Source organism: Streptomyces sp. NPDC050738, from assembly GCF_040654175.1.
Classification (GTDB): domain Bacteria; phylum Actinomycetota; class Actinomycetes; order Streptomycetales; family Streptomycetaceae; genus Streptomyces.
Window position 1 is genome coordinate 1 of the sequence record NZ_JBFAHN010000028.1, and the last position, 43,942, is coordinate 43,942.

At 68.6% G+C, this 43,942-nt stretch carries 38 protein-coding genes and 3 pseudogenes; 26 read left to right on the plus strand and 15 right to left on the minus strand.

Annotated elements, in window-relative coordinates:
• Nucleotides 1-1,127: 1,127 nt before the first annotated feature.
• Nucleotides 1,128-2,078: a DNA-3-methyladenine glycosylase 2 family protein gene (locus tag AB0H78_RS37695; RefSeq protein ID WP_363239346.1), complete on the minus strand. Its 951-nt coding sequence runs from the start codon at nt 2,076-2,078 to the stop codon at nt 1,128-1,130.
• Nucleotides 2,075-2,449, minus strand: a complete 375-nt coding sequence (locus tag AB0H78_RS37700; RefSeq protein ID WP_363239347.1) for a VOC family protein — start codon at nt 2,447-2,449, stop codon at nt 2,075-2,077. Before AB0H78_RS37700 ends, AB0H78_RS37695 begins: the two co-directional genes overlap by 4 nt.
• Nucleotides 2,450-2,523: 74 nt before the next feature.
• Here AB0H78_RS37700 and AB0H78_RS37705 point away from each other — a divergent pair, with 74 nt between their 5' ends.
• The 3 genes from AB0H78_RS37705 (at nt 2,524) to AB0H78_RS37715 (ending at nt 6,371) form a co-directional block, all read left to right on the plus strand.
• Nucleotides 2,524-2,988, plus strand: a complete 465-nt coding sequence (locus AB0H78_RS37705; protein ID WP_363239348.1) for a MarR family transcriptional regulator — start codon at nt 2,524-2,526, stop codon at nt 2,986-2,988.
• A gap of 413 nt (nt 2,989-3,401) precedes the next feature.
• Complete coding sequence (locus AB0H78_RS37710) at nt 3,402-5,672, plus strand: PQQ-binding-like beta-propeller repeat protein (RefSeq protein ID WP_363239349.1); 2,271 nt, start codon at nt 3,402-3,404, stop codon at nt 5,670-5,672.
• A gap of 321 nt (nt 5,673-5,993) precedes the next feature.
• Nucleotides 5,994-6,371: a nuclear transport factor 2 family protein gene (locus AB0H78_RS37715; RefSeq protein ID WP_319769573.1), complete on the plus strand. Its 378-nt coding sequence runs from the start codon at nt 5,994-5,996 to the stop codon at nt 6,369-6,371.
• Nucleotides 6,372-6,548: 177 nt separating this feature from the next.
• Here AB0H78_RS37715 and AB0H78_RS37720 read toward each other — a convergent pair.
• The 5 genes and pseudogenes from AB0H78_RS37720 to AB0H78_RS37740 all read right to left on the minus strand — a co-directional run.
• Nucleotides 6,549-7,412, minus strand: a pseudogene (locus AB0H78_RS37720) (IS630 family transposase); the annotation flags it as partial.
• A 191-nt stretch (nt 7,413-7,603) separates the two neighbouring features.
• A complete protein-coding gene (locus tag AB0H78_RS37725) occupies nt 7,604-7,918 on the minus strand; it encodes a DUF5133 domain-containing protein (protein ID WP_363239350.1) in 315 nt (104 codons plus the stop codon).
• A 52-nt stretch (nt 7,919-7,970) separates the two neighbouring features.
• The gene (locus AB0H78_RS37730; RefSeq protein WP_363239351.1) at nt 7,971-8,750 is read right to left on the minus strand and encodes a SigB/SigF/SigG family RNA polymerase sigma factor; all 780 of its coding nucleotides are present in this window, start codon (nt 8,748-8,750) and stop codon (nt 7,971-7,973) included.
• Between the two features lie 149 nt (nt 8,751-8,899).
• Nucleotides 8,900-9,241, minus strand: a complete 342-nt coding sequence (locus tag AB0H78_RS37735) for a hypothetical protein (RefSeq protein WP_363239352.1) — start codon at nt 9,239-9,241, stop codon at nt 8,900-8,902.
• A 300-nt stretch (nt 9,242-9,541) separates the two neighbouring features.
• Nucleotides 9,542-10,453 (minus strand): LysR substrate-binding domain-containing protein, encoded by a 912-nt coding sequence (locus AB0H78_RS37740; protein ID WP_363239353.1) that lies wholly within the window; start codon nt 10,451-10,453, stop codon nt 9,542-9,544.
• Nucleotides 10,454-10,612: 159 nt separating this feature from the next.
• Here AB0H78_RS37740 and AB0H78_RS37745 point away from each other — a divergent pair, with 159 nt between their 5' ends.
• From AB0H78_RS37745 to AB0H78_RS37785, 9 genes and pseudogenes are all read left to right on the plus strand, one after another.
• Nucleotides 10,613-11,347, plus strand: a complete 735-nt coding sequence (locus tag AB0H78_RS37745; protein WP_363239354.1) for an SDR family oxidoreductase — start codon at nt 10,613-10,615, stop codon at nt 11,345-11,347.
• Between the two features lie 71 nt (nt 11,348-11,418).
• Nucleotides 11,419-12,042, plus strand: coding sequence for an NAD(P)-binding domain-containing protein (locus AB0H78_RS37750; RefSeq protein WP_363239355.1), 624 nt, complete (start codon nt 11,419-11,421; stop codon nt 12,040-12,042).
• Nucleotides 12,043-12,181: 139 nt separating this feature from the next.
• Nucleotides 12,182-13,084: a TIGR03619 family F420-dependent LLM class oxidoreductase gene (locus AB0H78_RS37755; RefSeq protein WP_363239356.1), complete on the plus strand. Its 903-nt coding sequence runs from the start codon at nt 12,182-12,184 to the stop codon at nt 13,082-13,084.
• Between the two features lie 77 nt (nt 13,085-13,161).
• Nucleotides 13,162-13,785, plus strand: coding sequence for an NAD(P)-binding domain-containing protein (locus AB0H78_RS37760; protein ID WP_363239357.1), 624 nt, complete (start codon nt 13,162-13,164; stop codon nt 13,783-13,785).
• Between the two features lie 65 nt (nt 13,786-13,850).
• Nucleotides 13,851-14,792, plus strand: a complete 942-nt coding sequence (locus AB0H78_RS37765) for an SDR family oxidoreductase (RefSeq protein ID WP_363239358.1) — start codon at nt 13,851-13,853, stop codon at nt 14,790-14,792.
• A gap of 51 nt (nt 14,793-14,843) precedes the next feature.
• Nucleotides 14,844-15,521: pseudogene (locus AB0H78_RS37770) on the plus strand (NAD(P)-binding domain-containing protein); the annotation flags it as partial.
• 95 nt (nt 15,522-15,616) lie between these two features.
• Nucleotides 15,617-16,750 (plus strand): epoxide hydrolase family protein, encoded by a 1,134-nt coding sequence (locus AB0H78_RS37775; protein WP_363239359.1) that lies wholly within the window; start codon nt 15,617-15,619, stop codon nt 16,748-16,750.
• A 492-nt stretch (nt 16,751-17,242) separates the two neighbouring features.
• Nucleotides 17,243-17,479, plus strand: a complete 237-nt coding sequence (locus AB0H78_RS37780) for a hypothetical protein (RefSeq protein ID WP_363239360.1) — start codon at nt 17,243-17,245, stop codon at nt 17,477-17,479.
• A 91-nt stretch (nt 17,480-17,570) separates the two neighbouring features.
• The gene (locus tag AB0H78_RS37785; protein WP_363239361.1) at nt 17,571-18,341 is read left to right on the plus strand and encodes a LysR family transcriptional regulator; all 771 of its coding nucleotides are present in this window, start codon (nt 17,571-17,573) and stop codon (nt 18,339-18,341) included.
• Nucleotides 18,342-18,558: 217 nt separating this feature from the next.
• On the opposite strand, the gene AB0H78_RS37790 is transcribed toward AB0H78_RS37785, so the two are convergent.
• Nucleotides 18,559-19,077, minus strand: coding sequence for an MFS transporter (locus tag AB0H78_RS37790; RefSeq protein WP_363239362.1), 519 nt, complete (start codon nt 19,075-19,077; stop codon nt 18,559-18,561).
• 113 nt (nt 19,078-19,190) lie between these two features.
• Between AB0H78_RS37790 and AB0H78_RS37795 the strand changes: the two genes are divergently transcribed.
• The 5 genes and pseudogenes from AB0H78_RS37795 (at nt 19,191) to AB0H78_RS37815 (ending at nt 24,013) form a co-directional block, all read left to right on the plus strand.
• Nucleotides 19,191-20,036 carry an aminoglycoside phosphotransferase gene (locus tag AB0H78_RS37795; protein ID WP_363239363.1) on the plus strand — a complete coding sequence of 282 codons (846 nt, stop codon included), beginning with the start codon at nt 19,191-19,193 and terminating at the stop codon, nt 20,034-20,036.
• A gap of 305 nt (nt 20,037-20,341) precedes the next feature.
• The gene (locus tag AB0H78_RS37800) at nt 20,342-20,785 is read left to right on the plus strand and encodes an OsmC family protein (RefSeq protein WP_363239364.1); all 444 of its coding nucleotides are present in this window, start codon (nt 20,342-20,344) and stop codon (nt 20,783-20,785) included.
• A gap of 557 nt (nt 20,786-21,342) precedes the next feature.
• Nucleotides 21,343-21,598, plus strand: a pseudogene (locus tag AB0H78_RS37805) (carbohydrate ABC transporter permease); the annotation flags it as partial.
• A gap of 107 nt (nt 21,599-21,705) precedes the next feature.
• Complete coding sequence (locus tag AB0H78_RS37810) at nt 21,706-23,151, plus strand: glycoside hydrolase family 43 protein (protein WP_363239365.1); 1,446 nt, start codon at nt 21,706-21,708, stop codon at nt 23,149-23,151.
• Nucleotides 23,152-23,323: 172 nt separating this feature from the next.
• Nucleotides 23,324-24,013 carry a TetR/AcrR family transcriptional regulator gene (locus AB0H78_RS37815; RefSeq protein WP_363239366.1) on the plus strand — a complete coding sequence of 230 codons (690 nt, stop codon included), beginning with the start codon at nt 23,324-23,326 and terminating at the stop codon, nt 24,011-24,013.
• A gap of 9 nt (nt 24,014-24,022) precedes the next feature.
• On the opposite strand, the gene AB0H78_RS37820 is transcribed toward AB0H78_RS37815, so the two are convergent.
• The 3 genes from AB0H78_RS37820 to AB0H78_RS37830 form a co-directional block, all read right to left on the minus strand.
• Complete coding sequence (locus AB0H78_RS37820; protein WP_363239367.1) at nt 24,023-25,627, minus strand: FAD-dependent oxidoreductase; 1,605 nt, start codon at nt 25,625-25,627, stop codon at nt 24,023-24,025.
• Nucleotides 25,628-25,677: 50 nt separating this feature from the next.
• The gene (locus tag AB0H78_RS37825; RefSeq protein ID WP_363239368.1) at nt 25,678-26,646 is read right to left on the minus strand and encodes a diiron oxygenase; all 969 of its coding nucleotides are present in this window, start codon (nt 26,644-26,646) and stop codon (nt 25,678-25,680) included.
• A gap of 82 nt (nt 26,647-26,728) precedes the next feature.
• Nucleotides 26,729-28,249, minus strand: coding sequence for an NAD(P)/FAD-dependent oxidoreductase (locus AB0H78_RS37830; protein WP_363239369.1), 1,521 nt, complete (start codon nt 28,247-28,249; stop codon nt 26,729-26,731).
• Nucleotides 28,250-28,533: 284 nt separating this feature from the next.
• Between AB0H78_RS37830 and AB0H78_RS37835 the strand changes: the two genes are divergently transcribed.
• The 6 genes from AB0H78_RS37835 to AB0H78_RS37860 all read left to right on the plus strand — a co-directional run bounded on the left by AB0H78_RS37835 (nt 28,534) and on the right by AB0H78_RS37860 (nt 37,847).
• The gene (locus AB0H78_RS37835) at nt 28,534-28,779 is read left to right on the plus strand and encodes a hypothetical protein (RefSeq protein ID WP_363239370.1); all 246 of its coding nucleotides are present in this window, start codon (nt 28,534-28,536) and stop codon (nt 28,777-28,779) included.
• A gap of 124 nt (nt 28,780-28,903) precedes the next feature.
• A complete protein-coding gene (locus tag AB0H78_RS37840) occupies nt 28,904-29,554 on the plus strand; it encodes an HAD family hydrolase (protein WP_363239371.1) in 651 nt (216 codons plus the stop codon).
• A 93-nt stretch (nt 29,555-29,647) separates the two neighbouring features.
• Nucleotides 29,648-33,166 (plus strand): AAA family ATPase, encoded by a 3,519-nt coding sequence (locus AB0H78_RS37845; protein WP_363239372.1) that lies wholly within the window; start codon nt 29,648-29,650, stop codon nt 33,164-33,166.
• A 99-nt stretch (nt 33,167-33,265) separates the two neighbouring features.
• Nucleotides 33,266-33,532, plus strand: a complete 267-nt coding sequence (locus AB0H78_RS37850) for a hypothetical protein (RefSeq protein ID WP_363239373.1) — start codon at nt 33,266-33,268, stop codon at nt 33,530-33,532.
• A complete protein-coding gene (locus AB0H78_RS37855) occupies nt 33,529-36,978 on the plus strand; it encodes a S8 family serine peptidase (protein ID WP_363239374.1) in 3,450 nt (1,149 codons plus the stop codon). The genes AB0H78_RS37850 and AB0H78_RS37855 overlap by 4 nt, the downstream gene beginning before the upstream one ends.
• Before the next feature lie 344 nt (nt 36,979-37,322).
• A complete protein-coding gene (locus AB0H78_RS37860) occupies nt 37,323-37,847 on the plus strand; it encodes a hypothetical protein (protein WP_363239375.1) in 525 nt (174 codons plus the stop codon).
• A gap of 364 nt (nt 37,848-38,211) precedes the next feature.
• On the opposite strand, the gene AB0H78_RS37865 is transcribed toward AB0H78_RS37860, so the two are convergent.
• A complete protein-coding gene (locus AB0H78_RS37865; protein ID WP_363239376.1) occupies nt 38,212-38,577 on the minus strand; it encodes a hypothetical protein in 366 nt (121 codons plus the stop codon).
• A 558-nt stretch (nt 38,578-39,135) separates the two neighbouring features.
• Between AB0H78_RS37865 and AB0H78_RS37870 the strand changes: the two genes are divergently transcribed.
• The 3 genes from AB0H78_RS37870 to AB0H78_RS37880 all read left to right on the plus strand — a co-directional run bounded on the left by AB0H78_RS37870 (nt 39,136) and on the right by AB0H78_RS37880 (nt 41,546).
• Nucleotides 39,136-39,720 (plus strand): dihydrofolate reductase family protein, encoded by a 585-nt coding sequence (locus AB0H78_RS37870; RefSeq protein ID WP_363239377.1) that lies wholly within the window; start codon nt 39,136-39,138, stop codon nt 39,718-39,720.
• Nucleotides 39,717-40,130 carry a VOC family protein gene (locus tag AB0H78_RS37875; RefSeq protein WP_363239378.1) on the plus strand — a complete coding sequence of 138 codons (414 nt, stop codon included), beginning with the start codon at nt 39,717-39,719 and terminating at the stop codon, nt 40,128-40,130. Before AB0H78_RS37870 ends, AB0H78_RS37875 begins: the two co-directional genes overlap by 4 nt.
• A gap of 201 nt (nt 40,131-40,331) precedes the next feature.
• Nucleotides 40,332-41,546 carry an SMI1/KNR4 family protein gene (locus tag AB0H78_RS37880; protein ID WP_363239379.1) on the plus strand — a complete coding sequence of 405 codons (1,215 nt, stop codon included), beginning with the start codon at nt 40,332-40,334 and terminating at the stop codon, nt 41,544-41,546.
• Between the two features lie 590 nt (nt 41,547-42,136).
• On the opposite strand, the gene AB0H78_RS37885 is transcribed toward AB0H78_RS37880, so the two are convergent.
• From AB0H78_RS37885 to AB0H78_RS37895, 3 genes are all read right to left on the minus strand, one after another.
• Nucleotides 42,137-42,616 carry a HEAT repeat domain-containing protein gene (locus tag AB0H78_RS37885; RefSeq protein ID WP_363239380.1) on the minus strand — a complete coding sequence of 160 codons (480 nt, stop codon included), beginning with the start codon at nt 42,614-42,616 and terminating at the stop codon, nt 42,137-42,139.
• A gap of 11 nt (nt 42,617-42,627) precedes the next feature.
• On the minus strand, nt 42,628-43,146 hold the full coding sequence (locus AB0H78_RS37890) for a hypothetical protein (RefSeq protein WP_363239381.1): 519 nt from the start codon (nt 43,144-43,146) through the stop codon (nt 42,628-42,630).
• Nucleotides 43,147-43,325: 179 nt separating this feature from the next.
• Nucleotides 43,326-43,742: a DUF2199 domain-containing protein gene (locus AB0H78_RS37895; RefSeq protein WP_363239382.1), complete on the minus strand. Its 417-nt coding sequence runs from the start codon at nt 43,740-43,742 to the stop codon at nt 43,326-43,328.
• Nucleotides 43,743-43,942: the final 200 nt, after the last annotated feature.

Below are 43,942 nucleotides of genomic sequence, written 5' to 3' on the forward strand. Positions count from 1 at the left end.
TCAGACCACCACCCTGCGCGTACCTCATAACTACGGCGTACCGCGAGGATCAAGGCTTGTCAGCAGCTACGACTTCACGAGTTCAAGCTCAGTAATACCGACGAGCTGGAGTGGGCATTGATGAAGGCCGAGCGCCGAACACCCGACGCTCTCACGGGCCTCGGATATCCCGCCCGGTCGTCGTGGTGTTATCCCGGACTTGCTGCATCCTGGCAGCGTTGAGAGCAGCCACACGAATGGTGATCGTTCGCAGGGCGGGGGGCGCTTGAGAGCTCGCACGCGGTAGGCGCGTGCCATGGCGTCAGCCCTGTGTGGCCGGGGCGTGGTGTGGCGCGTGGGACTGATGTCAGGGCCTGCCTCCTGAGCCCGTCGCAGCCAGTCCGGCACATGCAGGGGGCACTTGAGGGTGTGCGGAGTAGCGTCGAGGTGCACCGTCGGGTGTCACGATGTCCCCCGACACGCGGTGGGAAAGAGTGTCCCGGTAGGGGACGGCCGCCGCCCGTTCGGGGGCGACGGCCGTCGGTTGCGCAAGGAGCGAGGCTCCCCCTCGTCACCTCCTTGCGCGGGTGTCCCCTCGGTGACGGGGTAGCGGGAGTACTCCGCCGAACTGATGCCGGGAGGACGGCGGCTGGAGCCGTCGAGTCGGTGCTACGGCTCCAGCAGGTCTCTGCACTGCTGGACTCGGGTCCTGGAGTCCGGGTGAGTGACAGGCGGGGCCTCGGGTCGCAGCATGGCTCGCGACATCCCGTCAGCTCACTCATCCAGCCTAGAACGCTGACCCCGGTGATCGGAACAGGCCCCGGTCAGGGACCTGTTGATGGATCGGGCCAGTTCCACGGCCTCGCCCGAGCGGGGCACGGCAGAGATGAGGAACACCGGCTGCTCGGCGCGACAGCGAGCCGCGCGGGTGATCGCCTACAGGTGTGCGGCAGGCGCCGTAGCCCTGGACGTCACACCATATGTGACGCACCACCAGGCAGCCCTTCCAGCGCGGAACGTCACAGAACAGCAGGGGAACCCAGCGGCGTTTGCATGAGAACGAGCTATGCGAGCCGGTCCGGGTCTGTCCGGCCTCGGAGTACCTCTTCTTGATCTTGCTCAGATAGAGGACCGACAGTGAGAGTGCCTCACGCTCCTGTGGCGGCCTGGTCCTGGGCTCGGGCACGCAGGAGGAGGCAGACCCAGCTTCGATAGGGGCGCCAGGCTTCGGCGATCTGCGCGAGGCGCGCGGGCTCGCCGGCGGTCGCGGGTGCGAGGCCGTACTCGGCGGTGATGGCCTGGTGGACGCGGGGTTCGGCGACGGGGAAGACGTCGGAATGTCCGGCTCCTCGGATGAGGATCAGCTCGGCGGAGAAGGGGCCGATGCCTGGCAGTTCCCTGAGGTCGGTGAGGGCGAATTCGGCGGACTGGGCGCGCAGTGCGGTGGCGTCGAGGCGTCCGTCGAGGGCGGCGTCGGCGAGCGCGTGGAGGCGCTCGACCTTGAGGTCCGTCAGTCCTGCGAAGTGGTCCAGTCGGCGCAGGGCGTGGGGTGTGGGGAAGGCGTGGAGGGTGTGTCCTGCTACGTCCAGGGCCTGGCCGTGTGCGCGGGCGATGCGCGCTTTGACGGCGGCGGCCTGGGTCTTGCGGATGCGGTTGCCGATGATGGTCCAGGCGGCCGCTTCGTAAGGGGAGTAGAAGCAAACGGGGCGCAGCCCCGGGTAGTCGGCCTGCAGGCCCGCCACGACCGGATCGCTCGCGCCCAGGGCGGGGAAGCCGGTGCCGTCGACGTCCAGGGACAGGATGCGGGCGATCTGCGTCCGTGCCGCCTTGCCCTCGGCGGTGGCGGCGACTGTCGGCAGGGGGTCGCCGGCATCGGTGTGCACGGTGAAGTCCGCCGTGACCGTGCCGGGCCGGCCACCTGCCCCTCTCCCCTGCCGTACCGCGCAGCCGATCACGCCGGCGCCGTCGTCGGTGGGAAAGGCCATGCGCAGCACGCCGTCGGCCGCCTGGTCGTAGGAGGCGGGGGTGAAGCCCTCCAGGAACTGGATGGACGAGGCGAGGGAGAACGGGCCCTTGGGAGTGAAGGAGGCGGCGGTCACGGTCGGGCGCCGTGGGCGGTCAGGACGTAGCCCTCGGGGCCGACGAAGGAGAACATCGGGCCGAACGGGCTGTCGGTGATCGGGGCGAGGATCTTGACGTCGGCCTCGGTCAGCTGGTCGTGCAGCGCCTGGGCGTCGGGGGTGGAGAACCACAGGGCGACGCCGAGTCCCGGGCGACCGGAGTCGAGGTCGGTGCCGGGCAGCGGTTCGCGCACGGCCAGCGGGCAGGGCTTGGTGTCGAAGACCACCGCACCCGGGGGCGAGGCGGGGGTGCGGCGCAGGCCCAGGCGCTTCTCGCAGAACTCGGCCGCCGCCTCCACGTCACGGACCTGAAGGGCGACGAAGGTGGGGCCGTCGATGCTGACAGACATGATGTCCTCCTCGAATCAATGTCAGGACTTTGACATACTCGACGGTAGAACGGTCACCCCACAGATGTCAAAATATGGACATGAAGGACACGCCAGTGGAACCTCCGCACCCGTCCCGGGACGTGCTCGACCACGTGGGCTACCGGCTCAAGCGCGCCCACGCCGCCTTGCGGGGCACCATGGACAAAGCCCTGCGCGAGTACGACCTGACCGTGCCGCAGTACGCCTGCCTGGAAGTCCTGGCCGCCCGCCCCGGACTGTCCAACGCCGAGCTCGGCCGTGCCACGTTCGTCAGCCGCCAGTCCATGAACGTCGTCCTGCGCGGCCTTCAGGACGCGCAGCTCATCACCCGCCCGGCGACCGTCGACCACGGTCGCGCCCGCCCCGCCCACCTCACCGAGGAAGGCCGTCGCCGCCTGGCAGTCGCCCAGGAATCCGTCTACGCCATCGAAGCCCGCATGATCAGCGCCATCCGCCCCGACCGGCTCGACGCACTCCTCAAAGACCTCGACCACATGACGCAAGCGCTGGACGGCTGACTCTGGCGGCACCAGCCGGTTTCACTGACGGCCACAACAGCGTTGACAGTGCCCGTGGCCCGCAACAGTGAACCACCCGCCCCCGTCATCGTGCGTTCGGGTCCCCCGTGGCGTAGGCGCGGGGGTGAGGGGGAAGCTGACGCGGCCGAGGACGTTGAGGCTCTTGAACTTCAGCGGCAAATAACAGGCAACATCCCCATCGTTGATCTCGTGGCCCCACGCGGCTGCGCGACGGCAGTATCCACGTACTTCGTGGTCCGCAGCGCCGCAGCGCCACCGCGCCCGAATAAGCCATCCACGCCCACGCGTGCAGGAACGTCCGGAACCTCCTCACGATCTTCTGTGCTCGACTGCAGCGTGTGCTGAGGACATCGGGTTAGCATGCGGCCGCAGAATCAATAGGGGGCTGTGTCGTGGGTGAGGCTTTGCTGGCCGGGCGCTATCAACTGCAGCGGCTGGTCGGGCGTGGTGGGATGGGCGAGGTGTGGGAGGCGTTCGATGAACGCCTCGGACGTACCGTCGCCGTCAAGGTCGTTTCACTCCTGGCGGGCGGAGGCAGCGCGGCTGGTGAACTGCGCGCCCGATTCCTGCGCGAGGCACGGATCACCGCGGCGCTCGAGCACCCCCGCATCGTGGCGGTCCACGATCTCGGTGAGGCGGTCACGGCAGAGGGCAGCACGCCGTTCTTGGTGATGGAGTTCCTGCGGGGCAGCGGACTGGAGACGGTCGTTGGCCGCGGCCCGGTCTCCGCACAGGACACCGCGGAGTGGGGTGCGCAGATCTGCGACGCGCTGGCCGCAGCACACGCCGGCGGCATCCTGCACCGCGACATCAAACCGGCGAACGTCTTCGTCACAGCCAACGCCGGGGTGAAAGTACTGGACTTCGGGATTGCCCGCGCCGCAGACCCCGCCGGCATCGGTGACCTGCTGACCCGCACGGGCACAATCGTGGGGACGGCCGCCTATATGGCGCCCGAGCAGGCCCGTGGTCGCCCTGAGGAGCGCAGCGATCTTTACGAGGTGGGGTGCCTGCTGTTCGAACTGCTCACCGGCACATTGCCGTTCAGCGCTCCGGATGCGCTGGGATACCTCACTGCGCACCTCAACGATTCGCCTCCGCCGCCGAGCAGCGTACGACCCGGTATCCCGGCTGCGTGGGACGAGCTCATCCTGCGGCTCCTGGAGAAGGATCCTGACCGGCGATTCACATCGGCCGCGGAACTCGGCGCCGCGCTCCGTGCGTTGAACGGCGCGGGGCAGGTGCCGGCGCAATGGACGCCCACGGTCGTGGATCCGGGCGGACCGCCGACACAACCCTCCCCGGATGCCACGACGGCTCACGTTCCGAATCCTCCCGGCCCGCCCGGCCCGCGCGCGCTCACACGACGCAGCGCATTGCAGTGGGGCGTGGGGGTAGTCGCACTGGGAGCCGCCGGCACCGCAGCCGCCCTCTATCTCACCGAGGAACCCGGTAAGGGCCCGGTCGCCTGGTCGCTGAACGTCGGAGACGCGCAGAAACTCGACAGGACCAACCCGACGTCCATCGTCAGCGGAGACCGCTGGTACGTGACCAGCGGCAACGGTCCGCTCATGGTGCATGCCTTCGACGCCGCCCGGGGCACCCGGTTGTGGAAGGCGACGCTGAACGGGCAGAACTGGACCGGGGGCGGCGGCCCACAATTCGCCATTGTCGAAGACGCAGCCATCGTCAAGAGCAAACCCGCCGACGAATCAACCCTCGGGATCAATGCGTTCGACACCATCACCGGCAAGCGGTTGTGGAGCTACCAACTCGACTCGCTGAGCTGGGACGTACACCGCCCCAGCGGCCTGGTCATCGTGTCCGGAGACACCAGCGTGGCCGGCCTCGACCCGCGCACGGGAAAGGACCGTTGGAGGTTCCTTACCGGCAATCCGGCCGGGGCACCGGAACGGGCGCTGTGTGTGGGCGATCTGGTGGTCATCGGCGATACGGCGCTTTCCGCCCGGACCGGTAAGACCGTGTGGCGACAGCCGGGACTCATCGCGCGAAATGGCCTGGCGCATTCGCTGGGAAAGTTCCTTCTTCTCTACGAGGCCGGAAAGCAGGCTGCCACCGATCTCGTATGCCGCTCGGTGCGCACCGGTGACGTGGTGTGGCGCATGCCGTTCAAGGATCACGAGGATCCCGCCGGCTCGGCCGAGGGCACCTGGCAGGCAACCGTGTCGGGCACGACCGTGTTCCTGCCGCTGGCGGCTGGAGACCGCCGAAGGCCCACGGCCGTGGACGCGACCACCGGCACGGTGAAGTGGACCTACAACGGGCCCTACCAGCGGGCCTCCGAGTACGACACCGACGGCTCGTACAAGCAAATCGCCGGTGTACAGGGCGTGGTCGGCACCGGAGGCGGAATCGCCCTGCCCACCGGAAAGGGCACGGTGTGCCTGGACGCCGACAACGGCCGAGAGCGCTGGCACTGCGCCGACGAGGGTGCCGCGCTCAGCGGCAACTACCTGCTGTTCACCACGCCCCACGACCATGCCTTCACCAAGTGGGCACACCTTCGGGTCCTCGACGCCAAGTCCGGCCGCGAAGTCTGGTCCGGCGACTTCACCACGACCTTCGCCACAGACCCACAATCCAGCAATGGCCGGATCTACATCGCCGACAAGGAGAGCACCCTATGGGCCTTGCGCATCTGAGCTCGGTCCTTGATTTCCGGCTCTATCGCGCACGACCCGGGAGATCCCCCGGTGGTGGGCTTCGCCGCCTCGCCCTCACCACCGTGTGCCGGCCCCCGTCGAAGATGGCCTCCACGGCGATGCACCTACTGGTCCACCTCATGGCAGGAGAGAGGGTGCACGACAACGCACAGAGCTCGCCACACTCATGGTCCCACGGGCGAGTACAGCCCCACCATTCCGCAGCCAGTGCTGTGACCGGGATGGTTCACCGTGGTCGGGAGACGGCTCACAGGCTCACGGGACGAGCGCGGTCCGCAAGGCGACTGGTATTACTGGTGCATGCAGGAAGAGACCGCGCGGTCCGCGATCGACACATTCATCTCCGCGTTCAACGCCTCGGACGACAGCTATGTGACTGCGCTGCTCTCCCAGGCCCTCACCTCGGACGTGGTCTTCTGGGGACCATTGGGCCGCAGTGAGGGGATCGAGGCCGTCGAGCGGTTCGTGCTGGACATCCGGCGCCACCCCGCGGGGACCGGCACGATGGTGCGCTGTTCGGCGGTGGACATGCCGGACGAGTGGGCCCGGTACGAGTGGGTCTTCACGACGCCGGATGGCGGCCCCCGCCTGGCGGGAACGGACGTCGTCCATCTGCGGCGGAGCCTCATCGACCAGGTCATCGTCTTCGCGGGGGAGATCGAGCCGTCCGCTTCCTGAATCATTCTCCTCTGGCCCCGTCCTTCTCCTGAACCGGCCCCGTTCGGGGCTCCGGGTCTGCCCAGCCGAGATCATCTTCACAACGCTTCGGTCGTCCGCGCTTGGCCACGAGCGGTCCGATGATGCGCTGTGGCTGTGTACGTTCGCGGTTGGTCAGGCTGCGGTGTTGAGGGGCCGTCAGCCCCTGCGGATGCCCTTCTCGCTGCGAACGCGGGCGGGTTCCTTGCGTTCGGCGGCCAGGACGTCGCGGTGGCGGGCGTTGGCGTTGCGCCAGCGCAGGTAGGCGTGCAGGGTCCGTGTCTGCGCGGTGTGGTTGGGGTGGTGGAAGTTGGCGATGGTGAACTGCCGCAGTGGTCCGAAGTGGGCTTCGATCGGGTTGGCCCAGGAGGCGTAGGTCGGGGTGAAGCACAGTTCGACCTTGTGTTTGCTGGCCCAGCGGCGGGTGTCGGCGCCTTTGTGGGCGGACAGGTTGTCCAGGATCACGTAGATGGGTGCGCCGTCGGGTCGGGCGGCACGGATCGACTTCAGTGCGGCCAGCGTGTTGGTGGCGCCCTTCCTGCGGCGGTTGACGCCCCACAGGGTGTCGCCGCCGACCGAGTAGCAGCCGTGGAAGTACCGCACTCCGTGGGTGCGGTGGTAGGTGGCCGGCACCCGGTCGGGCCTGGTCTGCGCGGCCCGGCAGTTGCCTCCGGTGGGTCGGATCCCGAGGGGGCCGAACTCGTCGAAGGCGAAGACCCGGTCCGGGAAGCGGTCAAGGACCTCCTCGATCCGGTCCAGTTTCGCCTCGCGCTCGGGGTCCGGGGATTCCTGCCAGGTGTTGGTGCGCTGAAAGGTGACACCGTGGCGGGCGAGCAGGCCGCGTAACGTCTCGCGGCCGATGCGAATCACCCGGCCGTGGCTTTCCCGTAGGTAGGCGACGAGTTTACGCAGTGACCAGCGGGTGAAGGGCCGGCCGAGCTTGGTGGGGCGGGTGGTGGCGGTCTGGATGACGAAGTCCTCGTCGTCATGGCTGAGTTGGCGGGGACGGCCTCCCGCCCACCGAGACTTCAGCCCTTCCTTGGCCGCCTCACGGTCCGCCGTGAGCGGGGCGGCAACAAGACGATGATGGGTCGCCCGTGGTGCCTGCCGCTGGGCGAGCGGGTGCTAGCTGGGGCCGCTGCTGGCGCTGCTCTGTCGCGCGATCACTGGCCGTACTTCGTGCCGCTCGCGCTCGCCGCAGGATTCCACACCGCCTATGCCGCTTCTGTGACGGCGGCCGAGGGATCGGCCGCCGTTGCCAGCCCCCCAGGTTGGGGCGGAGAGGGCCGCAGCTCAGTTTGCGCACTGCCCTCCTCCGTCACTCCTCCGCTCTGCCGGTGCAACAGGAGGGCGTCAGCGGCAGCGATTGCTCTGTCCGGTTCTGACGTGCCTGTCAGCACGCACAGGGTGTACGCCGTGTTCTCCCGTCTGCGGGCGCTCTCGGGGGTGGAGCACCGTTCGTCGGTGATCACCGCGTCGGCGTACTGCGCCAGAGCGGCACGCAGGTCTTCGGTGGAGGGGATCAGCACAGTCGACTCCTCGAGTCCGTGGGCAGTTCGGCGGGGCGGAGCCTGTCTGCTGCTATGCGGCGGCGCCGAGCGCGTGCTCGCGGACCTGCGCGCAGCTGCGGCTGATCAGACGCGAGACGTGCATCTGGGAAATGCCGAGCCGGTCGGCGATGCGGGCCTGGGTCATGTCCTCGAAGAAGCGCAGGTAGAGAACGGTGCGTTCGCGGTCGGGCAGCGCTTGCAGGCCCTCCTTGGCCGCCTCGCGGTCCGCGATGCGGTCATCACTTGCCTCCGTGGTGGCGAGGGTGTCGGCGAGGCTGAATCCGTCGTTCGACTTTGAGATTTCGGCGTCCAGGGACAGGGCGCTGTAGCTCTCCAGGGCTTCCATGCCGTCGCGTACCTGGTCCAGGGTCAGACCCGCCCGGGCGGCGATCTCCTCCGTGCTGGGCTCGGCGCCGTGACCGGGCTGGTCGATGACGTCGCGGCGTGCGACGCGGACCTTGTTGCGCAGTTCCTGCACGCGCCGCGGAACACGTACGTCCCAGCCGTGGTCACGGAAGTGGCGCCGTACCTCGCCGGTGATCGTGGGGACCGCGTACAGCTCAAAGGCCCCACGCGCCCAATCGAAGCGCTCAACTGCCTTGACCAAGCCCAGCGCCGCGACCTGCTGGAGGTCCTCCAGGCTCTCGCCCCGGCCACGGACCTTCCCGGCGACACGGTGCGCCATGGGCAACCAGGCCGCCACCAGTGCCTCTCGCAACACATTGCGCTCAGATGCAGAGCCAGCGGCGGCAAGCCGGCGGAACGCCTCAGCGGTCTCGGGAGCATCGTCATGCGGGTGATGGACGGACATCAGGGGCCTCCTCTTGCTACCTGGCAGAAATAACTGCGGGAAGCAGCGACGACCCCACATCCGGGTATACCACTCCGCGCAGATGCGCCTGTGGTCCCAAGCACTGGATATCCGCCTGCCCAACATCGTTTCCAGCAAACAGACGCAGGTCAACGCGTGTGCAGCTGCCGGGCAGCAGCCGGCAGGGTGCCGCCCAGAGGCAGCACGTGAGCGATCAGCTGCGGTTCAGCCGCAGCGTGGACGAGGTCCATGGCGCCGCCCAGGCGCCACAGCACGGCATCAATTGACTGCACCAGGCACGGGAAAGTCTCCGCCTCCGCAAGCACGGCCCACCATCGGCGCGAGTGAGCCAGGGCACCGACGAGGAGATGCGCGATGATCGCCAAGTCGCGACCGCTCGTAGCCCGGCACGGTTCGCGGTGCGATCGCGCCTTATATCGCCGCAGGACACGGGCGAAGGCGAGGTAGCCGCCCCAATAGCCGAGTTCCATCGGGGAGCGTCGATGCCCACAAGTGCGGGTCGTCGCTCAGCCGTTGGCTGCAGTACTCCAAAGAGGGCGTGAACGCGTCCGGCGACTGGCGGCATATCCAGAGACTCGCTCGCCGTTCAGATAGGCGCGGATCGTCTCGTGGTCGTCCAAGTGCCGAGCGATCGCCGAGATCGACGGCCGACAAGGGGTGATTCTCCGACTCTGACCAGACCTCCGCAGCGCTAGCGAGGTCCTTGGCGTACCCCTGGACGAACTCGCCCTGATCTGGCGCACCGACCCTGATGTCGTCTGCCGAACCGCTCAACCGCGCTGTGCAGCGGCGTCGGTCACCAGCTGCCACATCTCATAGTTCCCGCATTCTGCCGTGATCTCAGCCGTCGACTGAGCCGCGGCGAAGAAGTCGTCGGCCAGTGGCGAGGTGCGCGACGCTGCCATCGCGACGAATACCTGGTCGGGCGCCAGGTCCAGGACGGGCACGTACCTGATGTCCGGCCGTGAGTAGAACACGGTCTCCGAGCGCCCCACGAACGAGATGCCGCGGCCGGCTGCGACGTGCTCGAGCTTCTCCTCCACCCCGCGCACCCGGAGCCCGGAGTCGGGGTGCGGGCGCTTGGTGGGCTGCGTGCTCGGGTCGGCATGCCAGATCAGCGGCTCACCGGCCAGGTCCGCCTCGGTGACTTCCTCCTTGCCGGCCAGCCGGTGGCCCGCGGGCAGCGCCACCATGAGCGGCTCGGTGTAGAGCGGCATCAGGCGCAGGCCGGTCTCGTCGATGGGCAGCCGCACATAGCCGACGTCGACGCGGCCGTCGAGCAGCATAGGAACCTGGTCGTCCCATTCCATGCGCTGCACGTCCACGACCACGTCCGGATGGCGGCCACTGAACTCTTGCGCCGCGGGGATGACCGGGATCCCAGCCCGAAAACCGACCACCAGCCGCTGGCCGCCACGGGCAGCCGCGGTCACCCGGCGCCTGACCGCTTGCGCGGAGGCCAGCAACGGACCGGCGTCGTCCAGGAGTTGTCGGCCCGCGTCCGTCAGCGTGACGCCGTGGCTGTCCCTGGTGAACAGGGGTGCGCCGAGGTCTTGTTCCAGCGCGCGGATCTGCCGGCTGAGCGCCGGCTGCGCGATGTGCAGGTCCTCGGCAGCGCGGCCGAAGTGCAGTCTGTCGGCGACGGCGACGAAGTAGCGCAACTTTCGAAGATCCAGATCCATGGGGCCCCTCCCGGTCCGGCAATGCCTTGAGGTTATCACCACGGTCGAAACGGGTCTTGGACACCCGCTCAGGCCAATGGCATCGTTCATGGGGCCGAGAGAATTCGGTACAAGAATTCGGGATCGGTAATTGCTACTCATCAATTCAATGGAGTGATCGTGGGAAAGCTCGATGGCAAGGTAGCGGTAATTACCGGGGGATCCACTGGATTGGCACTGGCCGGGGCCAAGCTTTTCGTCGAGGAGGGAGCGCATGTCTTCATCCAGGCCCGGCGGCAGGAAGCACTGGACGAGGCCGTCGAACTGATCGGCCGCAACGTGACCGCCGTCCGGGGTGACGCGTCCGACCTGGACGACCTGGACCGCTTGTACGACACCGTCAAGCGGGAGAAGGGCTCGATCGACGTGCTGTGGGCCAGTGCCGGGATGGGCGAGCCCGCCATGCTCGGCGAGATCACCGAGGAACAGTTCCACCGCTCCTTCTCGCTCAACGCCCGCGGCACCCTGTTCACCGTGCAGAAGGCACTACCACTGCTCAACGACCACGGGTCGATCTTGATGACCGGATCCAACGCCTCCCTCGGCGCCTTCCCCGGCTGGAGCCTCTACGCGGGAAGCAAGGCGGTCCAGCAGGCCTTTGCCCGTGTCTGGCTCAACGAGCTCCGCGACCGCAAGATCCGGGTGAACGTCCTGACCCCCGGCCAGGTCGGCACGGCCAAGCAGGAAGAGCTGTTCGACGAGGCGACCAGGACTGCCTTCGAGTCCCTGATCCCCCGCGGAAAGATGGGCCGCCCCGAGGAGATCGCCACGATCGCCCTGTTCCTCGCCTCCGACGACTCCAGCTACGTCAACGGTCTGGAGCTGGTCGCCGACGGCGGCACCACCGCTATCTGAACCACGCACGCACACGACAGAGCGGTGCCTCGAGAACAGGCGCCCCCGAGAACAGGAAGAGAGCACAGCTCATGAGCAGCATCACCTTCATCGGTGCGGGGAACATGGCCCGCACGATCGGCGCGCTCGCGGTGGCGGGCGGCAACACCGTCGAGATCATGGCACGCGATCAGTCCAAGGCCGAGGGCCTGGCCAAGACTCTGGGCGGCGGCACGACGACGGGTGAGTGGGGCGCCGTCCCGGCCGGGGACATCGTCATCACGGCCATGTTGTACGACGGGGTCGTTCCGACCGTCGCCCAATACGGGGACGCCCTCGCGGGCAAGACCATCGTCGATATCAGCAACCCCTTCAACACCACGGGCGATGGCCTGGCCCACAGCGAGGAGACCTCGATCGCGCAGGAAGTCGCCAAGGTGGCCCCGGCCGACGCCAACGTGTTCAAGGCCTTCAACACCATCTTCCGTGGCGTTCTGGAGAACGGCCGGCCCGACGTCTTCTTCGCCGGTGACGACCCGCAGGCCAAGGCGGACGTCGCGGCATTCATCGAGAGCCTCGGACTGCGCCCGCTGGACGTCGGCGGCCTGAAAATGGCGCACTGGCTCGAAGGAGCGGGCGTGCTCACGGTAGGCCTCGCCGGCAACGGGATCGGCCACGGGAACTTCGCCCTGGGCGCCAACGAGTTTACGGGCTGACCCTCCGGGGCTGACCAAACAGTCGGCAAATAGGGCGCCGTGCGCTCTGGCCAATTGACGGAACCACCGACTCGTCGATGTCAGATGTCAGATGTCAGATGTCAATAGTGGCGAAAGTCGCCCAAGGAGGCGCAACGCAATGCAGCTCGGTTTCGTGATTCCCCTTGTCGGGCCCGCGGTCAGCGACGCCCCCGCCCTGAGCGCTTTCGTCCGCGGACTCGAGGACCTCGGCTACGACACCCTGTGGGTCGGCGATCGTCTGGTCACGCCGGTTGATCTGGGCAATGGCTATCTGGACCGGGGGCCACAAATGGCCCGCTCCTTCGATCCGATGCTGCTGTTGACCGTCGCTGCGGCGGCCACCCACCGGGTGCGACTGAACACCAGCACGCTCAGCACGTTCTACTACGAGCCGCCGCACCTGGCCCGGCAGTTGACCACCCTCGACGTGCTCAGCGGCGGCCGCCTCGGCGTTGGTGTGGGGGTGGGGTGGATGAAGCAGGAGTACGACGTCGCCCGCAGCGCGGACTGGAGCCGGCGCGGCAAAATGCTCGATGACATGCTGGCGTTCCTGCGGGCGTGGTGGACGACCAGTCCCGTGTCCTGGGACAGCGAGTTCTTCACCATGCCACCGGTCCACGCCGACCTCCGTCCGGTCCAGGCGGGCGGGCCGCCCATCTGGATCGGTGGTGCCAGTGAGGCCGCGATGCGCCGGGTCGGCCGCAGCGGTGTCGGCTGGCTCGGGGTCCAAGGGCCGGCGCCCGCCGCGTCGGTCAACAGTCAGGACGAGGGCGCAGGCCGCCTGTGGTCGATCGCGCGTCGAGCGGCGGAGGAAGCCGGCCGCGACCCCGACGCACTCAAGACGGCCATGCGGATCAACCTCGAGCCGAGTACGTCCGTCGACTCGGTCGCGGACCAACTGAAGCGGTACGCCGAATCCGGTGTCGATGAGGCGTACTTCGATGCCTTCACGATGTTCGCCGGCCTTGACCAGCTCCTCGACTTCGCCGGCCAGGTGATCGAGCGTACCGGCCGGTTGTGACCGCCGAAGAAACGAACGCCGAAGAAGCGACGGGCGGGCAAGCCGTCCGATTCGGACCAGAGGAAGAGAGTCTCACCATGAGCAGCATCAGTTTCATCGGTCTGGGGGGCATGACCCACGCCATCGCCTCACGTGCGGTAGCGGGCGGTAACTCCGTCGAGCTGATCGGCCGCGACGCCGCCAAGGCCAAGGGCCTGGCCGCCGAGCTCGGCGCCGGGGCCACGGTGGGGAGCTTCGGTGCCGTCCCTGTGGGCGACATCGTTGTCCTCGCCGTGCCCTACACCAGCGCCGTGCCGGTCGTCGCCCAGTACGGGGATGCCTTGGCCGGCAAGGTCATCATCGACATCTCCAACACGTTCGACGCCGACGCCACCGGAGTGGTCACTCCCGAGGGCACGTCCGGTGCGCAGGAGATCGCCAAGGCGGCCCCGGCGAGCGCGCACGTCGTGAAGGCGTTCAACACCGTGTTCGGCCATGTCCTGGTCCAGGAGCGTCCGTTGGACGTGCTCTTCGCCGGAGACGACGCACGGGCCAAGGCCGACGTGTCGGCGTTCATCGCGAGCCTCGGTCTGCGTCCCCTCGACGTCGGCGGCCTGGAGATGGCCCGCTGGCTGGAAGGGCTCGGGCCGCTGCTGATGGGCCTGGCCCGGAACGGCGCGGGGACCTTCGACGTCGCCCTCGGCGTCGACGTCCGCGGCTGAGCACACCCGCACCACCACCCCGTACCACCGCTTCGCGCACCACATCACTGACAAGGAGCAGTACCTTGCGTGTCTTCGTCACTGGCGGGACCGGCCATTCCGGTTCGTACATCATCCCCGAACTCATCGCCGCAGGACACGAGGTCACCGGCCTCGTCCGGTCGGACACGGCCGCGGCGGCACTGTCCGCGCTCGGCGCGAAGATACGCCTCGGCGACCTCCAGGACCTCGACGGGCTCAAGGAGGCGGCCGCGGATTCCGACGGCGTCATCCACGTCGCGCACCGGCAGGACCTGCTTCCGTCAGGCGGGATGGCCGCCGTGGCCGCCGCGGAGCTCCCGGTCATGCTCGCGTACGGCGAGGCCCTCGCGGGGACCGGTAAGCCGCTGGTCGCGGCGGGGAGCATCGGCTCGCCCGGGACCGGGACGTACCTGGGCCGGCCGGGTACCGAGGAAGACCCGGCCCTGCCCGTCGGCGACGAGCACAAGGGCACCCTGCGGGCCCGTAATGTCGTGGAGTCCGCCGTCATCGGACTCGCCGAGCAGAAGGTTCGGTCATCGGTCGTGCGGATCGCCAACATCATGCACAGCACGACCGATCGTGGCTTTCTCCCCATGCTGATCGCGCTCGCGAAGGAGAAGGGCTTCGCCGGCTATCCCGGAGCCGGCGCGAACCGGTGGAACGCCGTGCACGCCCGCGATGCCGCCTCCCTGTTCCGTCTGGCGCTGGAGAAGGGCCCGGCCGGCAGCTACTGGCACGCGGTCGAGGACGGGGGCATCCCGTTCCGCGAGATCGCCGAGGCCATCGGCAGCCGCCTGGGCCTGCCCGCCGTGAGCGTTCCCCTGGACGAGCTGATCCTGCCGGCACATTTCGGGTTCCTTACGAACGTCGTCACGCAGAGCTACCCGACGTCCAACCTCATCACCCGCCGGAACCTCGGCTGGGAGCCGGCTCAGGCCCGCCTCCTCGCCGATCTGGACAACGGCCACTACTTCCCCGCCGGCTGACCGCAGGGAAAGGGCAAGGCTCGTACAAGGACAAGGCTCTCCTGGAAGGACGCCGAGAACATGACGACTGTGGGATTCATCGGAAGCGGATCCATCGGCAGCACCATCGCGCGGCTCGCCGTCGAGGCCGGCCACCAGGTCGTGCTCAGCAACTCGCGCGGTCCCGGGACACTCGCGGAGACGGTCGCGAGACTGGGTCCGGGGGCCTCCGCGGCGACGAGCGAGGAAGCCGCGGCGGCCGGTGACATCGTCGTGGTCGCGGTGCCGGTCACTGCCTTCCCCGGCCTTCCCGCCGCACCACTGGCAGGAAAGACGGTCATCGACACGTGCAACTACGGCCCCGAGCGTGACGGGCACATCCCCGAGCTCGACAGTGGGTCGCTCACCTCGAGCGAACTGCTGCTGCGCCACGTCCCGGACGCCGGACTCGTGAAGGCGTTCAACACCATCTACTTCAAGCACCTGCTGTCACTCGCCCGCCCGGCGGGGGCGGCCGACCGGTCGTACCTGCCGATCGCCGCGGACTCGGCGCAGGCGAAGGCGGCGGTCACCGACTTCATCGACTCCATCGGGTACGGCGTGGTGGACGCGGGACCGCTGGCCGACAGCTGGCGGCAGGCGACGGGCACACCGGTGTGGGGCAGCCCTTATGGGCCGTACTCGAACGAGAAGGGCCGGCCCGCCGGCGACGATGTCATCCGCGCGGCACTGGCCACCGCCACGCGGTGACCGCAGGGCTGCGCGGGCCGGCGACGGCGTCGACCAGGTCCAGGCGCTGTCGCATGACCAGCACGTGAGCACGTGAGCACGACCAGGAGAGGCACATGACCGACCACCCGCCGTTGATCGCTGTGACCGATGCGGAACTCGAAGACCTGCGCGCGCGGCTGCGCGCCACCCGGTGGCCCACCCGGTGGCCCGTCGATGGCTGGGAAGCGGGCGCAGACACCACTGAGGTGCGCCGCCTGGCGGAGTACTGGGCGACAGGCTATGACTGGCGCACCCACGAGGCGCGGATCAACGCCCTGCCGCACCACACGGCCGTCATCGGCGGCACGCCCGTCCATTACCTCCGGTTCGACGGCGAGCGACCGGGCGCCCTGCCGATCGTGCTGACCCACGGCTGGCCCAGCACCTTCCTGGAGCTCACCGACCTCGCCCGGCGTCTCGCGGAGCCGTCGAAGCACGGCGGCGACGCGTCCGACGCGTTCACGGTCGTCGTCCCCTCGCTGCCCGGCTACGCGTTCTCACCGCAACGCCCGGACCTCCCGCCGACGCTCCAGACCCACCAGATCTGGCACCGGCTCATGCGGGACGAGCTCGGCTTCGACCGGTACGCCGCCCACGGCGGGGATCTGGGCGCGGGGATCACCTCGCGTCTGGGTGAGGCCTATCCGGAGTCGCTGGCCGGCATCCACCTGCTCGCCGTCGCCGCACCCCAGGAGTACGACGCCGCCGGCCTCACCCTGGACGAACAGGCCTACCTCGACCAGGTCGCCAACTGGAGCGCGAAGGAGGGCGGTTATCAGCACCAGCAGAACACCCGGCCGCTCACCCTGGCCCACGCGCTGTCCGACTCTCCGACCGGCCTGCTGGCCTGGATCGCGGAGAAGTACCGCGCCTGGAGCGACTCGGGCGGCGACCTGTCGTCCCGGTTCACCGACGACTTCGTCCTCACCCAGGCGTCCCTGTACTGGTTCACCGGCACGATCTCAACGTCGTTCCGGCCCTACTACGAGTACGCCCACGGCCTGACCCGGCGCGTCGAGAAGGTCGAAGTACCCACCGCCGTCGCCGTCTTCCCCGCCGACCTCACCCGGCCCCCGCGCTCCTGGGCCGAACGCACCTACAACATCACCCGGTACACGTCGATGCCGCGCGGCGGACACTTCGCCGCCCACGAAGAGCCCGGACTGCTCGCCGACGACATCACCGAGTTCTTCCGCCAACTGCGCTGAGACCGGCCCGGCAGCAGTCCAGGAGCGGTCCGGCCACCCCTCAGCGGTAGGCGTGGACCACCGCCTGCACTCGGTCCCGCAGGCCGAGCTTCGACAGGCTACTGGCGATCAGGCGCAGCACCTCGAGCTCGCGCGGCGTCAGCCCGGTGTCGCCGGATAGGTAGCTGTCGATGCCGGACGCGGCCCCGATCCCGTTCCGTCACCGCTGCCGGGCATCCCGCCGTAGCCCACGACTGCGATCCCCAGCACCACCAGGACCGCCATGTCCCGTCGCGCGCCCGGCGCCCACCGGAAGTACCGGCGAACCCTTGCTGTGCCACGCACGTGCTCCTCCACCCAGGGCATGACCTGCTCCTCTCGCCGACCAACTCGACTGCACAGAAAGACCGTTGCGAGGAGCAGACCACCCGGCACTGACACTCATTCGCTCCCGGACCCCTTCTTAGCGCCGAAAATCAGACACAGCCGCAGCCGCTGTGCACCCACCAGAAGATGGCGAGTTGGCCATTCGGATGCCGGCGCGAGCGGAACCAGCCGACTTCCGCAAAAGCCGTTCAGGCCCAGTTGCCGCACCAGCGCGCGACCAGCCGGGAGGCCGCCAAGACCGGCAAGGGTGACGCGGCCGTGAACTTCCTGTTCGCGCGGATGGTGCGGGAGGGGAACACGCTCTACGGCGAGCGGAGTGAACACGGCGAGTGGCCCCGACAGGTGCGCGCCCTGTTCAAGTGATCGTCAGGGTTCGGCAACGGCGTGGACGGCCGGGCCCTCGAACACCTTTACTGGCTGTCGACGTTGAGGCGGTGACCTGGAAGTGCTGGGCATGGAGCGGTATGAGATCGCGACGTTCCTGGCCCTTGCCGAGGAGCTCCACTTCACGCGTACCGCTGAGCGTCTCCTCGTGCCACCGGGCCGGGTCAGCCAGACGATCAAGAAGCTGGAACGTCGCGCGTCGGCGGCCTGCCGGGGACTCGGCGGGGTGGTACGCGTCGGCTTCACCACCGCGTGGTCCGGTGATCTCATCGTGCGCGCGGCGGAAAGGTTCGGCTCTCGTCATCCCCGCTGCAGCATCGAATTGAGGGATGTGACGTACAGCGCGGCCCTCGCCGCATTGCAGGGCGAGGACGTCGACCTTCTGATCGCTGAGCCTCCCGTCGAGGACCCGGCCATCGCTGTGGGCCCAGTCCTGTTCTCCGAAACCCGCGCTCTTCTCGTACCCTCCGACCACCCTCTGGCGGCCCGGGAATCGGCGTCACTTGAAGACCTCGCGGTGCTGCCCCTGATCACGGCCGCCGGTGTGTCGCCCGCCTGGCACGATGCCTTCTTTCCCCGTCGCACTCCTCAGGGCCGGCCGGTCCGGCACGGGGTGGCCGCTGCCGGATGGCAGGAGATCCTCTCCCTGGTCGGAGCAGGTCAGGGGGCTACGGTGTCCACCGTCCGGGCGGCGCACTACTACGGTCGTCCGGACATCACCTTCGTCCCGTTCGACGACGCCCCACCCGTCGAAGGCGCGCTGATGTGGCGCAAGAGCGACCACTCGGCCGGACTCCAGGCGTTCATCGAAACCCTCGTCGGACTCGACGACACTCGATAAGTCGCACTGCGGCCGGCTGGGAACGCTGAGGACTCCTGAGGTTGCTGGTGGTTGGGGTGGCGGGAACTCATTGAGGAGCCCGACGTTGGCATGGGCGCAGGGCTGTTCTCCGAGCGGCGCATGCTGGCGGTGCCCGTCGCCCATCCTCTGGCGAAACCAGAGGATGGGCCCTTGGCGGATCTTGCTCTGCTGCCCCTGGTCACGGATCTGTTCGTCGTTATGTCGCTACGGTCGGGCTGGTTCGCTTGGTCGAAGGCAGTGTCAGTGTCGTCGCGGCGGTCACCAGCAGACCGCCTGCTGCGAGCAGTACGCTCCAGCGCATCCCGGCCAAGAATGAGTCCGCGCCGGCCAGCAGCGCCCCGAAGACCGCGACCGCTATCGCACCGCCGACCTGACGTGCAGTGTTGAGGACCGCTCCGGCGGTACCCGCGCGGTCTGCGGGTACCGCGTCGAGGAGCATCGCGGTCAGCGCCGGTACCGCGAGCGCGCCGCCAAGACCGACCGGCACCATCAACGCCGCCACCACCCACACATTGGTGCGCGCATCGATCGTGAGCAGTGCCAACAGTCCTACTGTTCCCAGGAGTTGACCGGCCGCCATCGGCACCCGTGGACCGTACGGGGCCGCCAGTCGCGCCGAGACCAGGTTCACCACGGCGACCAGCGCGGTCATCGGAATGAACATCACGCCGGCGCGCAGCGCCGACTCGGACGAGTCCTGCAGGGCCTCCTTCACGCGTTGTGTGCTTCTCTGTACTTCACCTGGAAGAACTACAGGAGCGGGCGTGAGAGCCAGGCGCGGCGGAAAGAAGGTGCGCTTGGCGAGGCGGTGTCGGCAGGATGCTCGGCATGACTGAACTGCCGCGCGATGCCGTCCCGCCGCCTTCCGTCCTCGATGCCTTCGGCGTGGAGGGCAATCCCGTCTCCCTGGTTGGTGGGCAAGGCCGAAGCGTTCTTGTCAGCGGGTTCGTGTTCAAGCCTGCCGAAGGAACTGACGACGAGGTCGAGTGGGCTACTTCCCTGTTCGAGAAGCTCGCACCAAGTGACGGCTTTCGCGTCCCGAGGCCGCTCCGTGCCGTTGACGGGCGGAGCGTCGTGAACGGCTGGACTGCCAGTGAGTTCCTGACCGGTGAACCTGGCCCCAAGGGGCACTGGACTGGTGTTCTCAGCGCCGGCTGTGCGTTCCATGCCGCTCTGCGAGAGTATCCCCGGCCCGACTTCCTTAGTCGGCATACCCATCCGTGGGCTGTGGGCGACCGGGTTGCGTGGGGCGAACAGGACGTCGCCGTGACAGGGGACCTCGCCGAGCCGCTTTCGGCTCTGCTGGAGCTGCGGCGCCCAGTAGAGCAGGAGGCCGCTCAGCTCATTCACGGCGATCTCACCGGCAATGTGCTCTTTGCTATGAACGAAGTACCTGCTGTGATCGACTTTTCGCCCTACTGGCGGCCTCCGGTGTTCGCCGAGGCCATCGTGGTCGCGGATGGACTGCTGTGGTTCGATCTTCCGTCTGACCTGGTAACGGGCGGCAGCAATCATCCTGACTGGCAGCAGATGCTGATCCGTGCACTGATCTTCAGGCTAGTCGCGCATAGCGAGAGTACGCGGCCGTCGGGACACGCTCAGTCCGGTGAGCCGGAGCGGTATGTGCGGGCAACCGGCATCGTGGCGAATAAGTTGGCGAGGATTCAGGAGTAGTCCTCTCTCGGGTGGTCGCTAGCTGAACGAGCTCGGGGAATGCCCAGGTCGACGGGCGGTCGCTGAGCTCGACGTTGGGTTTCGCCACGTTTGATGCGGAGGAAGATGGGAGTGAGGGTGAGGTCAATGCGTTCGGTCTCGCCGCCCAAGCCCTGGACGATGGGACTGAAATGTGCTGCCCATGACGTTCCGTTCCTCGTCCCATTCGAGAAGCTTCCGAACCTCCGTCAGAGGGCAGTGGGCGCTGTATCGCGCAAGGTGTGGCGTGGGCGCGGTTCGCTCGACGCGCCCTTAGTGTCGTCGACATGACTGCTGACTCCCTGCGTTCCATCACCATCTCCCGGGCCGGCCTGGGACAGTTCACTGCGGTCAATGCCCGCGGAGCCACGTTGAGTTTCGGGACCGGTTCCGGCACCGAGTTCACTCCGGTCGAGCTGTTCTTGGCTGCGATCGGTGGCTGCACCGCTGCCGACGTGGACGCAGCGACGGCCCGGCATGCCGAACCTGCGAGTTTTACCCTCACCGTGACAGGAGACAAGATCAGCGACGAGCTGGGACAGCGGATGACGGACCTGCAGGTCACCTTCTCCGTCGCGTTCCCCGACGGGGAGGGTGGTGATCGCGCTCGGACCATTCTCCCCCGGGCGATCAAGTCGTCTCATGACCGGCTCTGCACGGTCAGCCGGACCGTCGAGACGGGCACCCCGGTCACCGCGACCGTCGCCGGAATCGACGACGAGGGCGCCTGATCCCTGATCCCCTAGGATCGACCGCTGCTGCTCTCCGTGGTGGCAAGCGCGTCCCGTGCAGCGAGTCCTCGCGGCACGTGGCCGGTGATCGACGCGTCCTCGTACGCGCACCGCGTCCCCGAGACCGATGTGTACGACTCGCTACTACGAGCAGGACCGTGCCGCGTTGTGGGAAGACCATGCGGGCCTCGCCGAGCACAAGCCGTACATCAACGCGGGGCAGACCGGCCGCGGCCGGTCTGTTCCATACGCCTGACAGCCCGGCGAACGACCGCGCACCGCTGGTGAATTCATCGACCGCTTAGCCGGCCTCATGGGCGTTCTCCGCGGTGCCCCGGACATGTTCGGCTACTGCTACACGCAGCTCACGGACGCCTTGCAGGAACGCAACGGCGCCTTCCGCTGCAACCATGTCGAGAAGGGCGACACCGCACGGCTGCGGGACGCGCAGTTCCGCCCCGCGGCCTTCGAAGGTGCGCACTGGTTCAGTCGTACCTCGAATTTACATCGATGTAGTTCCGTGGGCGCAGCCAGATAACCGGCATACCCCGTCGCCGCCGATGCTGGCCGCCGTGTCGATCTTTGAATTCATGGGGGCGCGGAAGACCTTCCTGTGGCCGTTCGTGTCGACGTCGGACCGTCCCTGTTGACGCTGCCCGTCGGGATCGCCACGGTGAAGGCCGCGTACGGCAGCCAGTGCGCGCAATCCAAGCATTCGCGGTACTTGTCGCACTGCCGCTCGTGGCGGTGTTCGTGTTCTTCCAGCGGCACATCGTGAAGGCGGTGGCGGCGACAGGCCTCGGCAGCCAATGACCACCTCTCCTTCCAACACACCGTCTCCCGCCCCTCATTGACACCCTCCCGCTCCTTCTCTACCTTCCTGAAGTCGTGGAACTTACATCGATGTAAGGGAGTCCTCCATGCGCGCCCGGCCCCGTTCCGTCCTGGTCGCCGCACTCCTGGCCCTGCTCGTCGGCCTGCTCTGCTCACCACAGGCGGCGACCGCGACGAACCAGGCACCTGCCGCCGCTGCCGCTGGCACCTTCCGTAATCCGCTCAACACCGGACCCGACCCCTTCATCTCGTACGCCAACGGGGCCTACCACCTCACCACCACTCAGGGCGACAGCATCCGGATGTGGAGCTCGCCGTCCCTGGCCACCCTGCTCGACGCGGATCCCGTCACCGTGTGGACCGACACCGACGCCTCCCGCAACCAGCACATCTGGGCACCGGAGTTCTATCGGTTCGGCGACCGCTGGTACCTCTACTACACAGCCGACGACGGCACGGACGACCACCACCGCGTGTACGTCCTGGAGTCGGACGGCGACAGCCCGGCAGGCCCGTACCACTACAAGGCGAAGCTTGCCCCGCCCAACCACGCGAACGACTTCGCCATCGACCCGGGCGTCCTCCAGGTCAACGGACGCCTGTACCTGGCCTACAGCGGCATCAACCCCTACCAGCACAACGGCCTCAACATCGCGCCGATGTCGAACCCGTACACGGTCTCCGGCAACGCGGTCGCGCTCAATGGTGCAGGGGGCTGCCCGGAGGTCCGCGAGGGTCCGGAGTTCCTCAATCGCAACGGTCGTACGTGGATGACGTATTCGACCTGCGACACCGGCAAGCCCGACTACCAGGTGTGGATGATGTCCCTGCCGAACGGCGCGGACCCGCTGGTGGCCGGGAACTGGACACAGCACTCCGGTCCGGTCTTCTCCCGCGCCGACAATCACGGCGTGTTCGGGCCGGGCCACCACGCGTTCTTCACCTCCCCCGACGGAACCGAGGACTGGCTCGTCTACCACGCCAAGACCACGTCGACGAACACCTACACGAACCGCACGACCCGCGCCCAGAAGATCACCTGGAACGCGGACGGCAGCCCGAACCTCGGAGTCCCGCTCGCGATGGGCGCGACCCAGAACCTGCCCTCGGGCGACCCGGGTTCGGGCAACCACTGGATCAACGACGACGGCCGCTCCAGCGGCAGCGCAACGGTCGCGTACACCGGCACCTGGAACTCCGGGACAGGGTGCGCCACGCAGTGCTTCTGGAGCGACGACCACTGGAGCGACCTAGCGGGCAACACCGCCACGTTCTCCTTCACCGGCACCCGGATCGCGCTCCTGTCGGTTCGCGACACCGGCAACGGCATCGCGGCGATCCGTATCGACGGAGGATCCGAGCAGCGCGTCGACTTCTACGGCGCGATCCGCACCGGCGAGACGCTCCAGTACCTCAGCCCACGGCTGTCGAACGGACCGCACACGCTGCGTGTCCGGGTCACCGGCGAACACAACAGCTCGTCCGGTGCCTCGTTCGTGAGCGTGGACCGGGCGGAGGTCTACACGGACTGACCTGGAACGCCTGACCGGAGGAGCGTCAGACCGGCGAAGCCGATACGGGCCGCCCCATTCGGGGGCGGGGGCGGCCCGTATCTCTTGATGTGGAGCGTTCTCGAGCACGGGTTCGGTACTCGAGTCGGCCGCTCGGTAACCTGTGCGTTCCCACGGCCGATATCCTGGCGGAATGGCGGATAGAGTCGGCGGTGAGCCGCAGATCGATGGACGCTCCACCCGCTGGGACGAGCACAAGACACAGCGTCAGGTCGAGTTGGTGGACGGGGCGGTCGCGCTCATCGAGGAAGAGGGCGCGCGCTTTCGGATGCAGCGCCTGGCGGAGCGGATGGGCCTGCCGCGATCCGTCCTCTACCGGCACTTCAAGGACCGGGCTTCGCTCGACGCGTTGATCCGCCGACGCGTGGTGGAGTCGTTCATGCGGCGGATGGAGCCCACCCTCACCTTCGACGGGACGGTCGAGGAGTCCGTGTACCGCGTAGTGGGCGCGCATCTCGACTGGGTGTCCCAACACCCGCGCCTGTACGCCTACATGGGCGTCGCCGAGCACACGATGGGTGACGGTTCCCTGGTGGCGGATACCAAGACGGCCATCGCGCTGATGCTGGGCGAGCGGTTCGAGGAGGTGCTCAAGGATCTCGGGGTTCCAGGGGCGCCTATCCGTTCGGTTGCGGTCGGGATCGTGGGGTTCGTGGACACCGCGGTCAACCAGTGGATGAGCGATGCCGAGCGTCAGCTGTCCGAGGACGAGTTGCGCGCGATGCTGTGCCGCTCGGTGTGGGCGGTGCTGGACGCGACGCTGCGGAGCTTCGGCGTGGAACTGACTCTGCAGCAGCGCGTGTCGGATCTCGCTGAGGGGTGAGAGGCGCCGTCAGCCGGTCACGACCGGGGCGCCCGTCGCGGCTCGGCGGAGGGACTCGGTGTCCGTGAGTTTGACTCGGGGGCGGCCCTGGGCCTCCCCCGCCGCTCGTTCCTCGCGGTCTATCTCCTGCCAGGCCTCCAGGCCCAGGGCGGGCGGCGCCATGGTGGTGCCGGGCGCCGGTTGTGCGAGGCGGCCCGCGGTGAAGTCGTCGAGGAGGGACTCGACTGTCTCGTGGGCGCAGGTCTTGTTCGTACCGATGAAGCCGGTCGGGCCCCGCTTGATCCAGCCCGCGACGTAGACGCCGGGTTCGACCCGGCCGGCCTCGTGCGGGACGGTCGCGGTGACCTCGTCGAAGGGCAGTCCGGGGACCGGTCGGGAGCGGTAGCCGACGGAGCGCAGCACGAGGCTGGTCTCCAAGGTCTGGGTGTCGCCGGTGGGCCGGGCCCGTATAGTGCCGTTCTCCTCGGTGTGCAGTGTGGTTGTATCCACCTCCAGGGCTTGTACGGAACCCTCGCCGGTGATCCGCACCGGGCTGGTCAGGAAGCGCAGCACGATACCGCGGCCTTCGATCGGTGCACGGTTGGCCAGTTCCCACAGCAGGCGGGTCTTCTCGGTGGTCTCGGGTGCCAGATCGTCGGGCCAGCCCTCGACGCTCACGTTCACGTCCTTGAGCGAGGAGAGCGCAAGGAGCTCGGGCACGGTGAACGCGGCCTGGACGGGCCCGCGTCGGCCGAGGAGGACGACCTCCTGGATCTTGCTGTCGCGCAGCGCGGCGAGTGCGCGGTCGGAGATGTCGGTACGGGCCAGTGTGTCGGGGTCCGCGGTGAGGATGCGGGCGACGTCGAGGGCGACGTTGCCGTTGCCGACGACGACGGCACGTTCGGCGTCGAGGTTGTGGATGTCGTGCGCGTGGTCGGGGTGGCCGTTGTACCAGGCGACGAAGTCCGTCGCGGAGGCGCTGCCGGGCAGGTCCTCGCCCTCGATGCCGAGGCGTTTGTCGGTCGCGGCGCCCACCGCGTAGATCACCGCGTGGTATTCGCGCAGGAGGTCGCCGTGGGTGAGGTCGGTGCCGACCTCGACGCCGAGGCGGTAGCTGAATCCGGGCTGGGACTCGATGGTGCGGAACAGGTCGGTGACCTGTTTGGTGTCCTGGTGGTCCGGTGCGACTCCGGCCCGTGCGAGGCCGTACGGCGTGAGGAGCCGGTCGTGGACGGTGACGCTGATACCCGGGTGGCGCAGCAGCTCGTCGGCGGCGAACAGGCCGGCGGGGCCGGCGCCGACGACAGCTATCTTCAACTCGACTGCCGGGAGGGTGCGTTGTCTGGGCACGACGTACATGGGGGCGCGATCGGCGTGCGGATTCTCTTTGTAGTAGGTGGCGTTCAGCTCCAGGAACGGCAACTCCGCCTCGCTCAGCGCCGTATGGGGCTTGAGCGCGTCCACCGGGCACGCCGTCGTACATGCGCCGCAGTCCACGCAGGTGCGCGGGTCGACGTACAGCATCTCGGTGGTCCCGAATCCGGGCTCTCCCGGCGCGGGGTGGATGCAGTTGACCGGGCAGGCCAGCACGCAGGAGGCGTCGGCGCAGCAGGATCGGGTGACGGCGTACGGCACGGCGTGCTGGTCTCCGTTCGGGGATGAATGGGTGCGGGGCTTACGGGCGGTCAGTCGGCGAGCGGGGCGGGCTCGCCGCGGAAGCGCGCCGGGCGGCCGTCGATGCGCAGCGCCTTCCAGAGCGGGCGGGACGCCTTGTTCATGAGGCCGATGTCCTGGGCGAGCATCCGTACATCGGAGAAGAGCTCCTGGAGCATCTTCTGGCCGGCCTCCGACTTCCAGAAGACGTCCTTGATCACCCAGGCCGGAATGCCGACCTGTGCGGCGGACTTACGGTCGGGGATCATGATGACGTCGCACAGGATCCGCATGATCAGCGGGAAGAGGACGGACAGGGCGGCACGGCGGGTCTTGCCGAAGCGCGGGACGCGCAGGCGCAGGAATTCGTGGGCGAAGGAGATATGCCGGGCCTCCTCGGCGATGTGAATCTGCATGATGCGCTCCGGGAGGGGGTGCACCGGCTCGCCGCTGCGCAGGGCCGCCTTCTGCAGGTGGTCGATGGGCTCCTCGCCGGCGAGGATGCCCGTGAAGAACGCCTCGGGGTAGAGGGAGCCGGCCAGCGGGAGGATGCGGCTGAGCTGGCGGAACCAGCGCTTTCCGCCCGCGGTGTCCACGCCGGTGCGGTTTACCAGTTCCTGGAACATCTGGGTGTGGTGGGTCTCTTCGGTGATCTCGTGGGTGAGATACCTGAACTCCTGGTCCTGGTTGCCCAGTTGGTAGACGTAGTCCAGCGCTCCGCGCATGAGCAGGTTCTCGAACTGCATGCCCACCTTGGCGATGACCGCCCAGCGCCAGATGCCGATGCGGATCCGCGTCTCGAGCGGCTGTTCCTGGTACCAGGGGTGGGCGCCCAGGGCGTCTGCGGAGGTGAGCACCCAGCGCGGGTCGCTCGTGTCAACAGCGAGTTCGGGGTCGTCCCACTTGATGTCGGTGAAGGCGTTGAAGTTGATGTTGACGGAGCCCTCGGACAGGGTCCGCAGGCGATCGTCGTAGGTGTTCCTGGTCAGGTTCGCGGTCATCTTCGTCCTCGGTTCTCGGCTCGGCCGCCCTCGGGGGGTGAGGCGGATGGACGGTTCGCGGGTCGGTGCGATGGTGCGGCGGTCAGGCGGAGTGGGCTGCGGGTTCCTGGGCGTCGACCGCGGTGTCCGCACTGGAAGGGCTCGCTGTGTCGAAGCGCAGTGGGCTGTCCTCGATGGGGGCGTCTCGGAGCATGGCGCGGTCGCGGTAGTAGTTGTTCCACAGGCGCCATGGGGCGCGGGTGCCCTGGCGCGGCATGACCTTGTCGGCGCGGGCGATGTATCCGGAGGTCAGCGCCTCGCCCATGACGGAGAACTCCGAGCGGTCGCCGTCCGAGGCCACCGGGGTCGCGATGTCGTGCCCGTGGCGCCGCATGTGCGCCAGCAGGCGGGCGGTGTAGTCGGCGGCCAGGTCCGCCTTCAGAGTCCAGGAGGCGTTGGTGTAGCCGATGACCAGCGACAAGTTGGGCACACCCTCGAGCAGGACGGCCTTGTAGAGGACGCGGTTCTCGACATCCACCGGGCGGCCGTCGACAGTGAGGGCCATACCGCCCATGAGCCGCACGCTCAGGCCTGTCGCGGTGACGACGACATCGGCCGGCAACTCCTCGCCGGACTTCAGGCGGATGCCGTCGGCCGTGAACGTGTCGATGTGGTCGGTGGCGATGGACGCCTTGCCGCTCTTGAGCACCTTGAACAGGTCGCCGCCGGGGACGACGCAGAGCCGCTGGTCCCAGGGCTTGTAGTTCGGGCTGAAATGGCGCATGTCGACGCGCTTGCCGACCTGGGCGCGTACGAGACCGAGGAGCGCTTTGCGGGCCAGGCGGGGGTACTTGCGGCAGAAGGCGTAACTCCCGCGCTGCAGCGCGATATTGCGGGCACGCACGAGCTTGTACGTCAGCCGGGCGGGGGCGCGCAGCTTCTGCAGGATGAAGGTGAGCGGGTCGACCTCGGGCAGCGCGAGGACGTACGTGGGCGAGCGCTGCAGCAGGGTGACGTGCGCGGCGGTGTCGGCCATCGCGGGCAGCAGGGTGATGGCGGTGGCGCCGGAGCCGATGACGACCACGCGCTTGCCGGCGTGGTCGAGGTCCTCGGGCCAGTGCTGCGGATGGACGAGGGTGCCCTGGTAGTCCGCCTCGCCGGGGAACTGCGGGCGGTAAGGGGTGTCGTAGTCGTAGTAGCCGGTCGCGCCGATGAGGTAGCCGGCGCTGTACGACTCGCGCTCGCCATTGCTCTCGTCCTCGACCTCGACGGTCCAACGACCGGTGGTGTGCGAGAAGTCGGCGCTGATCGCCTGTCGGCCGAAGCGGATGTGCTCCGCTACGCCAGTGTCGGCCGCGGCGTCTTCGACGTACTGCCTGATCTCTGCGCCGCCGGCAAGGATGCGTGCGTCGCGCCAGGGGCGGAAGCCGAAGCCGAAGGTGGGCATGTCGGAGTCGGAACGGATTCCCGGATACCGGAAGAGGTCCCAGGTGCCGCCCACCCGGGCGCGGCGCTCGAGGACGACGAGCGAGGTGCCGGGGTTGTCGCGCATGACATGGCGTGCGGCGCTGATGCCGGATATTCCGGCGCCGATGACCAGGACGTCAACGTGCTGCTTCTCCATCGCGGAGGGTCCTCGCTCTCGCTCGTGAGCCCCTGGAGAGACAGGGGCGGGAGGGGCAACGCCACTCAAGGCACTGACAGTTACTCAGGCACGCGCTTCCACATCTGTGTGGTACCCGCAATTTACCTGCGACATCATGTTTCAGATACCGCCGGTAACGTGATGTAGGTCACGGGATGATTGCCGCAAATCTGCATGAACAACCCAATGCGGCACAGAAATCGGATGGAGTGTCAACGCGACAGCCCTGCCTCATACGCGACCGCAGATCTTGCAGACCTGCGGTGCAGATCGCCCGCCGGCGGCGCACGGTGCGCATCGCGAAGGTGTCACTCGAGCGCGTCTACGCGGCCACCGGCCTGACGGCCCACCAGGCGGCACCCGCCGAGCTGGCAGAACGCGTACGCGGGCACCCGGCCATTGAGAATCGTGAGCACCATGTCAGGGATGTGATGCTCGGGGAGGAGTCCCCCCTTCGACGCAGCTCACCTGACTTCGCCATGCTCGTCATGATTACTCTTGCAGGCTAAGATCGCCGATCAATCAGCTTCAAGCAGTTGGCAGTTGGCAGTTGGGGAGACAAGCGCTGCAACTGCCTTGATCGCGACGGCATCAGCGGACCAACTTGCCGACTCCCTCCCATACCATGCAAAAATGATCAAACCCATTGAACTCGTGATATTTGACTGTGACGGCGTTCTGGTGGACAGCGAGCGCATCGCAGTACGCGTGGACGCGAGGAGCCTGGCCCTGCTCGGCTGGCCGCTCAGCGAGGCCGAAATCATCGAACGCTTTGTAGGCCGCTCGCACGCCGACATGATCGCCGAGGTCGAGAAGCACCTCGGCCACCAGCTCCGGGACGGATGGGAGGCGGAGCAGCACCGGATGTATCACCAGGCCATGGAGGCCGAACTCACGGCTGTTGACGGCGTGATGGAAGCCCTCGACCAGATCCAGCTGCCCACCTGCGTAGCCTCCAGCAGCACCCCGGACGGTCTTCGCCACACCCTGGGCCTGACCGGGCTGTACCCGCGCTTCGAAGGACGCATCTACAGCGCGACGGAAGTGGCCCACGGCAAGCCGGCACCCGACCTCTTCCTCCACGCGGCACGGCAGATGGGGTTCGACCCCGAGGTCTGCGCCGTCGTAGAGGACAGCCGCTACGGCGTGCAGGCCGCCCGCGCCGCCGGCATGCGTGCGTTCGGCTACTGCGGCGGGCTCACACCGGCAGAGTGGTTGCACGGACCGGGCACAGTGGTCTTTGACGACATGCGTGAGCTGCAGGCCCTCCTCGCCCAGACGTGATCCTCCGTTGCCGAAGAGCGGATCCCCCCTCACCCGGCCCGCCCGCCAGCGGCGTGGCATTTTCCGGCAAGTGCCCAGTACAGTCCCGTGACCATGACAAAGGATCCCCGGGATCGGAGCGAGCGCCCGGCCCTCCGCGGCGCAGGGGTCCCGTTGCTGACGTTGTGTCTGCTGGGGGGATTTCGCGCCGGGCGCGGCACCTACGGACCGGTTGTGGAGCGGTGGCGGCGCCCCGGCGCCCGCACTGTCGTCAAGATGCTGGCCCTGGCTCCTGGCCACCGCCTGCACCGGGACCAGGTCACCGAGGCGTGCTGGCCGGACGTCGATCTGAACACCGCACGGCGCAGCCTCCGCGTGAACCTGCACACGGCTCGCCACACGCTGGAGCCCGAACTCGCGCCGCGCGGCGTCTCCTCCTACCTCGTCACGGACGGCGACCTGCTCAGCCTGGTGCCCGGAGCCGTCGAAGTGGACGTGGTGGCCGCCGAACGTGCCGCCGTCGCGGCACTCGACTCCGGAAGCCGCGACGCCCTTGCCGCCGCCTGGACCACGCTCGGTCAAGAACTGCTCCCGGAGGACCGTTACGCGGCCTGGGCGGAAACCCGGCGGCGTGAACTCGACTCGCTGCGACGCCGTCTCGCCCTCGCGCTCGCCGACCTTCCCGGCTCCACGCACCGCGCGCAGCAGGCGGTCTGGGTCCTGGAGCGCGAGGTGGCCGCCGACGAGCTCGACGAGGCTCTGCACCGGCGTCTGATGCGAGCCCATCTCGCTCTCGGCGACCACAGCAGGGCCATCAAGCACTACGAACGGCTGCGGGAAATGCTGCTGCATCAGCTGGGCACGGCTCCCGAACCGGAGACCCAGGAGCTGCTTCGCAAGGCCCTGCACAGTGCCGCACCGAAGGGCGTATCCCTGGCACGCGCCGCCGAGTTGAGACCTCCCGTCCCTCCGGCGCCGCCCGCGGCGCTGCGGCGGGCCGAAGCCATCCCGCTGCGCGGTCGGGCCAGCACGCTCGCCGCCGTACTCGCCGGGCTGCCCACCGCGACCGGAGACCCGGACGGCGGCGGAGGACGAGGAGCCCCGCTGACCGTGGTGAGCGGGGAGAGCGGAGTCGGCAAGACCCGGCTCGCCGCCGAGGCCGCCCGGGTCGCCGCGGGCGACGGCACCGCCGTGCTGTGGGGCGCCGCCCACGAGGCCGAAGGCCCCCTGCCCTACGGGGCGATGGCGGACGCCCTGTCCGGCTGGTTCGCCGACAGGCCGTCCGCCGAACGGGCCGCCGCTGCCGCGGCCCACCCCGAACTGGGCGCCCTGTTGCCCGCGTTCGGCACCGAACCCCCGCCCGGCCGCACTGCCGAGGAGGAACGCGCACGTCTCTACCGCGCGGTGGGCGCGCTCCTCGCCTCCCTGGCCGAGCGCCACCCGGTGCTCGTCGTACTGGACGATCTGCACGCCGCCGACCTGGGCACGCTCAGGCTTCTCCACCACCTCGTGCGCACGGTCGGCGACCGCCCCGTCCGTTTCCTGGCCACGCTCCGCGAGGAGGACCTGGACGAGGGCGACGAGCGCCGCACCGTGCTCGCCGCGGCCACCCGCCAGGGGCTGGTCCACCGGGTCGAGCTCATGCGGCTGGCCCGCGCGGACTGCGACCTGCTCGCCGCCGACGTCGCACGCACAGCCCTGGCCGGCGGCCCGGCGCAGCAGGGCCGCGCCGACAGTGGGACGGCCTCATGGCCCCTGATGCTGGATAACGTCTACCGTCTCTCGCGCGGCAACCCACTGTTCGCCGCCGAACTGGTGCGCGTCTCCCGCGAAAGTGCCGACGGCGGTACGTACGAACATGCCGGACACCAGGACCGGGTGCCCGAGTCGGTCCGCGAGGTGGTCGCCCTGCGGATCACCCGCTTCGCGCCGCACGTCCGCAAGACGCTGGGAGTGCTGGCCGCAGCCGGCGGTGAAGCCGCGCTCGCCGAGGCCGCGGAAGTGGCGCTGTCCGGTGTGCATCCCCCGGTCGAAGGGCCCGCCTTCACCGCGGCACTGGACGCGCTGGTGGCCGCCGGGGTGATCGACGAATGCCGGATCGTCCACCTGGGGCGCAGAGTCGAAGGGCTGACCTTCCGCCACCCGGTGGTGGGACTCGCCGTCTACGAACGGCTCACCTCGGCGGCCCGCAGACAGCTTCACCTCGCCCACGCGGAGGTCGTACGCCGTCACCGCCCCGAAGCTGTCGAAGCACTCGCCCACCACCTGGCCCGTGCCGACGCGCCCGAAGCCACCGTCTGGCTGCGCCGCGCCGCCGAACGCGCGGCACACCTCTACGCCGACGACAGCGCGGCCCGCTACTACGCGGACCTCGTCGCCCGTCTGGACACCGCACCCGACGACGGGGCCGAGGCAGCCCGCACCCGCCTCGCCTGGGCCGGTGTACTGATCCGCCAGGCCCGCCACGCCGAAGCCGAACAGGTGCTGCGCGCCGCACTGTCGACCGTACGCGGACTCGGCGACCAGGACTCTGCCGTGCGTGCCGCCGCACTTCTGGCCGAAGTACTGGCCAGGGCGGGACGGCCGTACGAAGGAATCGATCTCCTGGATGCCCCGGCAGCAGCGCCCGTCGCAGGCACCGGACCCGACGCCGTCGCCGCGTACCACCTCTCCCTGGCCCAGCTCCGGTTTCTCGTCGGTCGGTACGAGGACGCCCTGGTCAGTGGCGGAATGGCGGTCGGTGCGGCCCGCGCGGCATCCGAGGGCCAGGCCCCGGGGCTGCTCGGGCGGGCGCTGCAAGTCCGCTCCGCCTGCCTGCTGCTGACCGGGCGCCAGAACGAGGCGCGGGCCGCCGCGGAAGAGGCACTGCCCATCGCCGAGCAGGCACTCGGCGACCTCTCTCTTCAGGGGCTCATCCTCTCCACGCTGCGCGAACTGGCCGAGCAGAGCGGCAGGTTCGACCAGGCCGAGGAGTACGCCCGCAAATCGCTCGCCCTTGCCGTGCGCACCGGAGACCCCACCGCGGTCGCCTTCTCACGGTCCAGCCTCGCCCGGCTTCACCTCTGGCTCGGCCGGCTCGTCGAGGCCCGCGAGGAGGCCCGCACCGCCATCGCAGAGGCACGCCCGTACGGCTCCAGCTGGTGCCTGGCGTACTGCTTGATCAGCCAGGGCGAGGTGGATCTACGGACAGGGGAACTGGCCCGGGCGAGCCACTGGCTCAACGAAGGGGAGGCCGCGGCACGGCAGTTGGGAGACCACCAGGCGGAGCACGCTGCCCGCGTACTCCTGGCCCAGCTCGACCTCGCCGAGGGCGAGCCGCAGCGCGCGCTGGCCAGGCTTCGCGGGGCCGGGGAGGCCGCCGGCGCCCTCATCCTCCAGGCAGAGGCCCTGCTCGCCTCCGGCAGCCCGGCCGAAGCCGCCGGGCTTGCGCGCCGGGCACTGGCGCGGACCCGGGCCGGCCGGGACCGGCCCGCCCAGGTGGAGGCGCGCCGGGTCCTGGCCCTGGCCCTCCACCACTCGCACGAGCCGCATCAGGCGCAGCAGCAGTTGCGCGGAGCACTGCGGCTGGCCCGCGCGATGGGCCACCGTACGGCGGAGGAACGCCTGTTGAACGCGGTGGCAGCCACCGCGTAGGGGTGCTGTTACCGGAAAAACCGCGTGTGAACTCCTCGGTAACGCGCGGTCCCTACTGTCCCCGTCGGAAGCAGGTCAACACCGGCGAGGAGCCCCCCCATGCCAGCACAACACCCCGCAGCGGCCGTAGTGGTCGAGGCGGGCGGGGAGCCCTGGAGTCGGGTCGAACCGCTGCTGGACCGCCGTGCCCGGGAAATGGCCGGCCACGACGTGCTCGAAGTCGTGACCGCCAACCCGGGCGTGCGCACCGCCGTACCCGGCTGGTGCAGGCGCCAAGGAGTCGTCCTGGAGGCCACCGCCGACAGGAACGGGTCGACCAGCTTCCGTATCCGCGTGGGAAGCCCGTCACTTCCGGAGGTTCCATGAGACCGCTCGTCCGTACCGCGCTGACCGCTGCCACAGCGGCCGTGCTCGTCTGCTCGGCCGGGCTGACCGGAGGGACCGCGACAGCGGCCCCCGGCGCCCCGGCGTCCACGGCGCACGACGCCACCATGAAGACATCCACCGTCACACTGATCACCGGTGACCGGGTCACCATCACGACCGGCGTCGACGGCAAACCGTCGTACTCGATCGCGCCGGTCCCCGGCGTCGACCGCACCGGCGTCACCTTCTCGGTGAACACCGTCGGCCCCGACACCTACCTGATCCCCTCAGACGTCGCGGAACTCACCGGCGCCTCAGGGGTACTTGACCGCAACCTCTTCAACATCTCCCGCCTGGTCAAGGAAGGGCTCGACGACGCGCACACCACGAGCGTGCCCCTGATCGTGCAGCGCGCCGACGGCGAAACCGTCTCCGGCGTGAGCGGCCTGGCTCAGGGACGCTCCGTCGGCGTGCTCGGCGCGTACGCCGCGCAGCTGAAGAAGGCCGCCACCGGAAACTTCGGCAAGCAGCTCACCGATGCAGCGACGGCCGCGGTCCCGAAGGCCGACGTGAAGGCCGCCAAGGACCGCAAGTCCGTCGTGCCCAGGACCCAGCTGGCCGGCAGGGCCGGCCGCCTTGCCGGCATCAGCCACATCTGGCTCAACGGCAAGGTGAAGGCCGCCGATTGGGACGTCAACCTCACCCAGGTCGGTGCCCCGGCCGCCTGGAACGCCGGCGTCACCGGACAGGGCGTGAAGGTCGCGGTCCTGGACACCGGCATCGACGCCGACCACCCCGACCTGACAGGAAAGGTCGACGCCGAGGCCAACTTCACCACGACCCCCTCGATGATGGACATCGTCGGCCACGGCACCCACGTGGCGGGCACCATCGCCGGGACCGGCGCCGCAGCCCCCGGCGTGCGCCAGGGCGTCGCACCGGGCGCCCGCCTCATGATCGGCAAGGTCCTCGACGACACCGGTTCGGGCGACCTGTCCTGGGCCGTCCAGGGCATGCAGTGGGCCGCCCAGAACGGCGCCGACATCGTCAGCATGTCGCTCGGCTCCGGGCCCACCGACGGCACCGACCCGGTCAGCGCCGCGCTCAACCAGCTCAGCGAGCAGTACGGTTCCCTCTTCGTCGTCGCGGCCGGCAACACCGGACCCGCCGCGAGCAGCGTCTCCTCGCCGGCCAGCGCCGACGACGCGCTCGCCGTCGCCGCGGTCGACTCGACGAACACCGTCGCCTCCTTCTCCAGCCGTGGCCCGCGTACCGGCGACAGCGCGATGAAGCCGGAGATCGCCGCACCCGGCGTGGCGATCACCGCCCCCAAGTCCTCGGGCATGAAAGCCACCACCCCCGACCCCAAGTACGTCACCATGAGCGGCACTTCCATGGCGACACCGCACGTCAGCGGAGTCGCCGCGCTGCTCAAGCAGGAGCACCCCGACTGGTCCGGGAAGCGGCTGAAGGCCGTCCTCATGGGCACCGCGACGGCAGCCACCGGCGGTACGTACGCCGTCGGCGCGGGCGAGGCGAACGCCCCGGCCGCTCTCGCGGCCAAGGTGGTCACCGACACGGGCAAGTTCGACTTCCCGCTCGGCGAGTCCACCGATCCGGTCTCCCGGACCGTCACCCTGACCAACACCGGGGACTCCCCGGCCACGGTCAAGCTCGCCTCCACGATTGACGGTTTCGACGTCCCGGCAACGGCGATCAGCGTCTCCCCGGCCGTGGCCACCATCCCGGCGGGGGGTTCGGCCGAGGCCACCGTCACCGTGGACGCCGGCAAGGTCCCGGTCATCGGTACGACGGCGACGAGCCTCACCGGCGCGCTGACCGTCACCCCCGACAGCGGTACGGCGCTGCGCCTTCCCGTGGCCGCCTCCCGCACCCGCTGGCTGACCATCAATGCCCACACCACCACGGGCGCACCCGCCGCAGGTGCTTTCACCGCCGTCCTCAACCTGGACAACGGCACCTACACCTCCGGTGAGCTCGGCGCCTCGGGCAGCGTGCGCGTCCCCGTGCTCCCCGGCCGCCTCGCGGTCACCAGCACCATTGCGGAGCGCGACGCCTCCGACAAGCCGATCCTCAGCGTCGTCACCGCCGATGTCCCGGCGGAAGCCACCACCATCGCCCTCGAGGCGAAGACGGCCGTCCCGATCCACGCCGGCCTGCGCCAGGGCGGCACCCGCGAGGAGATGGGCTACTTCAAGCTCAGCCGGGTCAACGAGACCACGCATTCGTTGATCTCCAACGGAGTGATCGGCGGCGGCGCCTACGGTCCTCTCGACCGCGGCGAATTCCGCATCAGCCCCACACAGGGCAAGGTCGCGGACGACACGGTCTGGCTGGACGAGCACTGGACCCTCGCCAACAAGGACAGCAGCAACACCGCAGGCGACGCCACCCGCCTCTACGACCTGGTCTGGCACCGCGGCAGCGTGCCCGCCGACCCGGTGCACACCCTCAGCCAGAGCGACATCCAGCGCCTTGCCAAGGTGGACACCGATATCTACGGCATGAACGAGGACGCGCACCGCAGCCAGATCGGCATCACCGCGATCGGTGAGGAGATAGTCGGCCTCAACCTCACCACCCCCTCCTACGTCCAGGCACCGGTCCACCAGACCCGGTACTTCACCGCCAACGGCATCTACTGGGCCAAGCTCGGCTTCCACTCGGACACGGTGAAGGGCGGCTCGCTCTCCACGAACCTCTCCAAGCTCGGCATCACGTACAAGAACGGTCAGCACACCTCGGAGCGCTGGTGGGGCGGCCCGCTGGGCGCCACCGGCCAGGCAGCGCTGGTCGGCAACAGCCTCAGGACGAACATGCAGGACCTGACCGACTCCGACGGTCACCTCGGCAACTACGGCGAGTTCACCGTTCCGCAGGTCGGCACGGCCAGCATGCGCATGTACCGCAACGGTGTCGCGCTCACCTCGGCCGGAGGCAACACCCCGGCCGACGGCTCGACCGAAGCCTCGTATCGCATCGAGCGTTCCTACGACGCGCAGACCGTCTTCCCGAGCGGCGGACGCACCTCGTCCGTCTGGGAGACCGAACCGGTGAAAGCCAACGCGGACGGCTCCCCGGCCCTCCTGCCGCTGGCCAACCTGGTCTGGAGCGCCCGCAGCCTGGACCTGACCGGACGGCTGACCGCCGGCCGCAGCACCGTCCTGGACGTACAGGCCACCAGCACCGCCCTGGACCCGAAGGACCGGCGCTTCACCGGTGCACTCGCCGCCTACACCCTCGACGGCGGCAAGACCTGGAGGTCGGTCAAGACCCAGACACCCGACACCCGTGGCCACTTCCGCTTCACCGTCCCTGGCGCCGTCCTGGGCCACGGAATCTGGCTCGGCCTGAGGTTCACCACCCAGGACCGTGCCGCGAACTCCGTGTCCCAGACATTGCTGCGAGCCGCTCTGGTCCGCTGATGCTGACGCACGGATGAACAGCAAGGGGGCTGTCCCCGGGGAACTCTCCCCGGGGACAGCCCCCTTCACTTCGCGGTGTGTCAGCGCGTCGGTCAGCCAGCCTGGCCGTGTCGAACCTGAGCTATGGGAGCAGCCTGGTGGACGGGCCCTCCCCGATGACTGCCGGTCGGATCCTTTATCGGTGACGAGCCGTCAGTGGCGTCTCGCAAGTTCACTCAGCTGCCCCTTGGCAGTCCGCGCACCGATTGTCGTCGTTGCGTTCGTAGGAAACTTTCGACGGTGCGCGATGCATGGCGCGGCAATTGCCGGGGTCCTGGCCTCGGGTGAGGGTTACGTTGGCCGGCGTGAACTTGCTGGGGTGGACGTATCGGTATGTGGGACCGCCTGATCTGCGGACCCTTGTCCGGCCGGAGGCTGAAGGTCGAAGGATCCTCTTGGTATCGGACTTCGACGACTGGGTGTCGGGTCTGGCCGCGGTGGAGCTGGCCGAGCCTTTCACGTTTGTCATCGACTCGGCGGGTGTGCTGCGGCTCGCGCCGCGTCGGAGCGAGCACGTGGTCTGTGCCGGTGGCGGCCCAATTCTGGGTGCCGGGGAGATGAGCTTCCGCAGGGAGCCCGGGCAGTGGGTGGTCGCCGAGGTGAGTAACCAGTCGACCGGTTACTGCCCGGACATCAGTTCCTGGCAGGCCGTCGTGGAGGCTCTGGATGCGGCCGGAATCGAGCACCCTTCCGGCTTCACCCACGAGGTGGTGTTCCGGCGCTGTCCCGCCTGCAGCCAGCTCAACATTGTGCGGGAAGGCGACTTCGTCTGCGTCTTCTGCGACGGCGAACTGCCACGTGAATGGAACGTGGACGGGTCCAGGAGCTAGAGGACCGGGGCTTGGGAGACTTGTCAGGGGGTTCTTGGCCTGCACCCAGTAGGCGAGGGACGTCGATCGGCTCACGACGGCGACTGTGCGCGTATGGGCAGAAGTGGGTTTTGGTGTTGGCCAGTTGAGGTTGGGGTGGTGGGTGCGGCGGCCTTCGAAGGTGAGCTCGACGTTGTTGAGGGCGGGTTCCCAGCGGCGGGCCCAGCGGTCCCCGACGAAAGACGCTCACCTCAGACGAACGCCTTGCCGTCGCCGCCCAGTTCAGCCAGGCCCGGCCCCGCACTCACACGCCCGACTGGAGGGCTATCCTTCCGAATCTGGAAGATTTGACCATTCCCTCGCCCCTGCGGCTCTGAGTATCCTTTCAGCATCCGGCGTCACCATAAACGAGTGAACAGCAAGGACACACGCGGATTGACCGATCAGCGACTTCTTCGAGGTTTCTGGCGCTGAAGGATATTTTGCCTCGCGATTCGAGACTTCCGACGGTAATGGCTACGTCTTCCACGCCGCATATCAGAGACGCGTCACCGATTACCAGTTCAACACTGGTTTCGACGCTGCCCTCGCGAGCATCCAAGCCGATATCATAACTGACTGAACCTTCGGCGTACTTGGATACCGGAATCACGAGCTCGCTCTCGACAGGCCCACGCAAGGCAAGCTCGGAAACGACCTCAGCAAAGGCCTCTTGCACCTCGCGAAAGAATACTGCTTTGGTCGGGACCATTTCTTCTCCGCTTCGCAGTGCGTCATGGGAGGATTTCGATCATCAACCAGGAGTCTTCGATCTTCCGGAATCGGGGTCCGTGACGAGCCGGATCGCTACTCCGTTCTTCAGCGCGTGATCGATGAATCCCTTGTCCAGGGTCCAGTTCAAGCGTCACGGGCCTCGCATCGGCACATTCAGCGTATAGAACCCACAACGTCGAGTCGCTGCAGTTCGGCCCACCGGCCGGTGAGAGCGTCCTGGAGGTGGCGATCGCGCTGACCCGGCTGCTGCACTACTACTTCGTCTTCCATGTAACCGACCAGAGGCTCAAGGCGCCCGCCTGGCCCTTCCGGACGTTCGACGGGTGCTCCGCAGGGGCTAACCCGCGGTCAGTTGGTGGCCCGGTGCCGCAAAAAACACCAGCCGGAACTGTTCGTCGAGCCCGCCCAACAGCAGGCCGCGCGTCGGGCCGATGAGTTTGCCGGTTGCCTTGAGTCCTCCATGTGACAAGCCCGCCCCGTCGGCGGATCGGGAAGCGCCGGATCCCGGTGTCATGGAGGAGAGAGGGAGGCCAGGATGAACAATCCGATTCGGCTGTACATGTCGATGTCGCTGGACGGCTATATCGCCGGCCCTGACGATCGGCCAGGGCAGGAGCTCGGACGCGACGGTGGACGGCTCTTCAACTGGCTCGACGACCGGAAGTCCGACGGTCCGAGCGGTCAGGTCTACCGCGAAGCGCTGGCGACCGGCGCGGTGATCTCCGGGCGTCGGACCTTCGAACTCGCCGGGCGCTGGCAGGGCGATCACCACGACGGCGTGCCGATCTTCGTCCTCACCCACCAGGTGGATGACGGAGACGTGCCGCCCGGCCACGCGCGTTTCGTCACCGAAGTCGAGGACTGCGCCCGTCAGGCTCGCGCAGCCGCCGGGGACCGGCCGGTCATGGTTCATGGGGCGCAGGCGGCGCAGGCACTTCTCCGAGCCGGACAGGTGGACGAGATGGAGATCCATCTGGTTCCGGTCCTCCTCGGCGACGGCCGACGACTCTTCGACCACCTCGGTGGTGAGCACATCGAACTCGACCTCGTCCGACGGCTCGCGGACCGAGACGTGACGCATCTCCGCTACCGGGTGCGCCGACTCGAGGGGACCGTATGAAGACGCTCTTCGTCTCTTACCGCGTCACCCAGTTGGGCAAGTCACTCGGCTTCTACACCGCCTTGGGCTATGTCGAACTGGGCAGGGTCGAGGGCGGCGACGGGGCCCGTCTGGTGATCCTCAAGTTCCCCGGCGAGCCAGCGGCCTCACTCGAACTGGTCCACCGTCCCGGCGCCGCACCGGTCGACGTGGGCAGCGGTTTCGACCATCTCGCAATCCAGGTGGAAACCCTCGCCACCACCCTTCAGACGCTGACCGAAGCCGGCCTGAGGCCGGGACCCGTCCAGCACCCGGGTGGCCCTCACGGTCCGAAGACGTCGTGGCTCAGCGACCCGGACGGCTACCGGATCGAGTTGGTGGAGTGGCCGTCCGGACATGCCGACGGCATCACCGCAGCAGACTTCGCCTGAGGCCGCGACGGACTGCGGAGTGACGTTCCCTTCGGCACGGTCGCGGCGCAACACGAGGCGACCCACCGCAGTGTGGCACCGCCCGGGAGCCGAGCGATTCAACCCGAGGACAGCCGAAGCGTCAGTCAGCGGGTGGGTCGGACGCCCGAGCGATGCCAGGTCCCCGTCTCGATGTCGGTGGGGGATGTCATCCTCGGCTCCATGGATCACTCTGCACGGATCACCGCGTTCACAGGCCTCGTCGGACCGCCGCCCGGCCCGGCGCCCGCCGTCGACTGGGCGGCGGTCGAGGGCTGGCTCGGCACCCCGCTGCCCGGTGACTACAAGGCGCTCGTGTCTGCGTACGGTGCGGCCGAGATAGGCGGCCCGGGTGCGGCGATCCGGCTGCACCCCCCGTGCGTCAGCACCGACGGCCGCTTCGAGTACGCAGCATGGATCGTCGAGACGCACCGGCACTCGGCGATCCGGCCCGCCATGTTCACCGCGCGTCGGCGCCCCTTCCTGCCCGAGGAGGGCGGCCAGCTCGCCTTCGCCACGACGAGTAGCGGCGACCACCTCTTCTGGAACACGGGCGCGTCGGACGACCCCGACGAGTGGCCGGTCACGCTCATGACCACGAATGTGGCAGTCGGGGCGAGCGAGCCCTGGGTGGACTACGAAGTCCCGCTCCTGGAGTTGCTGTTCACGCTGCTGCGCACCTGCGCGCCGCACCCGGACGAATCCGGCGGGCTGCTGGGCCCGCTGTCCTCACAGATACGGGTCTGGCCGCCACTGGCCGGGGCCACCCCCTGGTCGCCACCGCCTGCGGGCACCGCCGTGGACGCGCGGCAGCACGCGGCGCTCACTGAGGGCTCGGGCCTCGACGCCGTCATGGCGCTGGTTCCGCCGCCCCTGGAGCCGTATCTGGGCGAGGGCACATGGGAGCAGGTCTTCGAGCGGCTCGGCACCCGGCTGCCGCCTGACTTCGTGGCGCTCGCGGAGCGGTACGGGGCAGGCAACTGGAGCTGGTGGCTGGACATGAGCGCCCCTTTGTCCCTGGACCAGCCACGGGAGCAGGGGCTCGCGGCCACCGTCGAGGGCATGCTTGACGGATACCGCCAACTGCGCGCCGCCCATCCCCAGCACTACCCGATGCCCGCGTGGCCCGAGCCCGGCGGCTTCCTGCCGTTCGCGTCGACGATCGACGGGGACCAGATCGGCTGGTGCGCGGACGGCCCGCCGGAGACTTGGCGCGTAGCCGTCAACCCACGCCACTCGGACCAAGGACCGCCCCTGCCAGGCGCCTTCACGGCGACGCTGCTCGCGTGGTTGCGCGGCGGCCCCGCCGAATCCGGCTTCCCCGGTCTGACCGGCCGGGACCTGCAACCGCTGGACGTCATGTTCTTCGAACCATTCGGTCCGGGCGCGCCGTGGTGAAGGCCCCAAGACGACGGGCTGGGGCCTCAGCACCGTTGCGTTGGGGCCATGAGCGGCTGTCGAGGCCGTGGGCGAAGAACGCGACGGTGGTGCGGACGGTGTAGGTCTGGGCCTTGTGAGGGTGTTGTCCCGCGTTCGGGCCGTACTTGCCGGCGGGGTTCTTTCGGGTGCGGGCCTTCACCCGTCCCCGTCGGTGGGCGGGCAGGAGGTCGCCCAGGGCCGCGCGGCCTATTGTGCCGACCAGGCCGACGAGGATGCTGGGGAAGATTCCATGGCTTGGACGGCATGAAGGAACTCGTTGCCGTCGAAGGCCGCGTCGGCCAGCAGGAGCATCGTCTTGTCCAGGGCAGGCAGAAGCCGCTTGGCATAGGGGGGTTCTCCCTTCCAAGTGCCCGACCCAGATGCGGCCTGCCTCGTCCACGAGCAGGTGCCCGGTGGCGTCCCCGACGGAGAAGGACGAGGTCTCGCGCCCGAACGCGTCGAAGACCTGGACGCCGATGGTCGGTGCCGACAGGCAACCGACAACCGGCGGCTCATCCGACTCATGTGGACATCTGGGAGGCCCCATCCCGTGGCCAAGGGCAGTTACGTCACAGCAGTGCGGCGATGCCCTCGCGATCCTCGGGCAGCCCGGCCGCGCGGAACCAGGCCCGGTTCCCGGCGATGCCGCCTGTCGCCTCGTCGGTGTCCAGGAAGGCGCGCAGCAGGTCTCGTTGGGCGGAGGTGAGCGGTTGGGACGGGTCGTAGCCACCAGGGAAGGCGCTGAACACGATCGGCCCGCGTTCGTTGTCGACGATCGACGTGCCGCCTGCGTTCACGATGGCGACGGCCACCGATGCCACCTCCTCGAACGCTTCGGCCAGGTCGAGCGCGGAACGCAGCACGGTGAACCGGAACCACCCGTCGAGGCCGAGTAGCGGCTCGGGGAACCAACCGTCCGTAGTTTGCGGGTCCCGCAGCGCATCGAGGAGGACAGCAAGAGCCCGCGGCTGATCGACGCGGACGGGGCCGAGCGCGGCGCAGACCCGCACGGCCGGGTCGGGGTCGGTGAGCAGGTCGGAGGTGTCCATCCCCCATACGCTCAGCGCTCTTGCCACGCTCGCTCGCTCCCGTCGATCCAGCCCGGCGCCTGGTCGACGAGCAGTGGGCTGGACAGCAGCGGCACAGCGGCGCCGAGCGCGGCTTCGCGTACGTGAGGGTCGAGCGCGGAGAGGTGCGGTTCAACGCTGTCGTACAGGGCCGGGCGTATGGCCCGGCACGCGGCGAGTGCGGCGAGCTCGTCCGGGTCACGCTCGCCTCGCGTTGCGTCGCGCCAGGGCTCCCAATCCCAGTTGGCTCGGTCCCGCTCCGGATCTTCCCCATACGCGGCCGACTCGGCCACCTGTGCCAGCCAGGCGAGCAGGGCGGCCCGCAGGCTGCGGGGCGACTCCTCGTCCCACGGAAAGTTCCCTGCCTGCTCGGCGCGTCCCATGGGGTGGTCGAGGATCGCGGCGACGAACAACGCCGCGGGCGCGGTGACGGTGTACAGCGAGCCCTGGTGCAGCACTGCCATGTCCAACGCGGCCAGCGCCCGGGACCGCGCTTCGGGATCGTCATCCACCAGGGAGCACAGGGAAGCGGGTATGTCTCCGGCGGGTCCGTAGGCGTGTCGGAGAGAGTCCCAGTCCGTCTCAACGAGCAGTTCTCGGGCTGCCGTTGGCAAACCGCTCAGGATTCGAACCACGCGCACGCTCTCACCGTCCGGGCTCGCCGGCATGGGCGATACGAAGTCGTCGGCCGTCAATGCTGGTTGCCCGCGCCGGAGTGGAGCGCAGACGCCGCGATCTCTCGCACGCGGGCCAGGGTGATTCCCATGCGTTGTTCGACAGCGAGGGGGTGGTCGGTGGGTGCGAGCTCGACGAACGGGCGCTCACCGACCGGTCGTGTGTGGACGTGCGTCTTGAGGTTCAAGGTCGTGGTCGGGTAGGCGGCGAGGTCACTGGTGAGCCAGCCGAAGTACGGCTCCTCGGTCTCCCGGCCGTCGGTGTTCCACAGGTCTGCGGCACGGGAAAAGCTCTCTCCGCCGAGCGAGACCCAGACGCCCCAGGAGAACACGTCATCGGTTCCGATGACCGGTATCTCGATCAAGCCCTTGACGAAGTGGTGCTCTCCCAGGATCCCGCAGCATGCGCAGCTGAACCCGAGATCACTGGTCATGGCAGCGGAGCCTACTGGCGAGGGCCGACATCGCCGCGGGCGGGAGGGCAGTCCGCCACCACCCTTTGCTGCCAACTCCAGCACTCACGGCGCCAACTGAAGTGTTTACTGAGCTTGAACTCGTGAAGTCGTAGCTGCTGACAAGCCTTGATCCTCGCGGTACGCCGTAGTTATGAGGTACGCGCAGGGTGGTGGTCTGA

What these genes read in the sequence shown, in the direction of transcription:
- AB0H78_RS37700 (WP_363239347.1), bottom strand. Translation starts at nt 2,449, where the DNA reads ATGTCTGTCAGCATCGACGGCCCCACCTTCGTCGCCCTTCAGGTCCGT.
- AB0H78_RS37705 (WP_363239348.1), top strand. Translation starts at nt 2,524, where the DNA reads ATGGACATGAAGGACACGCCAGTGGAACCTCCGCACCCGTCCCGGGAC.
- AB0H78_RS37715 (WP_319769573.1), top strand. Translation starts at nt 5,994, where the DNA reads ATGCAGGAAGAGACCGCGCGGTCCGCGATCGACACATTCATCTCCGCG.
- AB0H78_RS37730 (WP_363239351.1), bottom strand. Translation starts at nt 8,750, where the DNA reads ATGTCCGTCCATCACCCGCATGACGATGCTCCCGAGACCGCTGAGGCG.
- AB0H78_RS37735 (WP_363239352.1), bottom strand. Translation starts at nt 9,241, where the DNA reads ATGGAACTCGGCTATTGGGGCGGCTACCTCGCCTTCGCCCGTGTCCTG.
- AB0H78_RS37740 (WP_363239353.1), bottom strand. Translation starts at nt 10,453, where the DNA reads ATGGATCTGGATCTTCGAAAGTTGCGCTACTTCGTCGCCGTCGCCGAC.
- AB0H78_RS37750 (WP_363239355.1), top strand. Translation starts at nt 11,419, where the DNA reads ATGAGCAGCATCACCTTCATCGGTGCGGGGAACATGGCCCGCACGATC.
- AB0H78_RS37755 (WP_363239356.1), top strand. Translation starts at nt 12,182, where the DNA reads ATGCAGCTCGGTTTCGTGATTCCCCTTGTCGGGCCCGCGGTCAGCGAC.
- AB0H78_RS37760 (WP_363239357.1), top strand. Translation starts at nt 13,162, where the DNA reads ATGAGCAGCATCAGTTTCATCGGTCTGGGGGGCATGACCCACGCCATC.
- AB0H78_RS37775 (WP_363239359.1), top strand. Translation starts at nt 15,617, where the DNA reads ATGACCGACCACCCGCCGTTGATCGCTGTGACCGATGCGGAACTCGAA.
- AB0H78_RS37780 (WP_363239360.1), top strand. Translation starts at nt 17,243, where the DNA reads ATGGCGAGTTGGCCATTCGGATGCCGGCGCGAGCGGAACCAGCCGACT.
- AB0H78_RS37785 (WP_363239361.1), top strand. Translation starts at nt 17,571, where the DNA reads ATGGAGCGGTATGAGATCGCGACGTTCCTGGCCCTTGCCGAGGAGCTC.
- AB0H78_RS37795 (WP_363239363.1), top strand. Translation starts at nt 19,191, where the DNA reads ATGACTGAACTGCCGCGCGATGCCGTCCCGCCGCCTTCCGTCCTCGAT.
- AB0H78_RS37800 (WP_363239364.1), top strand. Translation starts at nt 20,342, where the DNA reads ATGACTGCTGACTCCCTGCGTTCCATCACCATCTCCCGGGCCGGCCTG.
- AB0H78_RS37810 (WP_363239365.1), top strand. Translation starts at nt 21,706, where the DNA reads ATGCGCGCCCGGCCCCGTTCCGTCCTGGTCGCCGCACTCCTGGCCCTG.
- AB0H78_RS37815 (WP_363239366.1), top strand. Translation starts at nt 23,324, where the DNA reads ATGGCGGATAGAGTCGGCGGTGAGCCGCAGATCGATGGACGCTCCACC.
- AB0H78_RS37825 (WP_363239368.1), bottom strand. Translation starts at nt 26,646, where the DNA reads ATGACCGCGAACCTGACCAGGAACACCTACGACGATCGCCTGCGGACC.
- AB0H78_RS37830 (WP_363239369.1), bottom strand. Translation starts at nt 28,249, where the DNA reads ATGGAGAAGCAGCACGTTGACGTCCTGGTCATCGGCGCCGGAATATCC.
- AB0H78_RS37840 (WP_363239371.1), top strand. Translation starts at nt 28,904, where the DNA reads ATGATCAAACCCATTGAACTCGTGATATTTGACTGTGACGGCGTTCTG.
- AB0H78_RS37845 (WP_363239372.1), top strand. Translation starts at nt 29,648, where the DNA reads ATGACAAAGGATCCCCGGGATCGGAGCGAGCGCCCGGCCCTCCGCGGC.
- AB0H78_RS37850 (WP_363239373.1), top strand. Translation starts at nt 33,266, where the DNA reads ATGCCAGCACAACACCCCGCAGCGGCCGTAGTGGTCGAGGCGGGCGGG.
- AB0H78_RS37855 (WP_363239374.1), top strand. Translation starts at nt 33,529, where the DNA reads ATGAGACCGCTCGTCCGTACCGCGCTGACCGCTGCCACAGCGGCCGTG.
- AB0H78_RS37865 (WP_363239376.1), bottom strand. Translation starts at nt 38,577, where the DNA reads ATGGTCCCGACCAAAGCAGTATTCTTTCGCGAGGTGCAAGAGGCCTTT.
- AB0H78_RS37870 (WP_363239377.1), top strand. Translation starts at nt 39,136, where the DNA reads ATGAACAATCCGATTCGGCTGTACATGTCGATGTCGCTGGACGGCTAT.
- AB0H78_RS37875 (WP_363239378.1), top strand. Translation starts at nt 39,717, where the DNA reads ATGAAGACGCTCTTCGTCTCTTACCGCGTCACCCAGTTGGGCAAGTCA.
- AB0H78_RS37880 (WP_363239379.1), top strand. Translation starts at nt 40,332, where the DNA reads ATGGATCACTCTGCACGGATCACCGCGTTCACAGGCCTCGTCGGACCG.
- AB0H78_RS37885 (WP_363239380.1), bottom strand. Translation starts at nt 42,616, where the DNA reads ATGGACACCTCCGACCTGCTCACCGACCCCGACCCGGCCGTGCGGGTC.
- AB0H78_RS37895 (WP_363239382.1), bottom strand. Translation starts at nt 43,742, where the DNA reads ATGACCAGTGATCTCGGGTTCAGCTGCGCATGCTGCGGGATCCTGGGA.